Consider the following 53,995-nt stretch of genomic DNA (forward strand, 5'->3'; position numbering starts at 1 on the left):
ATCCACGGCGGCAAGCGGCACTTTTTATATAAAAAATCAGGCCAGCACGCGCTGCAGCCAGCTTTCAAGGTCGCTGATCTCCTGCGGGCAGACCGAGTGCTCCATCGGGTAGTCATGCCAGTCCACCGCGTAGCCCATGGCCTTGAGCGCGTCACGCGAGGCGACGGCGCGCGGCAACGCGACCACGCCGTCATGCGTGCCGTGGCCGAGGAAAATCGGCACACCCTGGCTGGCCGCACTGCGCTCCGCCGCGGTCTTGTCCGCCAGCGGCAGGTAACCCGACATGCCGACGATGCCGGCCAGTTTTTCCGCGTGGCGCAGGCCCACCATCAGCGCCATGGCGCAGCCCTGCGAAAAGCCGGCAACGACGATGCGGCTGGCCGGTATGCCGCGCGATTTTTCATGGGCAATGAGTTCCTCGATCTGCGCCTGCGACTTGCGCAGGCCGGCTTCGTCTTCGCGCTTGACCAGGTCGGCCCCCAGGATGTCGTACCAGGCGGGCATTTCGTAGCCGCCGTTGATGGTGACGGGTATCACCGGCGCATTGGGAAACAAAAACCGCACCGGGCCGACGCTGGACAAATCCATCTGCCCGGCAATCGGCAAAAAGTCCCGTCCGTCGGCGCCCAGGCCGTGCATGATGAGGACGGTGGCAACGGGGTTTTCGCCGGTCTGGGCTTCGATAACTTTAAGGGACATGGGTGTGGTCTCGGTGGTGTCTTGAACAGCACCGGATTTTAGGCGCCCTGCCCGTCCCCGCTTGCGGCAGGCCTCAAGCCTTAAGGTCGGCCTAAGCTGGTCGCCCAAGAATGGCTTCATGGCCTCGCACCCTTCTTCCCCAGGAAGCCCCACAACACCCGGCCAGGCACGCAGGCAGGAGCCGGGGTGCCATGCCTCCCCAAAAGGAGAACCGACACGTGACAACACCGGATACACAGCCTGCGGAAAAAACCACGGACAGGACGGAAAAACTACTGCAGAACGGGCTCTCCGCGCACATCCTGCCGGCCTCGGCCACGATGATAGGTGTGTGCATGACGGTGCTGTCTATCGGGCATCTGGGTCCCGGCAGCGAGCTGCACATGCTTGTGGACAAGGTCCTGGCGGTGGACGCCCTGGTGTTTCTGGCCAGTGCCCTGCTGTCGTTCATGTCCATGCGCACACAGCGCTTTGCGAACAAATTCGAGGCCCGCGCCGAGCTGGTGTTCATCACGGGACTGGGACTGCTGGCACTCGTCGCCGTGGTGCTGGCTTTTGCGATCACCTGACACGGCGCAACCCACAGGTCGCAGGACCATAAAGAAAGCCTGCCATGAACACTGTCCATGAACTCATAGACGAGATAGACCACGGCAGCATGCCTGATGCGGAGCGGCGCAAGGTCTTGCTGGCTGCCACCGGCGTTCTGGGCGGCGTCGGCCTGCTCGCCGCTGCCTATCCGTTTATCGCCAGTCTGGAGCCGTCGGCGCGGGAGCTGGCGCAAGGCGGCCCGGTGCTCAGCGACATCTCGACACTGGCCGTCGGCGAGTTGCGCACGGTGGCCTGGCGCGGCAAACCGGTCTGGCTGATGCGCCGCAGCGACGAGATGGTGCACGCACTGCAGCAACCCAACCCGGCATTGGCCGATCCCTTGTCGAAACGTTCGGAGCAGCCGGCGTCCTGCGTCAACGCAACACGCTCCGAACGCCCTGAGCTGCTGGTCGCTGTGGGCATCTGCACACACCTCGGCTGCTCGCCGGTCCTGCACCTTGACGACGGCGCACTCAACGCCGAACTGCACGCCCCGGGCGGCTTTCTGTGCCCCTGCCACGGCTCGCGCTTCGACCTCGCCGGCCGGGTCGTAAAAAACGTGCCGGCCCCGACGAATCTGGAGATTCCCGACTACCGCTTTACGACGGCAACCACAGTACAAATAGGCTGAAGCAGGCAGGCCCAATGAAGTGCGCAGCCCGAAAGAAATGCTGCGGCGCATCCAGACGCATGCCGCCTGCGTACTTTCAATACAGATGCCGGCAAGGGCAGTGGTGCATTTCGCTTAAATCTGGTTGAATGGATTCCCGGGAGGTATTTTTTATGAACAACTGTTTCCTACCCCCATTGGCCAGAACCAGCTGGCAACCGGCAAGGGCCGGGCGGCAGCTTGCGCTTTTCATCTGGCAGGCTGTATTGTTTTTTGTACTTCAGGCGTTTTCGCTGCCCGTCCTTGCGGAGGCGTTCTCAAGCGCCGATGAAAAAAGTGTGCACGCCGTGGTCGACGCGCAACTGGCGGCACTGGCAAAGGACGATGCAAAAAAAGCTTTTTCCTATGCCGCCCCCAATGTGCGCAAGTCTGTCGGCTCGGCTACGGGTTTTATCGCCCTGGTGCGCAAGGAGTACCCCATGGTCTACCGGCCGGCCTCGGTCGTTTTTCTCCGGACCGAAGGCAAGGACGATGAAGCTTTTCAGCGCGTGCAGATACTGGACGCCGACGGCAATTCCTGGCTGGCGGTATACAGCCTGCAGCGGCAAAAAAACAAATCGTGGCTTATCACCGGCTGCGTGGTCGTTGAAAGCCGCAGCCGCATGGCGTGACGCCAACGCCACGTTCCCGACAGTGGCCGGCGGCTGCTTTACGGCCGCACCGGCTAGCGGTCAATACGTACCGATGTAATCCTTCTTGCCCACTTCCACACCGTTGTGGCGCAGGATGGCATAGGCCGTGGTGGTGTGGAAGAAGAAATGCGGCAGGCCGTAGTTGAGCAGATACGACTGGCCGGTAAAACGCTTTTCTTTCGGCGTGCCGGCCTGGGTGACGATCTCGCGCGTGGCGGCTTCGTCAAACTTCGCCGTATCCAGCCCTTCGATAAAACCCAGCACTGTCGTGATGCGGGCCTGCAGGTCGGCAAAGGTCTGTTCGTTATCTTCCAGCTTCGGGACCTCTACACCCGCCAGCCGTGCCGACACGCTCTTGGCAAAGTCGGACGCTACCTGCACCTGGCGCAGCAGCGGGAACATGTCGGGGAACAGGCGTGCCTGCAGCAGTGCGTTCGGGTCTATCTTTTTCTCAGTGGCATGCGCTTCGGCCTTGCGCAAAACGTCGCTGAGCCCGCCCAGCATTTGTTTGAAGACTGGAATGGAGGTGGTGTAGATCGAGGAAGGGGCGCTGCTCATGGATTCTTTCGTTAAGGGGGAAATTTCGCGGAATCGGGAATTTTCGCCGGATCCGCTCCGGACTGAAGACAAGGCGACCATCATCGGTCGCCCCGCTTATTCGTTGCCGGCGCTTTTGGCCTTGACCAGCGGCTGCCAGCCTGCATACGTGGGGTAGTGGCGCAACACCACAGGCCCGTTGAAGTCCCAGGTCATGCACTTGCCCAGGTGAAACGGCGGCTGCCCATCGGCAGTTGACGGCATGCGGGGTTTGTCCTGCTGGCGCGCCTGGTAAACCGGAATGGTCTGGTAGGCCGCCGTCGCCATGTTGAACAGCAATTCGCGCAGGTGGGTACAGCCCCGGATGCCGCCCAGCGCCTTTTCAATGGCGTGCCGCCAGCCCGGCCCCATGGTGACACCGACCATTTTTTGCATCGGGTCCTGTGCCTGCACACACTCGGAAAACGGCCTGCTGTCCATCGCGGCGAAGATATCCCGGATGGTCATGGTGTCGTCCACCGTGGCGCGGATATGCATGTCGTGAATCGGCGTTCCCGGGGACATGTCGCCCTTTTCCGGCGACACCATGGCATAGGCCTTGGTGTCCGTCATTTGGGCTTCGATATCCCAAAGGCCGTCTTCACGCAGGTACCCGTTATACGAAACCTTGCGGTGGTGCAGATGTTTTCTGGGTTGGGGCGGCGGTAGTGGCAACGGGAATTCCTTCAAATCAAGATGGCGCAACAAGCATTTTGGCCGTTTTACGGCCTCGCCGCTGGCGTCCGGACCAGTAACCCGCGATGAGGCAAGCCGGCATTGGCCCTTTTCGGGCTCAGGCTATACGCTTTCGCACACAAAAGAATTAAGCAAACGAGAAGTTTCGGTATGCCCGGAGCCAGGACACGGGTGCATGAAAGGCCGCTCACGCATCAGGCCGGACAACCATTCATCAATCAGATCGGTGTCATTGATGGTCTTCAGGGCCTGGTAGGCAGTTTCGGCCTCAGGGAAACGCCGGCGCAGGAAATTGAGCCACTGTTTGAGGCGTCCGGCGCGGGACTTCTTGTCCAGCCGGGTGCAGACGATGTGCCAAAAATCGGCCAGCAAGGGCACCAGCATGGGCCAGTTGATGCCTGCCTGCATCGATGCGGCCGCAGGATCACGCATCGAAGCCTTGATCGCCAGGCCCAGGCCCGGGTCTGTCACCGCGCCGCGGCCGATCATCAGCATGTCGCAACCCGACACCTCACGGCAGCGCTGCGCATCTTCCACCGTCCATATCTCGCCATTGGCCACCACTGGGATATCCACCACCGCACGAATGTCTCCAATGCGCTCCCAGTAGGCGGGCGGCCTGTAGGCCTGTGCCTTGGTGCGCGCATGCACAACCATCTCATCGGCGCCGCCGTCCGCAATGGCCAGCGCACATTCAAGGGCGCGCGAATCATCGCTGTAGCCGAGGCGCATCTTCGCCGACACCGGCATGTGCGCCGGCACGGCGCGGCGCACTGCCGTGACGATGGCCAGAATGGTCTCCGGCTCATTGAGCAAAGCCGCCCCGCCGCCATGGCGGTTGACGACATTGGCCGGGCAGCCGAAGTTGAGGTCAATGCCGGCAGGCCCAAGCGCGGCGAGGCGTGCAGCATTTTCTGCAAGGCATACCGGGTCCGAGCCCAGCAGTTGCGCACGCACCGGTACACCGGCAAAAGTACGGCCGCCATTGTGCAGCTCGGGCACGATGCGGGTGAAGACGCGCTCGGGCAGCAACTGGTCGGTGATGCGGATGAACTCCGACACACAGCGGTCAATGCCGCCCACGCGCGTCAGGATGTCGCGCAGGACAAAGTCCAGCAGGCCTTCCATCGGAGCCAGCAAGATAGTCGCGCGTTCAACCGTCATGCCACCGGAGCCCTATTTGGCGGCCAGGCGCCAGAGCGACGTAACTTCCGCTGCCCGCGCCGCATGCAGCGCGTCCGTCACATCGGAAACCTTGGGATGATGCGGCTGCGCGTCAAGTCGGCCCACCACCTTGAGCCCCGCAGCCTCAATGACCGCCAACAACCACTCGCGCGTGCGCAGGCCCAGGTGCTCGGCAATGTCCGACAGGATCAGCCAGCCTTCGCCCTTGGGTTCAAGGTGCGCGGCCAGGCCATTCAGGAAGCCGAGCAGCATCCGGCTGTCTTCGTCATACACCGCGTGTTCGAGAGGCGAGCCGGGGCGTGCCGGCAGCCACGGCGGGTTGCAGGCGATGATGTTGGCCTTGCCCTCGGGGAACAGGTTGGCCTCACGCACCTCGACCTGCGGAAAACCCAGGCGCTTGAGGTTGTCGCGCGCGCAGGCCAGCGCACGCGGGTCCTGGTCGGTGGCCACCACGCGCTGCACGCCGCTGCGCAGGGCCAGCACCGCGGCCAGCACGCCGGTGCCGGTGCCTATGTCAAAAGCAACCAGGTCAGCGATGCCATCGGGCACGGGCGCCTGCGCCACGAGGTCTATGTATTCGCCACGCACCGGCGAGAAAACGCCGTAATGCGGATGCACGCGGTTGTGCGGCCCGTCCTCACCCAGCGCAGGAATGGCCACACCCTTGCGGCGCCATTCATGGGCGCTTATAAAACCCATCAGTTCACGCAGCGATGCAACACAAGCGCTATTTGCGGATCGTTCCGCCGACAGGCCGCCCTTAGGCGGAACAGCCCCCTCGGGGGGCAGCGCAGTACGCGCAGCGACAAGCGTGGGGGCTGCAGAAGCTGGCCCCCAGGCTTCTGCGCAGGCTTTTTTTGCATCCGGCGCACGACGCAAGGGAATGCTGTAGTCCGCATCAAACGGGATCAGCACCATGCCCAGCACACGGGCACGTTGCGCCTGTGCCTGGCGGTGCAGGTGAAAGGCTTCCGGAAAAACCGGCGCGGGTGCTTCGGCCACCGCTTCTGATTCACCCGCCTTGTGACGTTTGGTGCGTTTTGGTTTGGCCGGCTTGTCGACACGGCGCGCCATGGCCTGCAACAGCAGGCGCGCGTTCTGGAAGTCACCACGCCAGAGCAGACCCGTGCCTTCGCAGGCCAGGCGGTAGGCCGTGTCGGCTGCCATGCTGTCGTCGGCGATCACCACCCGTTTGGGAGGCGCAGCACCGCGCTCGGAGCGCCAGCGCGCCGAGCGGGCCTCGCCCGCCTCCGTCCAGTGAATCATGGGCGGCGAGCCCACTATGGCTTGTGCGGTGGTGGAAACGGAAACAGCAGGAGCAGGAGAGGGAATGGACATTCAGGACAAACAGAAGGGAGAAGGGAAGGAGTCCAGCTGTTTTAACAGATGGACGCAAAGGGGCGACGCCAGCCGCCCAAAAGGCCCCTCAAAGACCCTTCAAAACCGCTTTACCCCCATTTTATGAAGAAAAGTGCCCATGGCCGCCATAAATCGGGCGCAACCAGCTATCAAATGGATAGCAATTTGTGTCGTGGCCTGTTGCACAACCAGCCCTGACCGGCAGGTTTATCCGGTCAACCGGGTAAAAGCGGCAGAAAACGCGGTGCGCCCGCCACATTCACAGCGCCATCCTCAGCCATACTGTAAATGCCGCGCGCCGCATTGTGCGGATGCACTGCGGCCTCCGCGATGCCCAGCACCGGGGCAAAACACACATCGCTGCCTTCCAGCAGCGCACACCAGTGGGCACGCGGCTGGCTGGCAAACAGCGCGATGAAGCGGGTTTTCAGCACTGGCCACATGGTCTTGTCGTACTGCCTGGCCGGGTCCACATCGCTCAGGCCCAGCTTGTCCAGCAGCAGCGCGTAGAACTGCGGCTCCAGCGCGCCCAGCGTGATAAAGCCACCGTCGGCACAGGCGTACACATCATAAAAAGGCGAATCGTGGAACGGGCTTGGCTGCGGCCCGTCAATCTGCCCGCTGCTGCGCACCCACTGCGCGATGCCGCCCAGCATGGCCAGCACATCAACGATAGCGCCGTCCACCACGCGGCCACGGCCGCTGCTGCGCGCCTCCAGCAGAGCACAGGCGATACCAAACGCCAGGCCCAGCGCGCCGCCGGCATCCCCCACCACGGTAGGCGGCACGATGGGCCGCTCGCCGCGATGCGCCGACAGCGACAGCAGGCCGGTCAGCGCGACATAGTTCAAATCGTGCCCCGCGGCCTGGGCCAGCGGCCCGCTTTGCCCCCAGCCGGTCATGCGGCCGTAAACCAGCTTTGGGTTGCGCGCACCGCAGTCGGCGGGCCCCAGACCCAGCCGCTCCATCACGCCGGGGCGGTTGCCTTCAATCAATGCGTCGGCACCTTCCACAAGCGTCATCGCTTCGGCAAGCGCGGCTGCATTCTTGAGGTCCAGCAGCACAACGGTCTTGCCGCGGCGCAGCGGGTTGTCGCCCGCCCCGCCCAGCTGTTCTGTCACAGCGCCCTTTTGCGGCCGGGCGATGACGGTCACATCCGCGCCCATATCGGCCAGCATGCGGCCGGCCAATGGGCCGGGACCTATGCCTTCGAATTCAACGATGCGAACGCCTGTCAGGGGTGCCTTCATGACTCGAGCTTTCGTGCAATCAGGTCTTTCATGACCTCGTTGGCACCGCCGTAGATTTTTTGCACGCGGGCATCGGTGTAAAGACGCGCAATCGGATACTCGGCCATGTAGCCGTAGCCGCCAAACAGTTGCAGGCATTCATCGACTGCCTTGCATTGCTGCTCGGTGCACCACCACTTGGCCATGTAGGCGGCTTCGTCGTCCAGCTTGCCGTCCAGCAGGCGTTGTATGCAGTCGTTGACAAAGCTGCGCACGATGTGGGCCGTGGTCGCCACCTCGGCGAGTTTGAAGCGCGTGTTCTGGAAGTCGAACAGCGTCTGGCCGAAGGCCTTGCGCTGCTGGGTGTGCTCCAGCGTCATCTCCAGTGCACGCTCTATCACCGCCGCGGCAGGCACGGCGATCAGCAGGCGTTCGTAAGGCAACTGGCCCATCAGCTGCTTGAAGGCTTCGCCCTCCTTGCGGCCCAGCAACTGGTCGGCCGGCACGCGCACGCCGTCAAACGACAGCTCGGCAGTATCGGATGCATGCAACCCGATTTTTTCGAGGCGGCGGCCGACCTTGAAACCCTCCAGGCCCTCGGTTTCCAGCACGATCAGCGACAGGCCGCGGCTGCCGGGCTCGCCGGTACGCGCGACCAGCACCAGCAGCTTGCAGGTGGAGCCGTTGGTGATGAAGGTCTTGGCGCCGTCAATGACATAGTGATCGCCGTCGCGCCGCGCCTTGGTACTGATGGCTTTCAGGTCCGAACCGCAGCCGGGCTCGGTCATGGCGATGGCCGCCAGCATCTCGCCACTGACCAGCCTGGGCAGCCAGCGCTGTTTCTGCGCCTCGGTCCCGTAGGCCAGGATGTAATGTGAAGCGATCGAATGCACGCCCGTGCTGGCAGGTATCTCGGCCCTGGCCAGTTCATCCTGCACCACCAGCTGGTAGGCCAGAGTGGCACCGGCGCCGCCGTAGGCCTCTGCCATCTCGGGCAGCAGAAAGCCCATCGCACCAAACGGTGCCCAGACCTCGCCCGGAATAAAACCCTGGCGGCGCCAGCCGTCCAGATGCGGCGACATCTCGCCGGCAATGTAGCGACGCACCTGTTCGCGAAAAGCGTCTATGTCTTCGTCCATCCAGGGATGGCGTAGCAGTTGGGGCAGCATGGTTTCCTTTCGGTCTGTTTCGGTTTTTCGTTTCAGCCGCGCGGCGCGCGGGCCAGAAAGCGCGTACAGGCGGCGTTGAATGCCTCTGTGCCCGCATGCACAACTTGCGCGGCACGCTCTTCGTCGAGTTGCCGGGCCAGATCGTTGCTGGAGGCAGCGTCCAGCAGACGCCGGGTGTCGCGCACGGCTGCGGTCGAAAGACGGCCCAAACGTTGCGCGAGGGCCTGTGCCTGTTCGGCCAGGTCGGCGTCATCGACGCAGCGCCAGATCAACCCCCATTGCTCGGCCTGCGTCGCGTCTATGCGTTCACCAAGCAGCGCCATGCCGCGCGCGCGGCTGCGGCCAAGCAACCGGGGCAGGACCCAGGTAGCGCCCAGATCGGGCACCACACCGAGCACTGAGACCTGAGGTATCAGGAAGTACGCCGAACGAGCCGCGAGTACAACATCGGCAGCCAGGGCCAGGCCGACGGCCCCGCCCGCGCAGGGCCCGTTCACCGCCGAGACCACCGGCAGCGGGCATTCGGCGATGGCACGCACAAGCGGGTTACCCACCTCCTGCATCGCCGCGCCTATAGCTGCGCTCGCATGGGCCGGCCCACCGGCCAGCACGTTGCCAAACCACCCGATGTCGCCACCGCCCGAAAAGGCCCGGCCGGCACCGGCCAGCACAATGGCACGGGTGCGATCGTCGGCCACGCACTCACGTATTTGCGCCAGGATCGCCGCCATCATTTCAGGCCCCAGCGCATTGAGCGTTTTGGGCCGGTTCAGCGTGATCGTCGCCACGCCGTCACTCAGCGTGCATTGCACAGTCGCAGTCATCGCTCAGATCCCGGTCAGGCCGCCGCTGCACATCAGCGTCTGGCCGCTTACATAGTCGGACTCGGGAATGCACAGCAGGTACACCGCACCGGCCGCCTCCTCGGGTGTGCCGCCGCGGCCCAGCGGAATGCCGCTCTCCATCGCTGCCATCAGCCCTGGATTGACACCGATCTTGATCTCGCGACCATCGACATTGGCGGTGGCACCTTCGTTGGCGTTGCCGGTCAGACGGGTTTTGATAAGTCCGTAGGCGACAGCGTTGACCGTGACGTTCATGCGCCCCCATTCCTTGGCCAGCGTCTGTGTCATACCGACGATTCCGGCCTTGGCGGTCGAATAATTGGTCTGGCCGGCATTGCCGAACAGGCCAGCCACGGACGAGATGTTGACCACCTTGCGCATCACACGCCGGCCGGCCTCCGTTTCTGCCTTGCCGAGGGCGCGAATCACCGGCTGCGCCGCGCGCAGGATGCGAAACGGCGCGGTCAGGTGACAGTCGATGATGGCGTACCACTGCTCGTCGCTCATTTTCTGGATCACGTTGTCCCAGGTGTAGCCGGCGTTGTTGACGATGATGTCCAGGCCCTTGTATTCGCTGATGGCGGTTCCGATAAAACGCTCTGCGAAGTCCGGCGCGGTGACATTGCCGACGCAGGCTACCGCCTGGTCGCCGGCATCGCGGATGGCCTGCACGGTTTCCTGTGCAGGCGCGGCGTCAAGGTCGTTGACGACGATGCGCGCGCCTTCGCTGGCCAGCTTGAGCGCGATCGAGCGGCCGATGCCGCGGCCCGAACCTGTGATGAGGGCGACCTTGCCTTCGAGTTTTTTTGTCATGGGTAATTTCTCCTGAAAGTGTTTATGGAAATGCGACGAGAGCTTCACCAACAATCTTGGCTTGCCCGAACTGGTTGGCGCTTTGCAGCTCTATGCGCAAGCAGCGCTCGCCCTCATGGTTCAGCTTCTCGACCACACGGCCGCTGCAGTGCATGGTGTTGCCCAGGTGCGTGATGCCCTGGAAACGCACGTCAAAGCGGCGCAACCGGCTCTGCGGCGCCCAGCCGGTCAGCAGCCGGCCCAGCCAGGCCATGCCCAGCATGCCCTGCGCAAACACGTCCGGCATGCCCGCGCGGCGCGCCACATCGGTGTCTATGTGGATGGGGTTGTGGTCGCCCGAGGCGCCGGCAAACAGGGCCAGCGCCGTGCGGTCCACGGTCGGCAGTTGCAGCGCCGGCAATTCATCGCCGACCTTGACAGTGCCGTAGTCTGGTTTTTTCATGGTGCTGTCCTGTCAGTTGCGGCAGACCAGGACCGAACGCAGCTCGGCCACCAGTTCGTCCCGCTGGTTGGTGGCGCGTGAGGTCTTGACGACGAACTCAAGGGCACCGTTTTTTTTGTCATAGATGTCCGTGACCTTGGAGCGCACGGTCACGGTGTCACCGACGCAGGCCGGCCTGTGGTAACTGAAACCCTGCTCGCCATGCAGCAGCTTGGCTATCGGTATCTGCAGCTCTTCGATCAGGCGGAACGCCGCGCCCGAATCCAGCTCGGCGGCGAACAAAAATGTAGGCGGCGCCGGCAGGTCCGGATAGCCTGCATCACGGGCGGCGGCCGCATCGGTGTAGACCGGATCGGTCTCGCCTATTGCCTTGGCAAAGAACTGCAGCCGGCTGCGCTCAATCGGCAACACCGACGCAGGCAACTCATGGCCTATCCATTTCTTGTCAATCACGGGATTCCCTTTCAAACACGTTCGTACAGGGTGACGACACAGGCGCCGCCCAGGCCCAGGTTGTGCTGCAGCGCCAGCCGCGCACCCTCGACCTGGCGCTTTTCGGCCGTGCCGCGCAACTGGTGCGTGAGTTCGTAACACTGCGCCAGACCGGTAGCACCCAACGGATGGCCTTTGCTCAGCAAGCCGCCGGAAGGATTGGTGACCACCTTGCCGCCATAGCTGTTGTCGCCGTCGACAATGAACTTCTCGGCGCCGCCCGGAGGGCACAGGCCGAGTGCTTCGTAGCTGATCAGCTCGTTGTGGGCAAAACAGTCGTGCAGTTCGACCACATCAACATCCTGCGGGGCTATGCCCGCGGCTTCGTAAACCTGGTCTGCTGCGGCTTTGGCCATGCTGAAGCCGACCACCTCACGCATGTCGCGTGCCTCGAAGGTGGCGGGACCGTCCGTGGTCATGGCCTGCGCCTTGATGCGTACATTGCGCTTCAGGCCGTGGCGTGTCGCAAATTCTTCCGAACAGACGATGGCCGCCGCTGCGCCGCAGGTCGGCGGGCAGGCCATCAGGCGCGTCATCACGCCTGGCCACATCACCGGTGTGTTCAGCACCTCTTCTTCGGTGACCACGGTGCGGAACAGGGCCAGCGGATTGTTCGCAGCATGGCGACTGGCCTTGGCGCGAATCTTTGCAAAGGTGGACAGCTTTGTGCCGTACTGCTGCATGTGGGCCAGGCCCGCGCCGCCGAAATAGCGCAGCGCCAGCGGAATCTCGCCATGCCCGACCAGCTCCTCGGTTGCCTTGTCGAAACGGTCAAAGGGGCTGGGCCGGTCCTTGAATACGGAGCCCAGGGCCCCCGGGCTCATCTGCTCGAAACCGAGCGCCAGCACACAATCTGCGGCACCGCTGGCCACCGCCTGGCGCGCCAGGAACAGCGCAGTCGAGCCGGTGGAGCAGTTGTTGTTGACGTTGACGATGGGGATGCCGCTCATGCCCACCTCATAAAGCGCAGACTGTCCGGCGGTCGAGTCGCCGTACACATAACCGACATAAGCCTGCTGCACCAGATCGTAGCCAATGCCGGCATCGGCCAGTGCCTGGCGCGTTGCCCTGGCGGCCATCTGCTGATAGGGCTCACCCACGCCGGGCTTGGTAAAGGGGATCATGCCGACCCCGCTGACAAAAACATCGCGACTCATGAAAACTCCTGTGTTGACTTGAAAAAAAACGACTCAGAGAAGGCGTGAAGAAACCGTCGCGAGCAGCCCGAGCTCGCGTTGAGGACCACAGATGCGGGATAGCGTTGCGCAGCAGGTTTATTCCTGCCGTCTCAAGCTACCTTGCGTTCGCGGCCCTCCCAGAAGGGCTCGCGCAGTTTGGTCTTGAGCACCTTGCCGGCGCCCGACAACGGCAAGGCATCGACAAAATCCACGCTGCGCGGGCATTTGTAGCCGGCGATCAGCGATTTGCAATGAGCAATCAGGGCGTCCACCGACAGGTCTTGCCCCGGCTTGCGTACCACCACGGCATGCACGGCCTCGCCCCACTCGTCGCTGGGCACGCCAATCACCGCGCAGGCCGCTACCGCGGCATGCTGGGCCAGCGCGTTTTCGACCTCGACCGAGTAGACGTTCTCGCCGCCCGTGATGATCATGTCCTTGAGCCGGTCGGCAATGAAGATAAAACCGTCCTCGTCCATGTACGCACCGTCGCCGGTGTGCATCCAGCCATTGCGCACCGCAGCCGCCGTCAGCTCGGGCTTGTTCCAGTAGCCCTGCATTACATTGGGGCCGCACACCACGACCTCGCCCACCGTACCGCGCGGCACTTCCTGGCCTGCGGAGTCCACAATCCTGACCTGTGTGATGTAGCTGGCCCGTCCGGCAGAGCGCAGCTTGCCGAGCTTGCGCGCTTCCGGCGTGTGGTACCAGGCCGGGTTGACGGTGGCCAGCGGCGAGAGCTCGGTCATGCCGTAAGCCTGCACAAAACCTACGCCAGGCAGCGCGGCCATCGCCCGCTCTACCAGCGCCTCGGAAATCGGCGAGGCGCCGTAAACAATGGTTTGCAAGGCGCTGAGGTCGCGCGGTTTTTTGATTGCCGGGTGGTCAACCAGCATCTGGATCATGGTCGGCACCAGCAGCAGATGGGTGACGCGGTCGCGCTCCAGGGTGTCGAGCACGAGTTCCGGGTTGAAAGCCGGGATGATCGAATGCGTATTGCCCTCAAGCCAGTGCGGCGCCGAGATCCCCATATCGGCCAGATGAAACATGGGCGCCGCATGCATGTAGGTGCCGCCCGGTGTGGCCAGCCGTTCTGCATGCAATGCCAGGCCCGAGCTGCACATATTGGTATGGCTCAGCATTACACCCTTGGGGAAGCCGGTGGTACCGCCTGTATAAAAAATGCCGGCGAGGTCTTCGTCGCGGCGCAGGGCATCGGCCACCGGCCCGGCCCCGGCCAGCAGCGCCTCGTAACCCAGCATGCCGGCCGGCACCTCGCCGTCGCTGCAGTAAATCACTTCACGCAAGCTGCTGCAGTCCTGGCGAATTTTTTCGACCAGGGGACGGAAGGTCTCATCCACCAGCAGAATTGTCGAGCCCGAGTCCTCCAGCGAATACAGGATTTCGGCTGCCGACCAGCGGATGTTGCACGGGTTCAGCACCCCGCCGCCCCAGGGCACGGCCATCTGGTATTCAAGGTAACGGTCAGAGTTGAGCGCCAGCATGGCGACGCGGTCCCCGGTCTGCATGCCCAGCTTTTGCAGCGCCCCCGCGAAGCGCGCCACACGGTCGGCAAACTCAAGGAAAGTGCGCTGGCGCTGGCCGAAACGCACTGCAATGCGCTGGGGGTGTTGCTGCACCGCGCGGTGCAAGGCTTGAGTCAGGTACATTGTTGTCTCCGTTCGGCCCATGAATCGCGCAGGCCTGTTGTTGATGCCGCTCATCGTAAAAGTGGGCGGGCCGGCCCACAATGGCGCATTACGTCGATCACATGGCAAAAGACCTCAACCCACGATTGCTTCCCGCCTGATGCAGCACACGCCGGTCACGATCCCTATCAGCTTTGTGCGCGGCATGCTGTCCGGGGTACAGGCCCGCGGCCAGTCCTGCGAGTCCTTCCTGGCCGGTGCGGAAATCGCTCCCGAGCTGCTCGATCAAACCGGTGCCCGGGTGACCGCGGCCCAGTATGTGATGCTGTTCCGGCTGATGATCGACGGCCTGGACGACGAAGGCATCGCTTTTTTCTCACGCGCCCTCAGGCGCGGCAGCTACGCACTGATAGCCCGCTCGGCGCTGGGTGCACCGAACCTGGAAATGGCCATACGGCGCATCACGCGGACCTTCCAGCTGCTGCAGGATGACGTGGTGGTCGAGCTGGTGCGCGACGGCGCGGAGGCCGGCCTGGCCCTGCGCTTCACGAATCCGGCGGCGGCACACCAGACGTTTATGCATGAGTTGCTGCTGCGCATCTTCTGGCGGCTGCTGGCCTGGCTGGCAGCCAGCAAGCTGTCCGCCACCCGCTTTGACTTCTCGTTCATGAGTCCGCCCTATGCCGGCAGCTATGGCCGGGTGTTCCCGGCCCCCCTGCTTTTTGGCCAGCGGCAATCAGCCTTCTGGTTTGAGGCAACCTGGATGAAAGGCCCTGTGCGCCGGGATGAGGCCGCGTTGCGCGTCTTCCTTATGGAGGCGCAGGCCAACATCATCCTGCCGCGGCGCCACGACGCAGAGATCAGCCTGCGCGTTCGCAGCCACCTGCAAAAAACCCAGCCCGCATGGCCCGACCTTGCGGCCACGGCCGAAGCCATGCACATGGCGACGTCCACATTACAAAGGCGCCTGGCCAGTGAAGGCACATCCTTCCAGGCGCTGAAAGATGCGCTGCGCCGCGACGCAGCCATCACCCGCCTGAACACCAGCACCGTACCGCTGGCAGCGCTGGCCTGTGAGTTGGGCTTTGCCGACAGCGCAGCCTTCCAGCGCGCATTCAAGAGCTGGACCGGAAGCGCCCCCGGAGCCTACCGCCGCGGCGGGGCCTGAGCCAGCCATATTTCCAGGAAACTTTTATGCAAAAAGTGCCTGTAGCGCAATATAGATGAGCGCAACCAGCTATGAATTAAATAGCAATCCATCCATCATATTTTCAAGCAGGCGCCGCGGATCTGGCTCCGCCAGGCCGCAGGCGCCGTCTGTTGCAGGAGGAAGATTAGGCGACACGAGGTGGGCCTCAACAGGGGTACATCCCTCTTTCTCAGCAGGGGCCGGGGTCCGGCTTCGCCGGCCCACAGGCGCCGTCCCCTGCAAGGGGAAAAGGCGTTACACGCAGTGAACGCCGATAGGGGTGTTCAAGTCAGACACTCCAGCCGCCACCCAACGCGCGTATCAGCCCAACAGTCGCCAGGTACTGCGCGGTTTTCACCTGCAAAGCCTGGCGGCGGTTGCGCAACTCGCTGCGCTGCGCGTCCAGCAGTTCGAGCTGGCTGACAAAACCATTGCGGTAGCGCGAATCGGACAACAGCGTGGCACGGCTGCTGGAGGCGACGGAACGCGACTGCGCTTCGGACTGGTCTGCCAGCAGGCGCAGTGCCGAGAGCTGGTCTTCGACGTCACGGAAGGCGACCAGCACCTGCTCGCGGTAGTTGGCCAGGGCAATGCTGAGGTCCGCATTCGCACCCTGCACGCCCGCCTCGCGGCGCCCGCCGTCAAAGACGGGCAATGACAACAAGGCGCCCACGCCCCAGGCCTGGGTGGAGAGCTTGAACAGGTCCTTGATATCGGGCGCGGCGTAACCGCCGTTGGCCGTCAATGAAAAGGTCGGGAACCACGCGGCCTTTGCCACGCCAACACGGGCCTGCGCGGCCTGCATGGTGCTCTGTGCCGCGGATATGTCCGGCCTGCGCGTCAGCACCGTGCTGGGCACGCCTGCGGGAATCACCGGCAAGGCGGTAGCCCAGGCGGCGGGTGCGACTTCAAAGTTTGAAGCGACCTCGCCCACCAGCACGGCCAGTGCGTGCTCAAGCACGGCACGGCGCTGGTCCAGCGCCAGGGCTTCAGACTCCGTCGAGGCCGCCTCGCTGCGCACACGGGCCACATCCAGCTCGGCGACATCGCCCTCCCTGAAACGAACCTCGGTCAAACGCAAGGTGTTGCGGTAAGCCTGCAGGGTGTCGCGCACCAGGGTACGCTCGCTGTCCATGGCGCGCAGGCTGAGGTAGGTTTGCGCCACATCGGCCTGTACCAGCAGCTGTGTGCTGCGCAGCAAGGCTTCGCGTGATGCAGCATCAAGCGACGCCGCATTCGATGCACCAGAGAGCCTGCCGAACAAATCGACTTCATACGACAGGTTGGCCCCCGCGCTCACCACGGTTTGCGCGACGTTGTTTGTTGTTGAATTTTTCTGCCGTGTTGCGCCCGCGCCCACGCCCAGTTGCGGAAAGCGGTTTGCATCCGTCTGGCCTGCAATGGCGCGGGCCTGCGCCAGCCGGCCCGCAGCCACCTGCACGCTGCTGTTGTTGCCGTTGGCTTTTTCGATCAGGCCATCAAGCACCGGATCGGCAAACACCTTCCACCACAGGCCTTGAACCTGCGGGGCCACCGGTGTCGACGTCACTGCCGCTGCGTTCTCCTTGAACGCGGCTGGCGCGGCTGGCAGGCTGGCCGGGTCAACAACCGCGCTGGTGGCGCAGCCGGCGAGCAGCAGTGCCAGCACCAGCGGTGCCAGCGCGGTGCGCAAATTTGAAGTTGTCTTGTTCATGATGAACTCCTTGCTTTTTTTCAGTTATTTATTATTCATGCTGGCCGCGGGGCGCAGCGGGTTGCGGCTGGGCACCTGCACCTGCACCTGCACCTGCACCTGCACCTGCGCCGTGGGCGCTGGCAAAAGCCTCCAGGTGCGGCACTTCACCGTGCAGCTTGAGCGGACGGTTGCCCGCCATGCGGCGCAGCGCGACATAAAACACCGGCGTGAGGAACAGGCCGAAGGCCGTCACACCAATCATCCCGGCGAACACCGCCACACCCATGGCCGAGCGCATCTCGGCCCCTGCGCCGGTGGACAGCACCAGCGGCAACACACCCATGACAAAAGCCAGCGAGGTCATCAGGATGGGGCGCAGGCGCAGGCGGCTGGCTTCAATCGCGGCCTGCACCGGCGTGCGCCCGGCAAACTCCAGCTCACGTGCAAACTCCACGATCAGGATGGCGTTTTTTGCCGACAGCCCCACCAGCACCATCAAGCCGATCTGGGTGAAGACGTTGTTGTCGCCCCCGGTGATCCACACGCCGGTCATCGCGGCAAGCAGGCCCATGGGCACGATCAGGATGATGGCAATCGGCAAGGTCAGGCTTTCATACTGCGCGGCCAGTACCAGAAACACCAGCAGGATGGCCAGCGGGAACACCAGCACCGCAGAATTGCCGGCCAGGATTTCCTGGTAGGTCAGCTCGGTCCACTCATAGCCAATGCCCTTGGGCAGGGTCTCTGCCGCAATGCGCTCAATGGCTGCCTGTGCCTGGCCCGAGGAATAACCCGGCGCCGGGCCGCCGCTGACGTCGGCCGAAAGATAACCGTTGTAGCGCATGGCGCGCTCCGGGCCAAAACTCGAATTGACCTTCATCAGCGCCGACAGCGGCACCATCTCGCCGGTGCTCGAACGCACCTTCAGCAGGCCCACATCTTCAGCCCGCGCACGGTAGGCTGCATCGGCCTGCACCCGCACGCTGTAGGTGCGGCCGAACTTGTTGAAGTCGTTCGCATACAGGCTGCCGAGGTAAATCTGCATGGTGTCGAAGATGTCGGTCACCGGAACATTCAGCTGGCGCGCCTTGGTGCGGTCAATGTCGGCATACAGCTGCGGCACGTTGACCTGCCAGCTGGTGAAGACGCCGGTGATCTCCGGCGCCTGCGAGACCTTTCCCATAAAGGCTTTCACGGCCCCGTCCATGGCGTCATAACCCAGCGAAGCGCGGTCCTCCAGTTGCAACTTGAAGCCGCCCGTAGTGCCCAGGCCCTCTACCGGCGGCGGTGGAAACATCACGATGAAGGCATCCTGAATGCTGCCGAAAGCCTGGTTCAACTGCCCCGCCACAGCACCGCCGCTCTGGTCGGCACGCTTGCGCTCGTCAAAAGGCTTGAGCGTGGCAAACACAATGCCCGAGTTGGAGCTGTTGGTAAACCCGTTGACAGACAGGCCGGGGAAGGCAATCGCGTCTTCCACGTTCGGGTTCTTTTTCATGATCTCGCCCATGCGCTGGATCACGTCGTCGGTGCGGTCCAGGGTGGCGCCGTCGGGCAACTGGGCAAAACCGATCAGGTACTGCTTGTCCTGCGCCGGCACAAAACCGCTGGGCACGAGTTTGAAGACACCCACCGTCGCGGCCACCAGCACCAGGTAAACGGCCAGCATCATGGTCTTGCGCGAAATCGCCCCTTTCACACCTGAGCTGTAGGCCTCGGAGCCACGGCCGAACAGGCGGTTGAAGCCGGCGAAGAAACGGCCGAACACCTTGTCCATGCCGCGCGTCAGTGCGTCTTTTGGCGCATCGTGGCCCTTGAGCAGCAAGGCCGCCAGCGCTGGCGAAAGTGTCAGTGAATTGATGGCCGAGATCACAGTGGAAATCGCAATCGTCACCGCAAACTGGCGGTAGAACTGCCCGGTCAAACCGCTGATAAAAGCCAGCGGCACAAACACGGCCACCAGCACCAGCGCAATCGCAATGATGGGGCCGGACACCTCGCGCATGGCGCGGTAAGTCGCTTCACGCGGCGTGAGCCCGGCCTCGATGTTGCGCTCCACGTTCTCGACCACCACGATGGCATCGTCCACCACAATGCCAATCGCCAGCACCAGCCCGAACAGGCTGAGCGCGTTGATCGAAAAGCCCAGCAAATGCAGCACCGCAAACGTGCCGACCACCGACACCGGCACCGCCAGCAACGGAATGATGGAGGCGCGCCAGGTTTGCAGGAACAGGATCACCACCAGCACCACCAGCGCGATGGCTTCGAGCAGCGTGTGTATCACCGACTTGATGGAGGCGCGCACAAACTGCGTCGGGTCGTAGGCGATACGGTACTCCACGCCTTCGGGCATGTTCTTCGCCAGTTCGTCCATGGTCTTGCGCACCTCGGCCGATATCTCCAGCGAGTTGGAACCAGGCGCCTGGAACACGCCCATGCCGACAGCCTGCTTGTTGTTGAGCAGCGAGCGCAAGGCATAGTCGGCAGCGCCCAGTTCCAGCCGCGCAATGTCGCGCAGCCGCGTGATGGCGCCGTCGGCACCGGTCTTGACGATGATGTCGCCGAACTCCTCCTCATTCTGCAGCCGGCCCTGTGCGTTGATCGAGAGCTGCATGTCCACACCGTCCAGCCCCGGCGATGCGCCTATCACGCCGGCCGCGGCCTGCACGTTCTGCCCGCGGATGGCAGCCACCACGTCGCTGGCCGAGAGGCCGCGCTGCGCCACCTTCTGCGGGTCCAGCCAGACGCGCATGGAATAGTCGCCGCCGCCGAAGATCTGAACCTGGCCCACACCCTGGATGCGCGCAAGCCTGTCCTTGACGTTCAGCACCGCGTAGTTGCGCAGGTAGTTGATGTCGTAGCGGTCGTTCGGCGACACCAGGTGCACCACCATGGTGATGTTGGGCGCGCTCTTGACCGTGGTCACGCCGAGCCGGCGCACTTCCTCGGGCAGGCGCGGCTCGGCCTGCGAGACGCGGTTCTGCACCATCTGCTGCGCCTTGTCGGGGTCTGTACCCAACTTGAAGGTCACGGCCAGCGTCATCACGCCGTCAGTGGTGGCCTGGCTGTTCATGTAGAGCATGCCTTCGACACCGTTGATGGATTCCTCCAGCGGCGTGGCCACCGTCTCGGCAATCACCTTGGGGTTGGCGCCCGGGTACTGGGCACGCACCACGATGGTGGGCGGCGCGACTTCCGGGTATTCGGAAATCGGCAAACCGCGCAAGGCCACCAGGCCGGCGATCAGCATCAGCAGCGACAACACGCCGGCAAAAATGGGCCGGTCAATAAAAAACTTGGAAAGGTTCATGGCAATTCTTCTTGTTTAAGGGCGATACCCTGTTCAACACAACCGTTCGGGCTGAGGTCCCTGCCGTTCGGGCTGAGCCTGTCGAAGCCGCCTGTCCTGAGCGAAGTCGAAGGAAGGCAGACCCTTCGACAGGCTCAGGGCGAACGGATGAGCAGACCCTGGGCGAACTGAGTGGCAGCCAGTTATTACTTCTGCGCAACCTTGACGGCCTTGTCGCCGCCTGAAAGCTCGGCTTTGGCCGACATCTCGACCGGCTGCGGCGCCACCAGCGCGCCGGGACGCACGCGCTGCAGGCCGTTGACGACAATGCGCTCATTCGCCGCCAGCCCGGTCTTGACAACCCGCAGGCCGTTGGCCGATGCACCCAGCGTGATCTCGCGGTAAGCCGCCTTGTTGTCGGCGCCCACCACCAGCACAAACTTTTTGTTCTGGTCGGTGCCGACGGCGCGCTCATTGATCAGCAGCGCGCTGCCCTTGGTGGCCTGGCCCATGCGTATGCGGGCAAACTGGCCGGGCATCAACTGGCCGTCCTTGTTGTCGAACACGGCGCGGGCGCGCACCGTGCCGCTCCTGGCATCGACCTGGTTGTCGACCAGTTGCAGCCGGCCTTCAAACGGCGTGTCGGTGCTGGCGGCGGTGCCCATCTGCACCGGGATCAGTTCCAGCTTGCGCCCGCCTGTGGCGTTGACTTCTTTCAGCGCCCGGGTCACCACCTGCTCGTCCGCATCAAAGCTCGCGTAAATCGGGCTGACCGAGACCAGCGTGGTGAGCACAGGTGCACCCGGGCCGGCCGCGACCAGGTTGCCCACGGTCACTTCGAGCTTGCCGACACGGCCGGCCATCGGTGCGCGGACCTGGGTGTAGCCCAGGCTTAACTGCGCGGTCTGCAGCCCGGCCTGCGCGGCACGCAGGTTGGCATCGGCTTCACGCTGGCCATTGATACGTTCATCGAATTCGCGTTTTGAAATCGCCTGCTCGCTCCACAGCCGCTGCGAACGCTCGTGCTCGCCTTTGGCCTGCGCCACCCGGGCCTGCGCGGCGGCTACCTGGGCATCGGCCCGCTCCACATCGGCGGCGTAAGGCGCCGGGTCAATCGTCAGCAGCAGCTCACCCTTTTTCACCAGCGCGCCCTCGCGAAAGTGCACCGCCTGGATGGTGCCGGCCACGCGCGGGCGGATATCAACCCGCTCTACCGCCTCGAGCCGGCCCGAGAACTCGTCCCAGGCCGCCACATCGCTTTGCAACACCGTGGCAACGGACACTGGCGTTGCTGGCGGCTCCGCCGCTGCGCCGGGCTGGGCCCGTGAACTGGAAACGCCAAAGACCGTGGCTGAAATGCCGGTCACGGCGAGCACCGCCAGCACCACTGCCAGCAGGCGGCGTTTCGGGGTATGAAGTTGAATGGTTTGCATGGTGAATTCCCTCGATAAATGGATTTATGAAACTGACACGGAAGTTGAAGACAAGGGCCTGTGCGCGGACTCGCCCGCCGCCGCACCGCCGATCAAACTATTGAAAAAATCGCTGAACTGCTGCTGAACGGCAGCCGCCCAGGCCACCTCCTGGCCGGCAGCCTGCAGGTAGCTGACTGGCCAGCCCGTCGGGCCCGGCAACACGGCGGCATGCACCAGCCGCCCGGCATGGCGCAAGCGCTCGGCATAGGCCAGGGATTCGTCACGCAGCGGATCGTCCTGCGCCGTCAGCAGCAGGGTGGGCGGCAGGCCGGACAGCCGCAATGCAGTGCCCGGCGCGGCATAGGGGTGGCTGGCCTCTGCCAGGCGCGACAGGTATTGGTGCCAGCCGTCGGCCCACATGCAACCGACCGGGCCGGCATCCGCACAGCGCAGGGACGCCGTTGCCATGCACGGGTCCAGCATGGGCGACAGCAGGATTTGCCCAGCCAGAGCAGGCGCCTGCTGGTCACGCGCCATCAGGGCCACCGCAGCAGCCAGGTTGCCGCCGGCCTCTTCGCCCGCCACAAAAACCGGCGCACCCTTGCCGGCCAGCTTGTGCCTGGCCTTCCAGGCCCAGGCCAGCGCGGCATAACCGGCCTCGACCGCCTGCGGGAAAGGATTGTTCGGAGCCAGCGGGTAGTCGAGCGACACAACCACCGCCCCGGCAGCTGCCAGCAGGCGCGGGATGCAGGCACCAGCCTCCAGCGAGCCCGACACAAAGGCACCAGCATGGAAATGCAGCACCAGCGGGACGGCCCCCGAAGCGGCAAGCGTGCTGCGCTGGCCGTAAAGCCGCACATCCAGTGGCTTCCCCGGCGTGATTTCTATCTGTTTTTCAAGCCAATCCCGACCCGGCGTGGAACTGGAAAGGGAATTTTGCTGGCTGTGCATCTTGTCAAGCCGCCAGGCGGCTCCAATTTGTTGCGATGCAGCAGAATGTAGGCCCGGGCGCCCAGACAATAAATAGCCGTTTTGTTTATACTTTATTTCACCATTGCAACAATCAGTCATGAAAGTGACAAAACCTGCGGAATGCTCGCAATCCCGCAATAGCTGGGTACCGAACGCCATGAGAACTCCTGAATCAATTGAGGATCGAAGTCTCGACATTCCCACCGTTGCAGGGTCAACACATTTCTCGCAAACCCCGGATGTATTTATGGATATTTCCCGCGCGCCACGCGAACTTTCCATGAGCGCAACAATCGCCAACCAGTTGCTTCAGCCCTCCGGCCTGCCGGCTCGCAGCCAGAGGCTTGGCCTTTGACAGGCCCCCCCACACCCCACCTCACAGGATTCCCCATGGACAAATTTTCCGCAATGCAGGCCTTTGTGCGCGTCGTGGAAGCCGGCACCTTTACCAAGGCAGCCGACTCCATGGGCGTGCCCAAACCCTCGGTGACCCGGCTGATCCAGGACCTGGAAAAAGAACTCGACACCAAACTGCTCAACCGCACCACGCGCAAGGTCACCGTCACAGTGGACGGCGCCGCCTATTACGAGCAGGCCAGCCGCCTGCTCGGCGAGGTGCAGGAACTGGAATCCAGCATGTCACGCGCAAAAGCCAGCCCGCGCGGCAAGCTGAAGGTGGACATCCCGTCCTCGCTGGGCATGTCCATCATCATCCCTGCCTTGCCGGAGTTTTATGCGCGTTACCCCGACATCCAGCTTGAGCTGGGCGTGAGCGACCGGCCCATTGACATCATTGCCGAGAACGTGGACTGCGTCATACGCGGCGGCGAGATCACCGACCAGTCACTTGTGGCGCGCCGCATCGGCGAGTTCTACATGATGACCTGCGCGTCCCCCGCCTACCTCAAGCGCCACGGCACGCCGCAGCACCCGGCCGAGCTGGAAGAGTCGCACAAGATGATCCGTTACGCATCCCCGCGCGACGGCAAGCTGTATTCATTCACCATGTACAGCGACACCGGCTCGGTGGAAATCCACGGCAAGCACCAGCTGTCCGTCAATGATTCAAACGCAGGCGTCGCAGCCGCCTTGGCAGCCCTGGGCGTGCTGCATACGGCCACCTTCCTGGTGCAGCACCACATCAGCAGCGGCGCACTTGAGCCGCTGTTTTCCGGCTGGTGCACGGAAGCCAAACCGATTTTTGTGGTCTACCCACCGAACCGCCACCTGAGCAACAAGGTGCGCGTGTTTGTGGACTGGATTGCCGAACTGTTCTCAAAACACGACCTGATACAGCGCAAAAGCTCCTTGCCGGAGGCCATGTGCAAGGGCTGGGCGGCGCCTGCTGTGCCGGGGACGGCTGTTGTTGAAACGGCTGTTGCTTCGCAGGTGCTTGAGGCGGCTTAGGTGGTTAGGCTTCTTCGGCGGCGCTGTGAAAATCTTCGTAGATTTCCTTCAACGTCTTGCCGTTGAACGTCCAGTGCGGCGATGGCTGCAACGCGTAATCATCAGGTAGACCGAGGACCTTTCGTGTTGCCGCAGTCAAAGAGCAGATTGCACCATTGAAGATCACCTTCTTTTCGCCAACAACGGTTGCTTCCGATTGGCCGTCTTTTGAGATCAAAATCGAGCCGTTAGGGATGCTTAGCTCATGGAAGTCCATTCTTGGGCGGCGCGCATCTTTCAGATTCTGAGCTGACTGTTTATCGGCAGGAGTCACGTCGGACTCCATCGTTTGCTCGACTTGGCTCGTGATGTCTTCGACTTTCAGCAGCTTGAGAATCGCTATGACACGTTCGGGTTCAATCTTGAAGAACTCTCGATTGGGATTGATCCGCCCAGTACCAAAGGCGAAGTGCAATGCTTTCTCAACTTCGTTTGCGTCCTTCACTTGGCAAGCAAATGCGCAATCAAATGGTACGGGGACGCCCGTGCCATAGAGCTGCTTCATTCGTTCCTCAACCTCAAGTTGAGTTGTCATACCAATCTTGACAAGACCGGGCATCGCTGGGTTCGTCAGTACATAGACGATTTGTGAACTTATGTCAGTCATGAGTCAATTTTGATTGGCAATCGTGGAAGACGGGAACAGATGAGTTAGCTACGAATCATTGTTGCGCATCATTGGCGTACAGCGAGTCGTCCGATGTTAGGCGCTGCGCCACCAAGCCTAGAGCGCCACTCTGAATCGCACTGCATACAGGGCTGAAATAGCCGTCCGCCCTGTTGCTTCGCTCGGCCCTTAGCATAGTGTGGACATAGTGACGAAGACCATCAAAAGGCTCGCGCGACAACTTGCTAAATGGTCGAGTGTTGGCTTCATCCACGGGATAGTCTGGCGCCAAGTCGTTGCACACGAAGCCACACGCATACGCCGCATCGTGAAACAGATCGTACTCAGGGAGTGCCCAAAACAAGGCGGCATCACCTGCGTCGGGATCATATTCGGCGGCAAATAGTTGATCAGTAACTGCTTCAAGGCTCCGAATTCGTAACGCCAAGAAGAGTGCCTGTGATTGGCACACCGTCGCCCTCACGTCGGGTTGGTTTCGTTGAATTTGCATGCGTGGAGGCATTTTTCTGGCGGGCTGATCAGTCGGGATGAAGCGAGTAAAGAATCCTAACTTAATGTGTGCGACAAAACCTGCGGCATACGAATGGGAGTGCAATCCAATCGGGACATCGAAATCCCCTATGAGCAGCTTGCACGTTGGGCCTCGGACCAACGCTCTGTATTTTTCAGCGGATTCGTTACACGCACTATATCCAGCCGGTCATTGAAGTTGAGACCAAAATCCGCCGGCTCTTGCCGACTCAAGACATGCATTTACCACTATCAATTCAATAGCTACCTGCGCGCGCAGCTATTCGGCCTCAAGCACTTTTAATACTCAAAATGAGCCATTTTTGAGCCCCACAGACCGTTTTCAGGTCCGAAGGCATCGTTTTTGGCCCCAAAACCGCTGAACAAGCCATTGCCATCAATAAAAAGTGCCTGTACCCCAATAGGGATACGCGCAACCAGCTACATATTTGATAGCAATCGCCGCGCCATCCAGCTCAGGCTGCCGAAACTGTTCTGGCTGGCCAGAACCTTTTAACAAGGCTGACCACAGCCAGCACAACAGCTCCGGTGATCAAACCCACCACTGCGTCCATCAGCAGCGGCGTGATCGCGACCAGCCAGCCACCAGCCCTTGCGGCCAGTTGTTCGATGAAATGGTGCAGCGGCGCCACACCATGCGTGATGATGCCACCGCCTACCAGGAACATGGCTATCGTGCCCGCGACCGACAGGCTTTTCATCAGCCACGGCGCAGCCATCAGAAGGCCTCGGCCCAGGCTGCGTTGCATGCCGCGTACAGCGCTGGCGCCTGCGCGCTGGCTGAGGTAAAGCCCGGCATCATCAAGCTTGACGATGCCTGCCACCAGGCCATACACACCTACCGTCATGACGATGGCTATGGAGCTGAGCACGGCCAGTTGCGTGATGAATGGGCTGCTCTGCACGGTGCCCAGGGTAATCGCGATGATCTCGGCCGACAAAATAAAGTCGGTGCGGATGGCACCCTTGATCTTGCCCTTTTCAACGGCCACCAGGTCTACCGCCGGGTCGGCCAGCGCGGTCACCAGCTCTTCATGCTGCGCAGCCTGCTCGGGCTTGCTGTGCAAAAACTTGTGGGCCAGTTTTTCGAAACCCTCAAAGCACAAAAATGCGCCGCCAACCATCAGCAGCGGTGTGACGGCCCAGGGCGCAAAGGCGCTGATGGCCAGGGCGGCGGGCACCAGGATGAGCTTGTTGACAAACGAGCCCCTGGCCACGGCCCAGACCACAGGCAGTTCCCGCTCGGCCTTGACGCCGGAGACCTGCTGGGCATTCAACGCCAGGTCATCGCCCAATACCCCAGCGGTTTTTTTGGCCGCTACCTTGGACAGCACGGCTACGTCATCCAGGATGGTGGCGATGTCGTCAATCAGCGCAAGCAGGCTACTGGCCATAAGGTTCTCTCAAGTGTTGCGGAGTTAACCGGGTGTCAGAAAGCATTCCGATTCTGCATTGTGCCCGTACGTAAAAAACCGCCCGAAGGCGGTTTTTTGGCAGCGGCTTTGACCAACAGCTTTGTCAACGCGCGCTCAGCCGGCCAAGGATAAAACCAAGGGCCAGGGCAACGCCTACAGCTTCCAGCGGACGCTCCTGGACCCAGGATTTGGAAGTCTCCAGTGCCCTGGCGGGCGCTTCGGTCAGCCGGTGTGTCTGGCCTGAAAAGCGGTTGGCGGTATTGGCAAGTTTGTCGACCGCCTCATGCGCGCCGCCCGCCACACGGTCAACCGCATGCCGCGCCGGTTCGGCAACCTTGTCAATGCTGTTGTGCAATGCAGCACCGGTGGCATCCACCCGGCGCTGGATGGCATTGGCTGCTGACTCATCACCTGAAACGGTGGGATGAACAATCTTCTCCATGAGGACTCCTTAAAAAGCGCAAACACACGCCGGACGGGTTCACCCGGCCCATGCCTGACTTTAGGAAAAGCTTGCGCAGCGGCCTGTGCGCAGCTACACGGACTGCCTGTAGGACAAGAGAGCGTTCAAGTTGAAACCTTTCGACTGGCTTCATGCCAGATTGCTGTAAGCCAAGACTGACAACACAACGCTCTTTACGCCTTCGCCTGCCTGGCAACAGGCATCCGCATGATGGGGTTTTCATGGAAAACTTAATGAGGCCGTCATGAGCAGAACCCCGAAACCCGTATCAGAAGAAGATGCCGAGGAAGATGATGGACTGGAACTGCCCGTGACCCCGGACGAGGGATCACCGCTGATTCCGGACGAAGAGCGTGTGGTGAACCTGCCGTCGTGAACGGCAGGCCGGCGCCGGTGTTTCAGTCGACCGTGCGCTTCAGGCGTATCTCTTCGAGTTTGATGTTGCCAAAAGCGACCGTCTTGAGCGACGGCATTTCACGCTTGAAGCCTGCTGCGTGCTCAAAAAAGCCCAGTGCGCGCTCGTTGCGCAGCAGCGACCAGGCGGTCACCTGCGTGCAGCCTTCTTCCTTCAGCCCGTCGCGGGCGCCGTCCCACAGGGCCACACCGGCGCCCTTGCCCCAATGGGCAGGCGCAACATACAAGGCCCAGATTTCGCCAACAGTGGATTTGGTGCCTGCGTCGCGCGAGCGGTCAAAACCCACAAAACCGACCACCTTGTCGGCATCGGTGGCCACGAGCAGCTGGGGTTCGCTGTATTCAATGGCTTCGCGCCAATAGGCCTGGCGCTTTTCGACGGTCATCGTTTTCAGGTAGTCCTCCGGCATCAGGTCCTTGTAGGCGGCTTGCCAGGTGGCAACGTGAATTTCGGCAATGGCTTTGGCATCACGGGCGGAGGCGGGACGAACGGAGTAGCTGGACATTAGAAAATCGCTTGTAACAAATCACCGGAAAATCGGTGACATAAATATTCGGGGGGACCGGAATTGTCGCGCAAATCGAAAACGGCCACTCCAGCCGCCCATGCGTCATGGTTATGGGCGCACTCCGGACGCTGTAGCATTCAGGCCATGCCCTCCCCCAGCGCCTGCGTATCTTGAGTACCGAAGCAACACCGGAAAACCCCGATGGACGGGTTTTCAGCGCCCGCGTCGAACCCTCCGGCCACACGTTTGAGGCCCCCGCTTCACTGCCGCTGTTGCAGGCCGCAGAGCAGGCAAACCTTGATGACTTGAGGATGGACAGCTCCTGCCGCAACGGCACCTGCCGCACCTGTATCTGCCTGCTTACCAGCGGGCAAGTGAGCTACCGCATTGAATGGCCGGGCCTGAGCCTGGATGAAAAGCGTGAGGGTTACATCCTGCCCTGCGTGGCTTACCCCGTTTCAGATGTGGTGATCGAGTTACCGTTCTGACTGGCGCTCTGGCGCCACATACAGCCGATTCGTCCCGCTGCCCTGGCCTTACTCACCCTGTACTGTCGGCCTCCAGCGCGCAGCCATGGGCAGCAGTTCGGCACCCTCACTTCCGATATGCCCAAGGTGGCGGCTGAAAAACGTATCCACATCGCCGGCCGCCAGCATCTGCAGCGATGCCTCGGGACCGGCCGGATCGGGAAAGCGTTTGTTGTCGTGCATGCCAGCACCTTCGACCTGTTTGAGCGGCATCACGCATACGTCGCGCTTCGCGTCCGGCTTCGGGCGAATCAGTTCTATTGCGGCACCAGGCCGGCAGCTTTCACCAGTTCGGCATGCAGGCGGATATCCTCCGAGATGACCTGCGCCAGAGGTTTGGCCTCATCGGCTGCCGGCTCCATTCCCACTTCGATCAGCCTGGCCCTGGCCTCGCCCCGGAACATTGTCTTCACGGATTTGCTGAGCCGGTCCAGGATGGGCTGGGGCGTTTTGGCGGGTGCCAGCAGCCCTATCCACGCCGACAGGATGACGTTATTGACGCCGCCTTCACGCAGTGTCGGGATTTCCGGCGCCGAAATGGCACGCTTGTCGCTCAGCACGCCCACCGGGTGCAGCTTGCCTGCCCTGATATGCGGAAGGGCCTCGGGGAGCGGGGCGAAGGCCATGTCCACAACGCCGCCCATCAGGTCCGTGATCGCAGGCGCACCGCCCTTGTACGGTATGTGCAACATGCGGACGCCGGTCTGGCTTTCAAACATGAGACCTGCCAGGTGCTGCGGGCTTCCGTCGCCCGAGGATGCGTAGGTCAGCCTGCCGGGATTGGCCTTTGCCGCCGCCAATATTTCAGCCGGTGTGCCGTACTTTGACTTGTCGCGCACCACCAGCACCATGGCCTGGTTGACAAGCTTGACCACGGGCACAAAGTCGGTTTCGGGGTTGTAGGGCAGCGTCTTGAAGATACTCTTGTTTGTCGTCAGGAAAGACGCCGGAGACGCCATGAGGGTGTAGCCGTCCGGCGCTGCCCGCGCCACAACGGGAACGCCGATCTGGCCGGATGCGCCGGCCCTGTTATCCACCACGAAGGGCTGGCCCAGGTCGGCTGCCAGTTGCTGGCTCACCAGCCGCGCAACCATGTCCACGCTGCCGCCCGCCGGCAGCGCGACGACAACCTTGACCGGGTGGCTGGGATAGGTGTCCTGCGCCAGGGATGGCACGGTCCAGGTCAGGCAGGACGCGGCGCAAAGCGCCAGGAAGGTAGAGCGGGTAAAGGGCATGGGTCGCTTTCAGGTTTGGGAGGAAGGCTGTCGCGTTGCGGGCGTAGCACGCCGCCGACCACACAGAGCAATTTGTATGCCTGTCAACGCGAATCCACAAACGCCTGCTGCAATCAAACCGTCACAAGAACATGCAAGGATGGGACATGCCCCTTGCCGCGCACCTCCTGCCTGCCCATCTCGCCCCTGCCGCCGACCTGTATAACACCTTTGTCGAGCACGAAGACCTCAAGGCCATACTGCTGGCGGGCAGCAGCCATTTTGAAATCCAGACCGTGTGCGAGGTGCGTGCCGGCAGCAAGGCCCTGCCGCTGGCCTTTCCTGTGTTCACGGCCGGCATAGGCTCCAGCAACCCGCTGGCGCCCGCCGTAGGTTTTTTTGGCGGCATCCACGGGCTGGAACGCATAGGCACGCAGGTCATACTGCATTACATGCGGGCGTTGCTGTTCAGGCTGGAGTGGGACGAGTTGCTGCACCGGCAGCTTGAAAAAGTCCGGCTGGTGTTCATGCCCATCGTCAACCCCGGCGGCATGTGGGCACACACACGCGCCAACCCGGATGGCGTGGACCTGATGCGCAATGCGCCGCAACGGGCAGAGAGCCGTGTGCCTTTTCTGGCCGGCGGGCAAACCCTGACGCGATGGCTGCCCTGGTATTGCGGCCAGCCGGGTGCGCCCATGCAGGCCGAAAGCGCAGCACTGCTGCAACTGGTACGCGAGCAACTGGCGAGCCGGCCCTTCAGCCTGGCGCTCGACTGCCATTCGGGTTACGGTTTTGACGACAGCATCTGGTTCCCCTATGCCAAAACACGCCGCCTGATGGCGCACCTGCCGGAGATGTTTGCGCTCAAGACCATGCTGGAGCAATCGCACCCGCACCATGCCTACAGCTTTGAGCCGCAAAGCAACCAGTACCTGTTGCACGGCGACCTGTGGGACCACGCTTATGACCACGCGCCTGCCGGTAATGTGTTTTTACCGATGACTCTGGAGCTCGGCTCCTGGCTGTGGATACGCAAGAACCCGCGCCAGCTGTTTTCACGGCACGGCATCTTCAACCCGATCAAGGCACACCGCATCAAGCGTGTGCTGCGCCGCCATGCCGACCTGCTGGACTTCCTGACCCGAGCAGCCTTCGCCGCCCCGCGCTGGTTACCGGCCACCGATCGCCGCGTCCAGCTGCAGCAACTGGCCACCGCCTACTGGCGGCCAAGGCGGGTGTTGTGAGCTGGCTGCTTCTGAGGGGGCTCACGCGCGAGGCGCGGCATTGGGGTGGTTTTGCCGGCCAGTTGACGCAGCAGCTTGGCCATGAGGAAGTGCTGGCGCTGGACCTGCCGGGCAATGGCGAGTTTTACGCCCGGACCTCGCCCGGCAGCGTGTGCGGCATGGTGGAATTTTTGCGTCAGCAGCTACGCCTCAAGGGACTGCAAACACCTTGCAAGGTGCTGGCCATGTCGCTGGGCGGCATGGTCGCCGCTGACTGGGCACAACGCTACCCCGATGAAATTGAAAGGCTGGTGCTCATCAACACCAGCATGCGCCCGTTCAGCAGCGTGACGCAGCGCCTGCGGCCCGGCAACTGGCCTCAATTGGCACTGCTGGCCACGCGCTGGCAAGACCCCGACCATGCCGAGCGGGTCATACACCAGCTGACCTGCAACAACGTCACTTCACGGGACGAAGACCTGGCGGCATGGCGGCGTATCCGCAAAAGCGCACCGGTCACTGCGGCCAATGCTGCACGCCAGCTTTGGGCTGCAGCCGGTTTTTCATGCGCATCTGCCGCACCGCCCTGCGCCACGCTTGTACTGTCGTCCGCAGCCGATCACCTCGTGCACCCGACCTGCTCCGCACGCCTGGCAGGCGCCTGGCAGGCAACACACCGGCAACACCCATGGGCAGGCCATGACCTGCCGCATGACGATGCGAATTGGGTGTGCGAGCAGGTCGTGGCATGGACAGCCAGGACCGGGTTAGGTCCTGGTTAGCTATATTTTTTACGTCCCGCGCCGACACCATTCAAACGGAAGCAGCATGTTCACCAGCCAGACGTTTTTGAATCAGCTTGCGCGCCTGGATGGGCCCCACATCCGTACACAGCGCTACCGGGAAAGCCGAGCCGGCCGCATCGCCCAATGAGCGCTGCTGCGCTTCCAGCATGGCCTTGTCTTCGTCAAAGGTGTTGCTGGACTGCTGCCGGATAAATTCGGTCAGTACCGTGTCGTCACGCTGGTAGGCGCGTGCGACACCCCAGAAATAGTGACAGCTGGTCGCCGTCTCCGGCGTGGTGAGGTGGATCACACGGCGCTCCAGTGCCTGGTCCCTGCCAGCCGTGGCGGGGTAGGAGCCGTTTTCAATCAGGTTGAAGGAAGGCGGCGTGAAGATGGTGGTGTGCCAGCGGTTGATGCGATCGGTAAAACCCGTGGCCTTGACGTAAAACGGTGGCGGCTCGCAGTTGAGGATGTCGCGGTGCACACGTACTGCGTCTGCATTGACCGTGGTCTTGACCGGCGCTTCAGCCACCGCTTCATTGCCTATGGTTTTGTCATGCAGGTAAGACTCGTGCGACAGGTCGAGCAGGTTGTCGTTCATCAACTGGTAATCGGCGCCCACGTGGTGGTAGCCGCCGCAAGCGGTCCAGTCCGGATCGTCCATCCAGTGCACATCGGGTATCAGCGCCGCGTCGGCCAGCGCCGCCTCCCCCATCCAGACCCAGGTGAACCCGTATTTTTCAGCCACCGGGTATGTGGTCACGCGCGCCTGCGCCGGGATCAGCGTCTGGCAGGGGATGTGCCTGCATTGGCCGTCGCTGTCAATGCGCAGGCCATGGTAAGTGCAGCGCACCATCCCGTCGACCAGCTTGCCCAGCGACAGCGGCACCCCGCGGTGCGGGCACTTGTCGGCCATGGCCACGGGTTTGCCGTCACGGCCCCTGTACAGCAGCACGGCCTTGCCGAGCATGGTTCGCGGCAACAGGGCATGTTCAAGGTCGCGGCTGAAGGCTGCGACGTACCAGGCGTTCTGGATCCACATCCTGATTTACCCCTTTCGTGTACGTTGAATCACTCGGCAGTGATCTTTGCGGACTTGACGATGGGCGCGCTGTCGGCCATCTCCCTTGTCATCAGGCTGGTCAATGCCGAGGGCGGGCCACCCAGCGGCTCCAGGAAACCCGCCAACAGCGTCTTTTTCACTTCGTCATTGGTCAGCGCCTTGTTCAGCGATGCATTGAGGCGCTGCACCGCCGCATCGGGCGTGCCCGCCGGCGCGAGCACCGCGTACCAGCCGTCAAAGCTGTAGCCCTTCATGCCGAAAGACGCCACCGTGGGCAAGGCCGGCACCAGAGCGGAACGCTGCGAATTGGTGATGGCCAGGCCCTTGACCTTGCCGCTGTTCAGAAAGGCAGCTACTGCCGTCAGGCTGTTCACGCTGATGTCGACCTGGCCGCCTGCGAGGTCTGTCATGGCGCCGCCGCAGCCGCGGTAGGGAATGTGCACCATGCTGATGCCGGCCATGGCCTTGAGCTGCTCGCCTGCGAGGTGGTGGATGCCGCCATTGCCGCAGGAAGCGTACGAAAGTTTCCCGGGGTTTGCCCTGGCGTATGCGAGCATCTCCGGCAAGGTGCTGTAGGGCGCATTGAGCTTGCTGACGATGACCACGGGCGAATGCGCCAGCGCGATCACCGGTGTGTAGCTCTTGAGCGGGTTGAACTTCACGTTGCTGTATATCAGCGGGTTGATGACCAGGCTATTCGTCGTGAACAACAGCGTTTTACCGTCCGCTGCTGCGGCAGCCACATAGTCGTGCGCGATGTTGCCGCCGGCGCCGGGCCTGTTCTCGACAATGACGGTCTCGCCCAGGTCGGATTCAAGGCGACGGCTGAGCACGCGTGCGAGTACATCGGTGCCGCCGCCCGGCGGGAAGGGCACGATCAGCTTGATGGTGCGGTCGCCCTGGGCCTGCGATGCCGTGCTGCACAACACACCCGCAACGAGGGCGGCTGCGCCGAGCATGGTTTTTCTTAACTGGATGTTCACGGGTCTGTCTCCTTTTCCAATTCAACTTTTTTAAATCACAAACTGCTCTTCAGTCGAGGGAGCAAACAGCTCGCCCGCCTGCATCAGCCGGGAGGAAAGCCCCTGCTGGTGGTGGTATCGCAAAAACGCGTCAAGCGCGGCTTTGTTGGACTGCACGCCGTATTGCCAGAAATCGCGGCCCATGGCTGCAACCGTGTCGTCGTACTCGCTGGTCAGCCACGGCAACGAGGTCTTCAATGCCCCGACTTCGGACAACTCCCGCAGTGCATGGTCTTTGGCCTGGTTAAAAGCCTTGTAAACACTCGCCGCCAGCCAGGGCTGCTGCTCTACCAGTGCAGCGCGTATGCCAACCACGTGCATGATGGGGAAGATGCCGGTTTTGGCGTAATAGGCACGTTCGGTTTCACGCAGGTTGTTGAACAGGCGCACGGACTTGCCCTGCACAAATGAAGCGGGGGCGCGCGGAGCAATCAAGGCGTCAATGCGGCCATCCAGCAATTGCTGGTCCAGTGTGTCGGTGGCGGGGATGGATTCGACCTGCACGCCCGGAGGGGCTGCAAAACTCACCTTCTCGTGCCTGCCCGGCGTTTCCACACCGCCGGTGCGCCACCGCAGCTCGTGCGGCTGCACACCGTATTCGTCCTGCAGGATCCCGCGCACCCAGACCGGCGCCGTCAACTGGTATTCAGGGACACCCACCGTCCTGCCGCGCAGGTCTTCGGGCGTGCGCAAGGGGCTGTCGGCCCGCACATAAATGGCGGAATGGCGAAACATGCGCGACAGGAAAACCGGAATCGCAATGTAAGGGCAGCTGCCGCGCGAACGCATCATGGTGTAGCTGCTCAGGGACAGCTCGGCCACATCGAACTCGGTGGAGCGCAGCGCCCGGAAAAACGTTTCCTCTACCGGCAGGCACAGCATATTGGTTTCGCAACCCTCAATGGCAACCTGCCCGTCAAACAGGAGGCGGGTGCGGTCGTAGTCCCAGCAGGCGACGGTCAGTGGCAGTTTCATTTAACCCATTCGTTGGCGGTGAGGCGCATGAACGTCCTTCGTTCATGTATCCCGTTTTATTGATGTTGCGAAGAATAGGCAGCTTCATGGACTTATACAATGACGATACCGCGTCTTCTGATATGTCGTTACTGCATATCCGGAAAATCATGGATCTCAAGCAACTCAATTACTTTGTGCACGTCTCCGACCTCGGCAGTTTTGTCAAGGCGGCCGAATTGCTCGGCATCGCACAGCCGACGCTCAGCCGGCAGATCCGTGCGCTGGAAGTAGACGTGAAGGCCAGCCTGTTTCACAGGAACGGACGCGGGGTCTTGCTGACAGCGGCAGGTGCGCGTTTTCTGGAGCAGGCGCGCGGCGTGCTGCATGCAGCCGATGCCGCCCTCCAGGTTTTGCACGTCGGCGACAGGCGGCTTTCAGGCACGGTGGTGTGCGGGCTCACGCCCAGCGTGGGCAGCTTCATGATTCCGCACTATGTACGCCGTTTCAGGGAGGAATTGCCCAACGCCCACCTGTCCATCGTCAACCACCTGTCGGCTACGCTGCTGGACCAGATCAAGGCTTCAAGGCTGGACTTCGCCATCTTCCACAATCCTCCGCCCACACCCAGCCTGACGATGACGCCGCTGAGCGACGAAGCGCTGTACCTGGTGGGCCCCAAAGCTGTAGGCCGCAAAAAAGCGTCGGTCGATTTCCGTGAACTGGACGGCCTGCCGCTCATCATGCCGTCCCGCCTGCATGCCATACGCGGCCCGGTCGAGCTTGAAGCCGCACGCCTTGGCATCTCGCTCAACCTGGTGCTGGAAGTCGATATCATGCAGACGGTTTTTCAGCTGGTCGCCCAGGGCGTGGGCTACACGATCGCCACGCGCTTCCCCCTCATCGACCAGCCCCCTTCCCCCGGGCTGGTCGCCCAGCGCATCACGGCACCCGAGCTGTTGACGCACCTGGTGCTAGTCACCCCGTCGCAGCGCATCCTCACGCCTTTGCAACGCGCGGCAACAGACCTGGCCTGCACGACCTACCTGGACCTGGTTGCCGACACCCGAAAGCGGACTTGAGGCTGGACGTTCGCGGACAACAGCGCCTGGCACAGCCTGAATTTGCTATGCTTTTAATAGCTACTTACGCGCATTACACAAGGGTCAAAGCCTGTTTTGGAAAAAAACAGGCTTACGGCAATCGGCACGCCCTCCCCACACCCAAGGAGGAGGTTTGGGCGTCGGCCGTAAAAGAGCGGTTTCCAGTCCCAAAAGTTGCCGGGTAAAGCGTTTCAGTGCCTGATGGTGCTGCTCAAGCGGCAGTGCACTGTCAGCACCGAGGATCATGCTGGCCCGCTCGGCAGTCATGTCCACCCAACTGGATTGCAGGCCTTCAATCATCTGGCGTGATGCGCCGGTAGCCTCGCCCAGCATAAGCAACCTCCTACGCCAGGCCGGGAGAGTCTCCGATGTAAAAGCTTTTCCCCGTGTCTACCATGATTACATGGGTGCCTTAAGCGTGTGGGTGCACTCACAGATGTTCTGGAAACTTCAGTCACTGCATCTGAAGGAGAACATAAGGAAGATTGGCAGGCGTTGGCGTAACTGCAGAGCAGCCCAACCGGGACGAGGACGATGCGCCCCTCACTCTTCAACAACCATCACCCCGACCTTTTAAGGAGATTGAAAATGAATGGAATCAAACAAAGCGCACTTTGCGCACTTGCAATTGTCAGCCTGGCGGGCTGTGGCGGTATGACGACACAGGAAAGAAATACCGCCATCGGCGCCGGCGTCGGCGGTGTCGCCGGCTCGGTTCTAACCGGTGGCAGTGCGCTGGGAACTATCGGTGGCGCGGCGGTGGGCGGTGTGATCGGGAACGAGGTCAGCAAGGAAAGAAGATAAGTCGCCCGCTCGAAAGCGACCACCAGCTATTGCATAGGGCGCAAATTTAGCCGGGGGGAGACCCGTAAATCCAAACCCGCCGTCAGGGACGGGTAACTGTGGCGCGGATCATCGATCGACGCTGCAAAACGATACACAGGGACGCACTGCTCAGTATGCAGGGTTGGTGACCAGGTGCGATCCGGGTTTCTGGAATTCAGACACGGCATCGCGACCTTCTTGCGTGATATGAAGCACTCGCGCAAACCTCTGTCCCCCTTCCGGCGACGGAAGCAGCACACTTACGTAGCCGGCTGCCCTCAATACCCGCAGTTTGTCGATGTCGTGCGGATCGGTAATGGTGAGCGGCAACGGCCTGTTCACGATGGTCTTCAAAAGTTCGACAGGCATGGGCCATCTCCTTTTTACTTTTGAGCAAGGTTTCACTTTTACCTTCCAAAACTGGCTTAGGCAAGGCCTGATACACAATGAGACGAACATTCGCAGTTCGGCACCAAAATTACAGGGATGCCCTGCAAAAGCGAGCAGATTCGCGGCTTGTCCGACAGGTTCGGGCAAGAATACATTGAACAGATGGGACCGGTCGTTCTGCGTTCTGAATACCTGCTCAGGGAATTTCAGAGCTTGTTGGCGACGCGTGATTACCGGATTACGAGGCGTATGGCCCCTGCTGGCCCACCAACTGGCCCAGCGTCTGCATGGCTGCCTCAAACCGCGCATCCCAGGGGTGGCCGTAATTCAGGCGCAGGCAGTGCCTGAAATTGCGCCGTGCTGAAAACACCGGGCCCGGCGCCACGCTGATGCCGTGCTCCAGCGCCGCCTGGTGCAAGGCCAGCGCGTCAAAACCCTCGTCAAACTCCAGCCACACAAAATAACTCCCCGCCGGATGCGAGACACGCACGCCCACCGGGAAATAACGCGCAATGGCCGCCAGCATGCAGGCCAGTTGCGTCTCCATCGCATGGCGCAGCCGGCGCAGGTGTTTGTCGTAACCGCCATGCTGCAGGTAGTCGGCCACGGCCAGCTGCGCCGGCAGGCTGGCTGACAGTGTGGTCATCAGCTTGAGCCTTTCGATCTGCTCGCCAAAGCGACCGGGCGAGACCCAGCCTACACGGTAGCCGGGCGCCAGCGTTTTGCTGAACGAACTACAGTGCATCACCAGGCCCTTGCGGTCAAAGGCCTTGGCCGGCAGCGGCGCGCGGTTGCCAAAGTGCAGTTCGCCGTACACGTCGTCTTCAACCAGCGGGATGTCATGGCGGGCCAGCAACGCGACCAGTGCCTTTTTCTTTTCCTCAGGCAGGCTTGCACCCGTGGGGTTCTGGAACGAGGTCATGAACCAGCAGGCCTTGACCGGATGGCGCTTGAGCGCGTCCGCCAGCGCAGCCAGGTCCAGCCCGTCCCGTGGGTGCACCGGGATTTCCAGCGCTTTCATCTTCAGACGCTCCAGCGCCTGCAGGCCGGCATAAAAGCCGGGCGACTCAATGGCAATCAGGTCACCCGGCCGGGCCACGGCGGCCAGGCACAGGTTAAGCCCTTCCAGCGCGCCGTTGGTGACTATGAGTTCATCCGCAGCTTGCGGCATGCCCATACCCAGGTAACGCAGGGCGATCTGCTGACGCAGCACCGGGTCGCCCTGCGACAGATGCGCCGTGGCGCCGCGCAGGTGGATCTGCCGCGCCGCTCGCGCCAGCGACTTGCCCAGGCTTTGCAGCGGGAACAGCGCGGGCGCGGCAAAGGCCGAGCCCAAGGGCACGATGTCCGGGTCCTGCACCGCGGCAAGCACCTCGAACACCAGCTCGCTCACATCCAGCCTGGGCGCCACGCGTGCCGCCGTCCGGGTCGCCTTGATCGGCTGGCCTGCCCCGGCCGCCGCAAGCGGCTGCATGGCGGAAGCCGTGACGTAATAACCCGAGCGCGGACGGGCGCGCACCAGGCCTTTTTCTTCCAGCCGGTAATAAGCCTTGAAGGCCGTTGACGCATTGATGCCGTGCTGCGCCGTGAGGCTGCGTATGGACGGCAACCGCGTGCCGGGGCCGAAATGCCCATTGCGGATGTCCCCCGCCAGCAGCTCAACCAGTTGTTCATAACGTTTCATCAATCCGCCTGCCTTGTTCTTGCTGTCGCAGCCAAAAAGAAACCCTTACCCCCCATCTCATCTGATATTGTAATTTTTTCTATTTTTTCATCTGATATGGTTTTTTATAAGCCATCTGATGCTTACATCAGGCGCCGCTCTGAGGCATGATTCGTTCATGTTGAAGATTTCCCTTTTTACGCGCTGGCTGGCGGCGCCCTGTGTCATTGCCGGCGGACTGCTTGGCCTGCTGGCGCCTGCTGCGGCTGCGACCGCGCCGTTTGAAGACACCATTGCCCAGCGGGCCATGGCCTGCACCGCCTGCCACGGCCCGCAAGGCCGTGCGGCGCCTGACGGTTACTACCCGCGCCTGGCGGGCAAACCCGCCGGCTACCTCTACAACCAGCTGATCAATTTTCGCGAAGGCAGGCGCCACTATGGCCTGATGACGCAATTGGTGGACCCGCTGACCGATACCTACCTGATGGAGATTGCGCAGTATTTTTCGCAACTCGAAGTGCCCTACCCCGCCCCCATGGCCACCACCGCATCTGCCGGCGTGCTGCGCCAGGGTGAGCGCCTGGTCATGCAGGGCGACGCGGCGCGCCAGGTGCCAGCCTGCGTGCAGTGCCACGGACAGGCCATGACCGGCGTGGCGCCCAACATCCCCGGCCTGCTGGGGCTGCCGCGTGACTACCTCAATGCCCAGCTCGGCGCCTGGAAAGCCGGGCAGCGCAAGGCCCACGCGCCCGACTGCATGAAAGACGTGGTGGCACGCCTGAGCCTGGAAGACATCAACGCGGTGGGCAGCTGGCTCGCGGCGCAACCCCTGCCGGCAAACACAAAACCCGCAACGTCCCTGCCCCCACTGGCGGCGGGTGCAACAGCCATCACCTGCGGCAGTGCGCCGGTAAGGGCCACGCCATGAAACGACTCATCAAATTCACGCTGGGCGCCGGGGTCGTGCTGGCCGGCGCGGCCGCACTGGTGTGGGTGCTGAACAGCCGGGACGAGATTGATGTGAGCGCGCCGGTCGCCGCTGCTGCCGCCAGCGATAGCCTGATAGCGCGCGGCGCCTACCTGGCCCGCGCCGGCAACTGCATGACCTGCCACACTGCGCGCGGCGGCGAGCCGTATGCCGGCGGGCGCAGCATAGACACGCCTTTTGGCGCCGTTTTCACATCCAACCTCACGCCTGATGAAAAAACCGGCCTGGGCACCTGGTCGCCGGCGCACTTCTGGCGCGCCATGCACAACGGCCGCTCCAAGAGCGGCCGCCTGCTCTACCCGGCGTTCCCCTACCCCAGCTACACCCAGGTCACGCGTGAAGACTCGGATGCGCTGTTTGCCTATCTCAAAAGCCTGCCTGCCGTAGCGCAGCCCAACAAGGCACATGCCCTGCGTTTCCCTTACCAGTCGCAGGCGGCACTGGCGGTATGGCGCGCGCTGTATTTCAGCCCCGGCGTATACAAGCCGGATACCAGCCGCAATGCGGAGTGGAACCGCGGCGCCTACCTCGTCAACGGCCTGGGCCACTGCACAGCCTGCCATACCGCCCGCAATGTCATGGGCGCAACCGAAGGGCTGGACCTTTCGGGCGGCCTGATTCCGATCCAGAACTGGTATGCCCCCTCGCTGGTGTCGCCGCACGAAGCCGGCGTGGGCGACTGGGACCGCCAGGAAATCGTCAACCTGCTCAAAAACGGCGTCTCGAAACGCGGCTCCGTCAACGGCCCCATGGCCGAGGTCGTGCAGGGCAGCACGCAGTACCTGAACAGCGAAGACCTGAACGCCATGGCCCAGTTCTTAAAGGAGCTGCCGGGCACGTCCGCCCCGGGTTCGCCAAAGGAGCCCGAAATCGCCCTCATGGCAGGCTCGCCGTCGGCTGCAGATGCAGTCGCACCGGGCAGCGTGGCGGCGCTGGGCGCCAAACTGTATGAACAGAACTGCGCGCAATGCCACGGCGACAAGGGCCAGGGCGTTCCCAATGCCTACCCGGCGCTTGCGGGTAACCGCGCCGTGCTCATGCCCCAGACGGTCAACCTGGTGCAGATCGTATTGAACGGCGGTTACGCGCCGGCCACTGCCGGCAACCCGCGCCCCTTCGGCATGCCGCCGTTTGTGCTGGTGCTCAATGACACCGATGTGGCGGCGGTGCTCACGCACATACGCGGCGCCTGGGGCAACCAGGCCAGTGCCGTGTCCCCGCTGGAAGTCAACCGCATACGCGCCAGCTCGGGGCGCTAGACGGCGCCCGGAACCACCGCTTCAGGACTCGCGTGCCGGCGCCGTCAGTGAGTCGCGCCTGGCCAGCGAGGGAAACAGCCTGAGCCAGGCCACGGCCACCAGCACGGTGCCCACGCCACCAAGCACCACGGAGCCGACCGGCCCCAGCAAGGCGGCGGTGGCACCGGACTCGAACTCACCCAACTGATTGGACGCACCTATAAAGACCGAATTGATGGCGCTGACACGGCCGCGCATGTCATCCGGCGTTTCAATCTGCACCAGGGTCTGGCGCACCACCACACTCACCATGTCGGCCCCGCCGGAAACAGCCAGCGCCAACAGCGACAGTAAAAAACTGGTGGACAGGCCAAACACCATCATGCACACGCCGTAAAGCGCCACCGCCGCCAGCATGGTATGCCCGACGCGGCGCGCCAGCGGCCAGCGCGTCAGCACTACGGCCGTCAGCACGGCACCGGCCGCCGGCGCCGAACGCAGCAAACCCAGGCCCCAGGGGCCCACATGCAGGATGTCTTTGGCAAACATCGGCAGCAATGCGATGGCGCCGCCAAGCAGCACGGCAAACAGGTCCAGCGACACCGCGCCCAGCAATGCCTTGTGGAACCACACAAACCGCGCACCGGCCAGCAGCGTGCGCATGGACACCGGCTCGCGCGGCGGTGGCGTGTGTTTGTAGCGCACCAGCGAAATCAGCACCGAGCCCGTGACAAACAGGGCCGCGCAACTGGCATACACCGCCGAAGCCCCGGCCACAAAAATCACCCCGCCCAGCGCCGGCCCGACGATCACGGCCGCCTGGTTGCCGCCCGAGCTGAAAGCCATGGCGCGCGGCAGCATGGCAGGCGGCACCAGCATGGGCATCAGGGATTGCTGCGCTGGCATCTGGAAGGCCCGCGCCACACCCAGCAACACCGACAGGCCCAGCAACAACTCGCGCGAAGCCCAGTGCGCAGAAGCCGTGGCCCCCCAGCCCTGGGTGGCGGCAATCAGGATCAGCGCCACCGCAGCCTGCGTAAAGAAGCAGCCGGCGATGATGCGCCCCCGATGCACCCGGTCCGCCACATGGCCGGCCACCAGCGTCAGCAGCAGTGCAGGCAAAAACTGGTACAGGCCGACCAGCCCCAGGTCCCAGGCACTGCCCGTCAGGTCATACATGTGCCAGCCTATGGCCACCATCAGCATCTGGGTTCCCATGGTGCCGAATAAACGGGCACACCACATACGGATGAAGGCGCGCTGCTGGAGAAGTTCTTTAAAGGTATGGCTTGACATCGGGGAGGAAGCTTAACAGCCGCTTTCCGCCCCTGCCGGTCTTGCCTGGGTCACTGCCGAAAGCGCTCCTTATTTGATAGCTGGTTGCGCTTGTTCCTTCAGGGCCAGAGCCGGTTTTCATGCTGAAAATCGCATTTTTCAGGCCAACTGGGAGGCCCACGGGCCAAAGAGGCCGATCCGCCCAGGCAGTTAACATGGAAGGCATAACAACACGGGTGGCACCAGTCCACGGAGGAATCCCATTTATGCAACGTATCGTTATCGTCGGTGGAGGCGCCGGGGGCCTGGCACTCGCCACCCAGTTGGGCAAGCGCCTGGGTAAAAAAGGGCTGGCCGAGATCACGCTGGTGGACGCCGCCCGCACCCATGTCTGGAAACCCCTGCTGCACCAGCTGGCCGCCGGCAGCTTTGATACGCACGCAGAAGAAATCGAATACCTGGCGCAGGCGCGCTGGAACCATTTCAAGTTCCGGCTCGGCAGCCTGACCGGCATAGACCGCACCCAGAAAACAGTGCATCTGGCCGCCAGCCATGACGAAGCCGGCCGCGAGATCACGCCGGCGCAGGAGCTTGCCTACGATACGCTGGTGATTGCCGTGGGCAGCCAGACCAACGACTTTGGAACGCCGGGCGCGGCCGAACACACCATCAAGCTGGACAGCCCGCAGGCAGCCAAACATTTCAATGACCGCCTGATCAACGCCTGCATACGCGCGCAAACCGTGCCGCGCACGGCGGGCAGCGGCCGCCTGACGGTGGCGATCGTGGGCGGCGGTGCCACGGGTGTGGAACTGGCGGCCGAGCTGCATGCCGCCGCGCGCGTGCTCGGCAACTACGGCTTTGACCATATCCACCCTGAAAAGGATTTGCAGATCGTACTGGTGGAAGCCGCACCGCGCCTGCTGGCCCAGTTGCCGGAACGCCTGAGCGAATCGGCATTGCGCGAGCTGCGCAAGCTGGCGATTGAGGTGCATACCAACGAACGCGTGGTTGAAGTCACGGCGGACAGCCTGAAGATGGCCAGCGGCAAGGTCATTTCATCAAGCATCACCGTTTGGGCCGCGGGAGTGAAGGCTGCCGACTTCCTGAAAACCCTGGGCGCCAACCCAGACGGGCAAAACCCGCTGGAGACCAGCAAACTCAACCAGCTGGTGGTGAACGGCAACCTGCAGACCACACGCGATGCCAGCATTTATGCCTTCGGCGACTGCGCCGCCTGCCAGCAGCCCGACGGCACCTGGGTGCCGCCGCGCGCCCAGGCGGCTTACCAGCAGGCCATGTACCTGACACGTGCGCTGCCAAAACTCATTGAAGGCAAAGCGGTAGCGCCCTTTGTGTTTACCGACCAGGGCTCGCTGGTCTCGCTGGCCGAGTACTCGTCGGTCGGCAGCCTGATGGGCAGCCTGACCAAGGGCAGCTTTTTTGTCGAAGGCCAGCTTGCCAAGCTGATGTACTGGGCACTGCACAAGCAGCACCAGCTGGCGTTGGGCGGCTTCAAGAAAACCGCCCTGATCACCCTGTCGGAAATGATTGACCGCACGCACCGCCCGCGTATCAAGTTGCATTGATAATTGGCATATCAATCACAGGAGAACCCCATGGCAAAAGGACAGACGCACAACAACAAAATGGTCAAAAAGCCAAAAAAGGACACCTCACCACCGAAGACGGTGTCACCTGACGCAGTCCGGGCGACGGTCGTCACCCAGGTCATGCCCAAAGGCAAGTTGAAAAACAAGCCGGCCTGATGCAGGCAGACAGGCCGCCCGCCGCGGCCGGACAAGCGGGCAACCCCCTGCATGGGGTCACACTGGAGGCCATGGTCACGGCATTGTCTGAACACTATGGCTGGGAAGACCTTGGCCAGCGCATCAATATCCGCTGTTTTACCAGCGAGCCCAGCGTGGCCTCCAGCCTGAAGTTTCTGCGCAAGACACCGTGGGCGCGCGAGAAGGTTGAAAGCCTCTATCTCTTCATGCGGCGGGAGGTCAGGCGCAACAGTCCGCCGGTGCATAACTTTCCGCCACCCAGGAAACCGGACTGAGTCCAGGCCTGCCGTCAACCACCCAGCGGGTTGGCAAATATCAGCATCATGGCCACGCCCACGCCAATCAGGAAGTTCGCGTCGATCAGGCCGGCCAGCAGAAACATCTTGACCTGCAGCGGCTCCATCATTTCAGGCTGACGCACGGCACCTTCAAGATAACGCCCGCCCATCACGCCCAGGCCCAGGCATGCGCCAATCGCCCCCAAACCAATCATCAAACCGCATGCAATGGAAATGGCACCTGCATCACTCATGATTTTTCTCCTTTAGTCAACACTTGCTGATGGCTCCAATCATGCAGACCGCACCTCCACAAAACAATTACCTCGCAGGTCATGCCGCAGGTGAAGGCATTGAAACGGTGTACGCCGACGACAGCCTGCTGGTGTTCAACAAACCGGCCGGGCTGCTTTCCGTGCCGGGGCGCGGCGAAGACAAACAGGACTGCCTGAGCCGACGCGTGCAACAACACCACCCCGACGCACTGGTGGTGCACCGGCTGGACATGGCCACATCGGGCTTGATGCTGATGGCGCGGGGCGCCGAGATGCAGCGCGCGCTGAGTCGCCTGTTTGAAAACCGTGAAGTGCACAAGCGTTACGTGGCAGTCGTGGATGGCCTCATGCATGAGAACCAGCCCGCGCCGCAAAACCCGGGTGAATGGGCGCTGATTGACTTGCCGATCGCCGTGGACTGGCCGCGCCGGCCACTGCGCATCATCGACAGGGAGCACGGCAAACCCAGCCAGACGCGCTGGCGTAGCGTGGGTTCTGGCAATGCCGCGAACAGCACACGGGTTGAGCTTGAGCCTGTCACCGGCCGCTCACACCAGCTGCGCGTGCATCTGCAGGCACTGGGCCACCCGATTCTTGGCGACCAGCTGTATGCGCCTGCAGAAGTGCAGGCCAGGGCACCACGCCTGTTGCTGCATGCGGCCATGCTTGCCTTTAGCCATCCTGAAAAAGGCCGGGCCATGCGTTTTGCCTGCGAGCCCGGCTTTTAGCAAAGCACAAATACACAGCACACAAATGGCACTGGCGCTACCATCGGGCGCATGACCTCAAAAACAGCTCCCCATCTCACCATCCTTACCGGCGCATCGCGCGGCATGGGACTGTCCATGGCCCGCCAGTTGCTCAAAAGCGGCGACACCCTGCTGTGCATTTCGCGCACGTCGCAAGAGGCACTGGTCAAGGAAGCAGCGGCCGCGGGCGCCACGCTTGTGCAATGGACACATGACCTGGCCGACGGCGCAGCCCTTTGCAAACGGCTTGAGGCCTGGCTGGCCGGCAACAGCGGCCCATGGGAAAGCGCCAGCCTCATCAACAACGCCGGTGTGATTCCACCGATTGTCCCGCTCAGCGAAGCAGCCCCCGATGAGCTTGCGCGTGCGTTGCGCGTCGGGCTGGAAGCACCCATGCAGCTGACGTCCGCATTCCTGCACGCGACTGCCAGCTGGAACGGCAAGCGCAAGGTACTCAATATTTCATCGGGCCTGGGACGCAAGGCCATGGCATCCCAGGTTGCCTACTGCGCAGCCAAAGCGGGAATGGACCATTTCACGCGCTGCCTGGCGCTGGAAGAGGCCCTGAAGCCGAATGGCGCAGAGGTCTGCGCGCTGGCACCCGGCGTGATCGATACAGCCATGCAGGACCAGCTTCGCGCTGCAGACAATGCAGCCTTTCCGGACCGGGCCGGTTTTGTGAACCTCAAAAGCAGCGGGTCACTGACCTCACCCGATGCGGCGGCAGCCCGTGTGCTGGCATTTCTGGCCCGGCCCGACTTTGGTGCACAACCCGTGGCCGATGTGCGCGAGTAAATAAAGCCCCCTCGCTTGTCACTGCGTGAGCCTTCGGCAACGCACAGCTCCTTCTACCACTAAATGGGGCTAAGCTTGCTTGGGACAACCCGCCCCGGCGCAGCGCTCCATCGCACCTACTCTTGCCACTGCGTGTGCTGCAAAGGAAATTTTCCGGGTAATTAAAATCGTAAACACCTGCCGAACGATTCAGCCAACTTGTTGCATAAACCGGTTGAACCCGCCCTCGGGCGTTTGCGTTCGAGATAACCGTAGGTCCGCGACGAGGCTTTGTTACCGGTGTTCCTTAGGCTACGGAAATGGTGGGCAGTCATTACTTGCACCTGCAGCAAGGGCCAACCGTGTTTACGACTTCGGCTTTGCATGCCGTGAGTTTCAAACGCCGCAAAGGCGCATGAATACAAGATAGCTGCAAACAACTTGAGTTGCGCGGAAGCAGGCAAACCCTAGTAAATCTCGGGTACCACAATGTCCTGCGGTACCGGGTGCCGCACGTAATCTTCGTGCCTGACACGCTCGGGCAGCACGATGGCGGGGTGCTCGGTTTCAGCGTAGGGCATCTGCCCCAGCAGGTGATGGATGCAGTTGAGCCTGGCCTTTTTCTTGTCCACCGCCTGCACCACCCACCACGGCGCCTCGGGAATATGCGTGCGCTCCAGCATGATTTCCTTGGCCTTTGTGTACTCCTCCCAGCGGCGCCTTGACTCCAGGTCCATGGGACTGAGTTTCCATTGCTTGAGCGAGTCGTGGATACGACCCAGAAAACGCAGGTGCTGTTCTTCATCAGAGATGGAGAACCAGTACTTGATGAGCTGTATGCCGGAGCTCACCAGCATCTTTTCAAACTCGGGCACGGTACGAAAAAATTCTTCGTACTGTTCGTCGGTACAAAACCCCATGACCCGCTCCACCCCGGCGCGGTTGTACCAGCTGCGGTCAAACAGCACGATCTCGCCGGCCGCCGGCAGGTGCGAGACGTAACGCTGGAAATACCATTGGGTGCGTTCGCGGTCGTTTGGCGCAGGCAGTGCTGCGACGCGGCAGATGCGCGGGTTAAGCCGCTGGGTAATGCGCTTGATCACCCCGCCCTTGCCGGCGGCGTCCCGGCCCTCAAACAGGATTACCACCTTGTGGCCGGTGCCGACCACCCAGTCCTGCAGCTTGACCAGTTCGCCCTGCAGGCGGAACAACTCGCGAAAGTACTGGCGGCGGCGCTCCTTGTCCTGCGCGCTGTGGCCCTGGGTTTCTTCGCCGGTCAGCTCGGCCACCGTGCGATCTTCAAGTTCCATCTCCAGCTCTTCATCGTAGCTGTCGATCAGGTCGTTGCGGATACGCCGCATCAATTCTTCGTCACTTGAATCCAAGGCGCTCTCCCAAGCAGGTCGGCAAACAGGTTAAGCCGCAAGCCTACGGGAGCAATATGTCAGTGCCGTGAAAAGCGCGGTATCACTCGGGAAATCAATCCCGCTGGAGTCGCCTGTAGATCTCGTCCTTGGTCTTGAGCCGCTTCTTTTTGAGCAATTCCAGCGCTTCGTCGCCGAGCGCGGCGTGCCCCTGTTCGTATTGGGTCACCGCCCGATTGTCTTCGTCATACTCGGCGAAGAGCCGCGCAAAATGGGCATCTGTTGCCCTGAGTTCGCGCATCTTCTCCAGATGCTGGGGGAACTCATGGGCCAGGTCGTGCTTGAGCAACTCCATAAAACCTCCGTTATTCCCGAACAATCATGACGGGCAGGTGCGTATGCGACAGGACCTGTGCCGCAACACTTCCCAGGACGAGTTTTTCCAGCCCCCGGCGGCCGTGCGATCCCATCACGATCAGGTCGGCACCGGCGGATTCGGCCGACTCGAGGATGCTTTTGTAGACCGCCTGCCCCTCGACCACCGATGCGCGCACCACCGTGCCATCGGCTTCAAGAAATTTCCTGGCGGCGTTGATCGCGAGGTTGGCCTCGGCCGTGGCGGCGCTGAGGTATTCGGCCTGTCCGTAAGCAAATTCGGTACCCACGCCGGTAAAGGCATAGGTGTCAATCACGCTGACCACGATCACCTCGCTTTTAAAGGCTTTTGCGAGAGCAGCGGCTTTTTCAATGGCCTTGCTGGATGTGCTTGATCCGTCTACGGGAACAAGAATGTGCTCGAACATGATGGAATCTCCTTTTCTCAGGTGGCAACAGATTTCCAGAAACAACCCGCCAAGGCGATTCTGCTACAGCCGCACCAGCCGCTTCACGCGAAAAGGAGAAAGGCGGGGCAAGCCATACCCCGTTTGTAAGCCATCAGGCGCCAAAAAGCTATCGGACAAGACGCCAAGGTGCCCTTCGGATGCTTTTGATGGCCCTGGGGTGGGGCTCACTCGGCCTTGATGTTGGCCGACTTGGCCAATTGGGCATAACGTGCCAGGTCAACCTTGATGAGTTTGCTCAGCTCTGCGCCGTTGCCGCTTAGCGGCTCCACACCGGCACCTGAGAGGTTTTCCTTGATCGCCGGCTCGGCCAGCACTTTTTGCACATCGGCATAAATGCGGGCGACCACTTCGGGCGGCATTTTGGCCGGGCCCATCAGCGCATACCAGATCGAAAAGTCCAGCGGCTTCAATCCCTGCTCTTCAAACGTCGGCACCTGCGGCATCAACTGGTAGCGCGATGCGGTCGACACGCCTATGCCGTAAAGCTTGCCGGTCTTGATATGCGGGGCGATCAGGTTGGCGCTGAGGATGGCCAGCTGCACCTGGCCGCCCACCACATCGGTCAAGGCCGGCGCGCAGCCCTTGTAGCCGACATTGGTGGCTTTCACGCCCGACTTCTGCTTGACCAGTTCCATCACGAAATGCTGGGGAGTCCCGACACCGCAGGAGCCGTAGTTCAACGCCGTTGGATTGGCTTTGGAGTACTCCACCAGATCCTTCAGGTTTTTGATATTCGTGCTCTGGTGCGCCGCAAGGGCAATCGGTGTCAGGCCCAGCAGCATGATGGGCGTCAGGTCTTTTTCAGGGTCGTAATTGAGCTTGCCGGCCACCGCCGGGTTCACCACCATGGTGCTGTTTTGCAACAGCAGGGTGTAGCCGTCCGCGGGCGAGCGGACAACTGCCTCGGTGCCGATATTGCCGGATGCGCCGGCCCGGTTGTCCACCGCAACGCCCTGCCCCCAGATGGTTTGCAGCCGCGCGCCAATCTGCCGGGCCAGGATGTCCGAGCCACCGCCGGTACCGTAAGGAACAATGATCCTGACCGCGCGTGACGGATAGGTGTCGGCCCACGCCACAGGCGCGGCAAGCTGCGCGGAGGCAGCCAGGCCCAGCAGGCCCAGAAAAGTGCGAAGTTTCATTTTTTGTTTCCAGTATTTTTTAAGCGATGGAACCGATACGCCCGCGCCACAAATCCCAGGCACGTACAACCTGCCCCTCCGTGCTCGCGGCAGCCAGTGCCGCCTCTTCTTCATTGAGGAAATTGACGGGGCCCAGCGCCGCTGCCTGTATCTGCAGCTTGGCATTGACCTCTGCATAGATAGCGCGGTACACCGCCAATTCAAGCGACGGTGCAACGGTGGTTGAACCATGGCCGCGCATCAGCACGCAGTTGTGCTTGCCCAGCGATTGGGCCAGCGCCTTGCCCAGACCGGTGTCGCGGATCAGCAGGTCGGTGTTGCCGCCGGCATCGCGGATTTCGAACAGCGCGGAGCCGCTGCCCAGAAAGCCGCTCATATGGAAAATCGGCCGCAAACGCTGGCCCGTGGCGCCAAACGGGATCACGCTCTGCGAGTGGCTGTGGACCACCGACATCACGTCGGGCCGGGCCCTGTAGATCTCGCTGTGTATGAAACGCTCAAGGTAGGAGCGCTTGTCGGACGCCACGGCGAGGTCGCCGTTGAGGTCATACGTCAGGATGTCCTCGGGGCTGACCAGTCCCGGCGCCCGGTTGCAGGACAACAGGAAATGCTCAGGCGATTTGTCGTGGCGCACACTCACGTGGCCAAAACCGTCAACGACGTTCTGGTCGTAAAGAATACGGTTGGCTATGGCCAGTTTTTCAAGCAGCGCGGGATCGGGTTTGGGAGGCGTCATGAAGTTTCCTTGTCAATAATGGCCGCAGCCAATTATTAATAAGTATACGTATCACTTGAATGCCTGACCAGCCGAAAGCAGGTCAAAAAACAGAGGGTAAACCCGCCCCCGTCAGGCGTAGCCGCGGCGCTGAGACCAGGGCATATCGCGCTGAAATGGAACGAGGCTCAGGCCTCGATCTTCACGCCCTTCCAGAAGGCGACATGGTCCTTTATTTCTTCAGCTTCGCGCTTGGGATTGGGGTAGTACCAGGCCGCATCGGTATTCATTTCTCCGTTGACCAGCAGCGAGTAATAACTCGCTTCGCCTTTCCACGCACACATGGTGTGGTGGTTGCTGAAGGTGACGTAATCGCGGTTCAACGAACTCGCGGGGAAATAATGGTTTCCCTCAAGGACGACAGTGTCATCGCTTTGCGCAATCACTGCGCCATTCCAAACTGCTTTCATGAGATTCTTTCCTGAACTGAAGTGCCAGCCCCAATGCTACGCGCTATCCACACGAATGCCGGGAACGCGATGGCCCGCAGGCAACTTATTTCAGCGCAGCGTGCCGGTCAATGGTCATGACGGTCCTTGTCGTGACCATGGCCATGCCCCTTTCCGTGTCCACGTTCCTCGTGCCGCCCCTTTTGCCCGCGGCGCTCATAGTCGTCATCACCCCTCACCTTGACGAAATAAACCGGCTGGCCGCAGGCGTTGTACCGGTCGCAGTGCTTGGACCATTTTTTTGCGTGTCCGGGGGGCACATGCAGGTAAAGAGGTGCTTGTTGCACCAGTACCGGCGGGCGCTGGATGATCACCGGCTGCGCGTAAATGAGCGGCGGTGGCGGTGCCGTGCCGATTTCGATGCGGCCGTACACGCCGGGCGTCAGCGCGCCCTCAACCGTTGCATTTGCATACGGCGTGGCGGCAAGGGCTGCGCCACCAAAAAAGGCGGAAAAGGCACACAGGTTCACTGCCAGCAGCGATTTAAGAGTTGTTGTCTTCAAAGTGTTCTCACTATCAATCAAATAAGTTTGTGGTTTTTAAAATCCGTGGCATCAGCCCGCAGCCGTAGCCATGCGCAGGTTTTTCCCCTCAACGATCACCTTGGAGCCGACCGGGACAGCGCTGGAGATATCAAGGTTGCGCGTGGAGCCATCGTTCATGCGGACACGCACGTCATACACAGTGACCTTCTTCATATTCTTCTCGACGGCATTCCCCGCAAAGGCACCGCCGGCAACACCGAGAACGGTCGCGGCCGTCCTGCCGTTGCCATTGCCCACCTGATGGCCCAGAAGACCGCCCAGAACGCCGCCCGCAACAGTTCCCAGGCCGATGGTGGTGTTGCCGACTGCAACCCCGTTAACCTGCCCCTGGCGCTGCACAGCCGTCACGGCCTCGACCGTGCCGCAATCGGCACATACATTGGCACGCGCAACGACCGCCGGGGGTGTCGCGTGTTTGCTTGGGCTGCTGGATACAGGTTTGTGGGCCTCGGCAGCCACTTTGGCGGCCGGTTCGCCACCGGCATTGCTGGCGGCGGGTGGCACGGCAGCAGGTGCCATGGCAGCCATGCTGCCGGGCTGTACGCCAGGTTGTGCCTCAGAGCGATTGACCACCAATGCTGCGGCAAGCGCCATGACGGTGACGCCCAGCACCGCCACAATGGCTACAAGAGCCTTGCTGTGCTGCAGGCGTTGCGCAACGCCGGGTTGGGAATTCGAAAGATCGGTGTTTTGTTGGCTGGCATCCATGATGGACTCCTTATGAGAAGTCCATTGTCGACACCCCTGCGTGATACACCGTGTAGGACGATGTCAGATTCGTAAGTAGCAGTTGTCGCAACAATGCATTTCCCGGCCGGTGTTTCTGGCCAGGTTTTGAATTTCACACACTCTTGTCGGACCGGAAGCCCCGTCTCTACCGGCTCACTATCCAGGTTCACCACGACAGCCCGGCGCGCAGCATCAGAAAAACTCTTTGGCCAGCAATTCGTAGGAACGCCTGCGGGCAGCAGGATCGTGCGCCCAGGTAATCACAACCAGTTCTTCGACCTCCAGCGTATCGGCCAGCGCGCGCAGCTTGTCCGCCACCTGCCTGCCGCTGCCCACCAGCGCTGTACGCCGGAGTTTGTCGGACTCGAACTGCTCGGCCGCGCTGTAGGGGCGCAAGGCAACTTCTGCCGGAGAAAGCAGCGGCCCCAGCGCGCCTTTGTTCCGGTCGATCTTCCAGCGCTCACGGCCGGAGAAATGGTGCCAGGCCCCTGCTTCGGTATCCGCCGCCAGCGCCCATACACAAACAGTGGCCTGCGGCTTGGGATGCGTGGCACTGGGCCGGTACATGCGGCGGTACAGATCCAGTGCCTGGTCGGCCCCCTGCCCGTCGGTAATGAAATAGGCAAACGCATAGGGCAAGCCATAATGCGCCGCCAGTTGTGCACCATAGTCGGAACTGCCCAGCATCCACAGCTCGGGGGTGGTCGGGCCGGTCGGGTTGGCCGTCACGCCGCGCCCCGGGTGGCCCTCTGGCAGCTCGGCACCGGATACCCAGGCCTGCAGTTCGCGAACCTGTATCGGAAAGTGTTCCGCTGCCTGGTGCGGGTCGGCCCTCAAAAGCCGTGCCGTGCGCATGTCCGAGCCCGGTGCGCGTCCCACGCCCAGGTCAATGCGCCCCGGTGCCAGTGCTTCAAGTACGCGAAACTGCTCGGCCACTTTCAGCGCCGAATAATGCGGCAGCATCACACCCGCGCTGCCGATGCGTATGCGCTGCGTGGTCACGGCAATCGCCGCCATCAGAACCTCTGGCGCGCTACCGACAATGCCGGGATGGCTGTGGTGCTCGCTGAGCCAGAAGCGGTGATAACCCAGCGCCTCGCAATGTTGGGCCAAAGCCAGGGTTTCGCGGATGGAGGCGTCTTCAGTGCGGCCGGAAACGGCAACCGACTGGTCGAGAACAGAGAGGCTGAGCATGCGCAAACTATAGCCAGACTGGCCCGATCCCGCTCTGGAAGGGCTACGTTGTCGGCTCTGTTCAAATACAGGCTTACATCCCGTCAATATAAAGAAGCAGATTCCATGGCATTAAAAGCCACCATCTACAAAGCCCAACTCCAGCTATCAGACATGGACCGCAACGTCTATGCCGACCATAACGTCATCATTGCCCGTCACCCGTCCGAGGCCGACGAACGCATGATGATCCGCCTGCTGGCCTTCGCGCTCAATGTGCCCGCCGACGACAACAAGGGCAAGCTCGACTTCGCCAAAGACCTCTGGGACGTGGACGAACCCGCGCTCTGGCACAAGGACTACACAGAGCAGATCCTGCACTGGATAGACGTGGGCCAGCCCGACGACAAGCGCCTGATGAAGGCCGCGGGCCGGGCAGAAAAGGTCAGTGTTTACAGCTTTGCCAGCAGCACGCCCGTCTGGTGGAAAAATATCGAGACCAAACTGACCCGTGCATCCAACCTGGTTGTCTGGCAGATCGAAGCCGCCGAAAGCCAGGCGCTGGCCAAACTGGCCGAACGCAGCATGCAGCTGCAGGTGACGGTGCAGGACGGCACGGTGTGGATGAGCACCGCAGTTGGCTCCGTCGAAATCACGCCGCGC

The 53,995-nt window shown here is 62.1% G+C and carries 61 protein-coding genes (1 of these 61 cut by a window edge); 20 read left to right on the plus strand and 41 right to left on the minus strand.

The window, feature by feature from the left end:
• Window positions 1–36: 36 nt before the first annotated feature.
• Window positions 37–699: an alpha/beta hydrolase gene (locus ACFQND_RS23340; protein ID WP_371439930.1), complete on the minus strand. Its 663-nt coding sequence runs from the start codon at window positions 697–699 to the stop codon at window positions 37–39.
• Between the two features lie 218 nt (window positions 700–917).
• On the opposite strand from ACFQND_RS23340, the gene ACFQND_RS23345 reads away from it, so the two are divergent.
• The 3 genes from ACFQND_RS23345 (at window position 918) to ACFQND_RS23355 (ending at window position 2,571) form a co-directional block, all read left to right on the plus strand.
• On the plus strand, window positions 918–1,268 hold the full coding sequence (locus ACFQND_RS23345; protein ID WP_371439931.1) for a hypothetical protein: 351 nt from the start codon (window positions 918–920) through the stop codon (window positions 1,266–1,268).
• A 44-nt stretch (window positions 1,269–1,312) separates the two neighbouring features.
• Window positions 1,313–1,921 (plus strand): ubiquinol-cytochrome c reductase iron-sulfur subunit, encoded by a 609-nt coding sequence (petA, locus tag ACFQND_RS23350; RefSeq protein WP_371439932.1) that lies wholly within the window; start codon window positions 1,313–1,315, stop codon window positions 1,919–1,921.
• Between the two features lie 152 nt (window positions 1,922–2,073).
• The gene (locus ACFQND_RS23355) at window positions 2,074–2,571 is read left to right on the plus strand and encodes a DUF4864 domain-containing protein (protein WP_377414670.1); all 498 of its coding nucleotides are present in this window, start codon (window positions 2,074–2,076) and stop codon (window positions 2,569–2,571) included.
• 60 nt (window positions 2,572–2,631) lie between these two features.
• Here the strand turns inward: ACFQND_RS23355 and ACFQND_RS23360 are convergent, their stop codons facing one another.
• From ACFQND_RS23360 to ACFQND_RS23415, 12 genes are all read right to left on the minus strand, one after another.
• Window positions 2,632–3,150, minus strand: coding sequence for a DUF1993 domain-containing protein (locus ACFQND_RS23360; protein ID WP_371439934.1), 519 nt, complete (start codon window positions 3,148–3,150; stop codon window positions 2,632–2,634).
• Window positions 3,151–3,246: 96 nt separating this feature from the next.
• Window positions 3,247–3,876 carry a DUF2889 domain-containing protein gene (locus ACFQND_RS23365; RefSeq protein ID WP_371439935.1) on the minus strand — a complete coding sequence of 210 codons (630 nt, stop codon included), beginning with the start codon at window positions 3,874–3,876 and terminating at the stop codon, window positions 3,247–3,249.
• Between the two features lie 90 nt (window positions 3,877–3,966).
• Window positions 3,967–5,028 (minus strand): tRNA dihydrouridine synthase, encoded by a 1,062-nt coding sequence (locus ACFQND_RS23370; RefSeq protein ID WP_371439936.1) that lies wholly within the window; start codon window positions 5,026–5,028, stop codon window positions 3,967–3,969.
• Window positions 5,029–5,040: 12 nt separating this feature from the next.
• The gene (locus ACFQND_RS23375; RefSeq protein WP_371439937.1) at window positions 5,041–6,387 is read right to left on the minus strand and encodes a methyltransferase; all 1,347 of its coding nucleotides are present in this window, start codon (window positions 6,385–6,387) and stop codon (window positions 5,041–5,043) included.
• 236 nt (window positions 6,388–6,623) lie between these two features.
• On the minus strand, window positions 6,624–7,658 hold the full coding sequence (locus ACFQND_RS23380; RefSeq protein WP_371439938.1) for a CaiB/BaiF CoA transferase family protein: 1,035 nt from the start codon (window positions 7,656–7,658) through the stop codon (window positions 6,624–6,626).
• Entirely contained in the window at window positions 7,655–8,806 is a 1,152-nt protein-coding gene (locus tag ACFQND_RS23385) for an acyl-CoA dehydrogenase family protein (protein WP_371439939.1), read from the minus strand. Before ACFQND_RS23385 ends, ACFQND_RS23380 begins: the two co-directional genes overlap by 4 nt.
• 32 nt (window positions 8,807–8,838) lie before the next feature.
• A complete protein-coding gene (locus ACFQND_RS23390; RefSeq protein WP_371439940.1) occupies window positions 8,839–9,630 on the minus strand; it encodes an enoyl-CoA hydratase/isomerase family protein in 792 nt (263 codons plus the stop codon).
• A gap of 3 nt (window positions 9,631–9,633) precedes the next feature.
• Window positions 9,634–10,464 (minus strand): SDR family NAD(P)-dependent oxidoreductase, encoded by an 831-nt coding sequence (locus ACFQND_RS23395; protein WP_371439941.1) that lies wholly within the window; start codon window positions 10,462–10,464, stop codon window positions 9,634–9,636.
• Between the two features lie 22 nt (window positions 10,465–10,486).
• Entirely contained in the window at window positions 10,487–10,906 is a 420-nt protein-coding gene (locus ACFQND_RS23400) for a MaoC family dehydratase (protein ID WP_371439942.1), read from the minus strand.
• A gap of 12 nt (window positions 10,907–10,918) precedes the next feature.
• Window positions 10,919–11,359 (minus strand): MaoC family dehydratase N-terminal domain-containing protein, encoded by a 441-nt coding sequence (locus ACFQND_RS23405; RefSeq protein ID WP_371439943.1) that lies wholly within the window; start codon window positions 11,357–11,359, stop codon window positions 10,919–10,921.
• An 11-nt stretch (window positions 11,360–11,370) separates the two neighbouring features.
• Window positions 11,371–12,555 carry a lipid-transfer protein gene (locus ACFQND_RS23410; RefSeq protein ID WP_371439944.1) on the minus strand — a complete coding sequence of 395 codons (1,185 nt, stop codon included), beginning with the start codon at window positions 12,553–12,555 and terminating at the stop codon, window positions 11,371–11,373.
• A gap of 131 nt (window positions 12,556–12,686) precedes the next feature.
• Complete coding sequence (locus ACFQND_RS23415) at window positions 12,687–14,246, minus strand: long-chain-fatty-acid--CoA ligase (protein WP_371439945.1); 1,560 nt, start codon at window positions 14,244–14,246, stop codon at window positions 12,687–12,689.
• A gap of 139 nt (window positions 14,247–14,385) precedes the next feature.
• Between ACFQND_RS23415 and ACFQND_RS23420 the strand changes: the two genes are divergently transcribed.
• Window positions 14,386–15,393 (plus strand): AraC family transcriptional regulator, encoded by a 1,008-nt coding sequence (locus ACFQND_RS23420; RefSeq protein WP_371439946.1) that lies wholly within the window; start codon window positions 14,386–14,388, stop codon window positions 15,391–15,393.
• Between the two features lie 310 nt (window positions 15,394–15,703).
• On the opposite strand, the gene ACFQND_RS23425 is transcribed toward ACFQND_RS23420, so the two are convergent.
• The 4 genes from ACFQND_RS23425 to ACFQND_RS23440 all read right to left on the minus strand — a co-directional run bounded on the left by ACFQND_RS23425 (window position 15,704) and on the right by ACFQND_RS23440 (window position 22,747).
• On the minus strand, window positions 15,704–17,107 hold the full coding sequence (locus ACFQND_RS23425) for an efflux transporter outer membrane subunit (protein WP_371439947.1): 1,404 nt from the start codon (window positions 17,105–17,107) through the stop codon (window positions 15,704–15,706).
• Window positions 17,108–17,138: 31 nt separating this feature from the next.
• Entirely contained in the window at window positions 17,139–20,402 is a 3,264-nt protein-coding gene (locus ACFQND_RS23430) for an efflux RND transporter permease subunit (protein WP_371439948.1), read from the minus strand.
• A 185-nt stretch (window positions 20,403–20,587) separates the two neighbouring features.
• Window positions 20,588–21,814: an efflux RND transporter periplasmic adaptor subunit gene (locus ACFQND_RS23435; RefSeq protein ID WP_371439949.1), complete on the minus strand. Its 1,227-nt coding sequence runs from the start codon at window positions 21,812–21,814 to the stop codon at window positions 20,588–20,590.
• A gap of 24 nt (window positions 21,815–21,838) precedes the next feature.
• The gene (locus ACFQND_RS23440) at window positions 21,839–22,747 is read right to left on the minus strand and encodes an alpha/beta hydrolase (protein WP_371439950.1); all 909 of its coding nucleotides are present in this window, start codon (window positions 22,745–22,747) and stop codon (window positions 21,839–21,841) included.
• Between the two features lie 118 nt (window positions 22,748–22,865).
• Here ACFQND_RS23440 and ACFQND_RS23445 point away from each other — a divergent pair, with 118 nt between their 5' ends.
• Window positions 22,866–23,123, plus strand: a complete 258-nt coding sequence (locus ACFQND_RS23445) for a hypothetical protein (RefSeq protein ID WP_371439951.1) — start codon at window positions 22,866–22,868, stop codon at window positions 23,121–23,123.
• A 35-nt stretch (window positions 23,124–23,158) separates the two neighbouring features.
• Window positions 23,159–24,175 (plus strand): LysR family transcriptional regulator, encoded by a 1,017-nt coding sequence (locus tag ACFQND_RS23450; RefSeq protein WP_371439952.1) that lies wholly within the window; start codon window positions 23,159–23,161, stop codon window positions 24,173–24,175.
• 4 nt (window positions 24,176–24,179) lie between these two features.
• Here the strand turns inward: ACFQND_RS23450 and ACFQND_RS23455 are convergent, their stop codons facing one another.
• The 4 genes from ACFQND_RS23455 to ACFQND_RS23470 form a co-directional block, all read right to left on the minus strand.
• A complete protein-coding gene (locus tag ACFQND_RS23455) occupies window positions 24,180–24,821 on the minus strand; it encodes a GIY-YIG nuclease family protein (protein WP_371439953.1) in 642 nt (213 codons plus the stop codon).
• Window positions 24,822–24,876: 55 nt separating this feature from the next.
• Entirely contained in the window at window positions 24,877–25,332 is a 456-nt protein-coding gene (locus tag ACFQND_RS23460; protein WP_371439954.1) for a hypothetical protein, read from the minus strand.
• 496 nt (window positions 25,333–25,828) lie between these two features.
• Window positions 25,829–26,767 carry a DUF808 domain-containing protein gene (locus tag ACFQND_RS23465; protein WP_371439955.1) on the minus strand — a complete coding sequence of 313 codons (939 nt, stop codon included), beginning with the start codon at window positions 26,765–26,767 and terminating at the stop codon, window positions 25,829–25,831.
• A gap of 124 nt (window positions 26,768–26,891) precedes the next feature.
• Window positions 26,892–27,230 (minus strand): glycine zipper domain-containing protein, encoded by a 339-nt coding sequence (locus ACFQND_RS23470; protein WP_371439956.1) that lies wholly within the window; start codon window positions 27,228–27,230, stop codon window positions 26,892–26,894.
• Between the two features lie 265 nt (window positions 27,231–27,495).
• Between ACFQND_RS23470 and ACFQND_RS23475 the strand changes: the two genes are divergently transcribed.
• Window positions 27,496–27,627 carry a hypothetical protein gene (locus tag ACFQND_RS23475; RefSeq protein WP_371439957.1) on the plus strand — a complete coding sequence of 44 codons (132 nt, stop codon included), beginning with the start codon at window positions 27,496–27,498 and terminating at the stop codon, window positions 27,625–27,627.
• 22 nt (window positions 27,628–27,649) lie between these two features.
• Here the strand turns inward: ACFQND_RS23475 and ACFQND_RS23480 are convergent, their stop codons facing one another.
• A complete protein-coding gene (locus ACFQND_RS23480; protein WP_371439958.1) occupies window positions 27,650–28,171 on the minus strand; it encodes a GNAT family N-acetyltransferase in 522 nt (173 codons plus the stop codon).
• Between the two features lie 173 nt (window positions 28,172–28,344).
• Between ACFQND_RS23480 and ACFQND_RS23485 the strand changes: the two genes are divergently transcribed.
• Window positions 28,345–28,662: a 2Fe-2S iron-sulfur cluster-binding protein gene (locus tag ACFQND_RS23485; protein ID WP_371439959.1), complete on the plus strand. Its 318-nt coding sequence runs from the start codon at window positions 28,345–28,347 to the stop codon at window positions 28,660–28,662.
• A 48-nt stretch (window positions 28,663–28,710) separates the two neighbouring features.
• Here ACFQND_RS23485 and ACFQND_RS23490 read toward each other — a convergent pair whose 3' ends face one another.
• Both ACFQND_RS23490 and ACFQND_RS23495 read right to left on the minus strand, forming a co-directional pair.
• Window positions 28,711–28,914, minus strand: coding sequence for a hypothetical protein (locus ACFQND_RS23490; RefSeq protein WP_371439960.1), 204 nt, complete (start codon window positions 28,912–28,914; stop codon window positions 28,711–28,713).
• 44 nt (window positions 28,915–28,958) lie between these two features.
• Window positions 28,959–29,936, minus strand: coding sequence for a Bug family tripartite tricarboxylate transporter substrate binding protein (locus ACFQND_RS23495; RefSeq protein ID WP_371439961.1), 978 nt, complete (start codon window positions 29,934–29,936; stop codon window positions 28,959–28,961).
• 146 nt (window positions 29,937–30,082) lie between these two features.
• Here ACFQND_RS23495 and ACFQND_RS23500 point away from each other — a divergent pair, with 146 nt between their 5' ends.
• Window positions 30,083–31,162 (plus strand): M14 family zinc carboxypeptidase, encoded by a 1,080-nt coding sequence (locus ACFQND_RS23500; protein ID WP_371439962.1) that lies wholly within the window; start codon window positions 30,083–30,085, stop codon window positions 31,160–31,162.
• Window positions 31,159–31,923 (plus strand): alpha/beta fold hydrolase, encoded by a 765-nt coding sequence (locus tag ACFQND_RS23505; protein ID WP_371439963.1) that lies wholly within the window; start codon window positions 31,159–31,161, stop codon window positions 31,921–31,923. Before ACFQND_RS23500 ends, ACFQND_RS23505 begins: the two co-directional genes overlap by 4 nt.
• Window positions 31,924–31,954: 31 nt before the next feature.
• Here ACFQND_RS23505 and ACFQND_RS23510 read toward each other — a convergent pair whose 3' ends face one another.
• The 3 genes from ACFQND_RS23510 to ACFQND_RS23520 are packed head-to-tail and all read right to left on the minus strand — an operon-like array spanning window position 31,955 to window position 34,986.
• A complete protein-coding gene (locus tag ACFQND_RS23510) occupies window positions 31,955–32,968 on the minus strand; it encodes an aromatic ring-hydroxylating dioxygenase subunit alpha (protein WP_371439964.1) in 1,014 nt (337 codons plus the stop codon).
• Window positions 32,969–32,997: 29 nt separating this feature from the next.
• Window positions 32,998–33,972, minus strand: coding sequence for a Bug family tripartite tricarboxylate transporter substrate binding protein (locus ACFQND_RS23515; RefSeq protein WP_371439965.1), 975 nt, complete (start codon window positions 33,970–33,972; stop codon window positions 32,998–33,000).
• A 30-nt stretch (window positions 33,973–34,002) separates the two neighbouring features.
• Window positions 34,003–34,986: a PhnD/SsuA/transferrin family substrate-binding protein gene (locus ACFQND_RS23520; RefSeq protein ID WP_371439966.1), complete on the minus strand. Its 984-nt coding sequence runs from the start codon at window positions 34,984–34,986 to the stop codon at window positions 34,003–34,005.
• A 149-nt stretch (window positions 34,987–35,135) separates the two neighbouring features.
• On the opposite strand from ACFQND_RS23520, the gene ACFQND_RS23525 reads away from it, so the two are divergent.
• Complete coding sequence (locus tag ACFQND_RS23525) at window positions 35,136–36,047, plus strand: LysR family transcriptional regulator (RefSeq protein WP_371439967.1); 912 nt, start codon at window positions 35,136–35,138, stop codon at window positions 36,045–36,047.
• Between the two features lie 84 nt (window positions 36,048–36,131).
• Here the strand turns inward: ACFQND_RS23525 and ACFQND_RS23530 are convergent, their stop codons facing one another.
• The gene (locus ACFQND_RS23530; RefSeq protein WP_371439968.1) at window positions 36,132–36,401 is read right to left on the minus strand and encodes a hypothetical protein; all 270 of its coding nucleotides are present in this window, start codon (window positions 36,399–36,401) and stop codon (window positions 36,132–36,134) included.
• A gap of 255 nt (window positions 36,402–36,656) precedes the next feature.
• Between ACFQND_RS23530 and ACFQND_RS23535 the strand changes: the two genes are divergently transcribed.
• A complete protein-coding gene (locus ACFQND_RS23535) occupies window positions 36,657–36,872 on the plus strand; it encodes a glycine zipper 2TM domain-containing protein (protein ID WP_371439969.1) in 216 nt (71 codons plus the stop codon).
• A gap of 150 nt (window positions 36,873–37,022) precedes the next feature.
• Here the strand turns inward: ACFQND_RS23535 and ACFQND_RS23540 are convergent, their stop codons facing one another.
• Both ACFQND_RS23540 and ACFQND_RS23545 read right to left on the minus strand, forming a co-directional pair.
• Window positions 37,023–37,262, minus strand: a complete 240-nt coding sequence (locus ACFQND_RS23540) for a hypothetical protein (RefSeq protein WP_371439970.1) — start codon at window positions 37,260–37,262, stop codon at window positions 37,023–37,025.
• A gap of 259 nt (window positions 37,263–37,521) precedes the next feature.
• Entirely contained in the window at window positions 37,522–38,967 is a 1,446-nt protein-coding gene (locus ACFQND_RS23545) for an aminotransferase-like domain-containing protein (RefSeq protein WP_371439971.1), read from the minus strand.
• Between the two features lie 157 nt (window positions 38,968–39,124).
• Here ACFQND_RS23545 and ACFQND_RS23550 point away from each other — a divergent pair, with 157 nt between their 5' ends.
• Together ACFQND_RS23550 and ACFQND_RS23555 are read left to right on the plus strand one after the other, a co-directional pair.
• Entirely contained in the window at window positions 39,125–39,874 is a 750-nt protein-coding gene (locus ACFQND_RS23550) for a c-type cytochrome (RefSeq protein WP_371439972.1), read from the plus strand.
• A complete protein-coding gene (locus ACFQND_RS23555) occupies window positions 39,871–41,193 on the plus strand; it encodes a c-type cytochrome (RefSeq protein WP_371439973.1) in 1,323 nt (440 codons plus the stop codon). The genes ACFQND_RS23550 and ACFQND_RS23555 overlap by 4 nt, the downstream gene beginning before the upstream one ends.
• 21 nt (window positions 41,194–41,214) lie before the next feature.
• On the opposite strand, the gene ACFQND_RS23560 is transcribed toward ACFQND_RS23555, so the two are convergent.
• Window positions 41,215–42,468, minus strand: coding sequence for an MFS transporter (locus ACFQND_RS23560; protein ID WP_371439974.1), 1,254 nt, complete (start codon window positions 42,466–42,468; stop codon window positions 41,215–41,217).
• A 245-nt stretch (window positions 42,469–42,713) separates the two neighbouring features.
• Here ACFQND_RS23560 and ACFQND_RS23565 point away from each other — a divergent pair, with 245 nt between their 5' ends.
• From ACFQND_RS23565 to ACFQND_RS23575, 3 genes are read left to right on the plus strand one after another with little or no spacing between them, the layout of a single operon-like run.
• The gene (locus ACFQND_RS23565) at window positions 42,714–44,036 is read left to right on the plus strand and encodes an NAD(P)/FAD-dependent oxidoreductase (RefSeq protein WP_371439975.1); all 1,323 of its coding nucleotides are present in this window, start codon (window positions 42,714–42,716) and stop codon (window positions 44,034–44,036) included.
• Window positions 44,037–44,066: 30 nt separating this feature from the next.
• On the plus strand, window positions 44,067–44,216 hold the full coding sequence (locus ACFQND_RS23570) for a hypothetical protein (RefSeq protein ID WP_371439976.1): 150 nt from the start codon (window positions 44,067–44,069) through the stop codon (window positions 44,214–44,216).
• On the plus strand, window positions 44,216–44,512 hold the full coding sequence (locus tag ACFQND_RS23575; protein WP_371439977.1) for a VF530 family protein: 297 nt from the start codon (window positions 44,216–44,218) through the stop codon (window positions 44,510–44,512). The genes ACFQND_RS23570 and ACFQND_RS23575 overlap by 1 nt, the downstream gene beginning before the upstream one ends.
• 14 nt (window positions 44,513–44,526) lie before the next feature.
• Here the strand turns inward: ACFQND_RS23575 and atpE are convergent, their stop codons facing one another.
• Window positions 44,527–44,769 (minus strand): F0F1 ATP synthase subunit C, encoded by a 243-nt coding sequence (gene atpE, locus ACFQND_RS23580; protein ID WP_371439978.1) that lies wholly within the window; start codon window positions 44,767–44,769, stop codon window positions 44,527–44,529.
• 41 nt (window positions 44,770–44,810) lie between these two features.
• On the opposite strand from atpE, the gene ACFQND_RS23585 reads away from it, so the two are divergent.
• Window positions 44,811–45,518 carry an RluA family pseudouridine synthase gene (locus tag ACFQND_RS23585; protein ID WP_371439979.1) on the plus strand — a complete coding sequence of 236 codons (708 nt, stop codon included), beginning with the start codon at window positions 44,811–44,813 and terminating at the stop codon, window positions 45,516–45,518.
• Between the two features lie 51 nt (window positions 45,519–45,569).
• On the plus strand, window positions 45,570–46,334 hold the full coding sequence (locus tag ACFQND_RS23590; protein WP_371439980.1) for an SDR family NAD(P)-dependent oxidoreductase: 765 nt from the start codon (window positions 45,570–45,572) through the stop codon (window positions 46,332–46,334).
• A 446-nt stretch (window positions 46,335–46,780) separates the two neighbouring features.
• On the opposite strand, the gene ppk2 is transcribed toward ACFQND_RS23590, so the two are convergent.
• From ppk2 to ACFQND_RS23635, 9 genes are all read right to left on the minus strand, one after another.
• Complete coding sequence (gene ppk2 / locus ACFQND_RS23595) at window positions 46,781–47,674, minus strand: polyphosphate kinase 2 (RefSeq protein ID WP_371440084.1); 894 nt, start codon at window positions 47,672–47,674, stop codon at window positions 46,781–46,783.
• A 118-nt stretch (window positions 47,675–47,792) separates the two neighbouring features.
• Window positions 47,793–48,032 carry a YdcH family protein gene (locus ACFQND_RS23600; protein WP_371439981.1) on the minus strand — a complete coding sequence of 80 codons (240 nt, stop codon included), beginning with the start codon at window positions 48,030–48,032 and terminating at the stop codon, window positions 47,793–47,795.
• Between the two features lie 10 nt (window positions 48,033–48,042).
• Window positions 48,043–48,480, minus strand: a complete 438-nt coding sequence (locus tag ACFQND_RS23605; protein WP_371439982.1) for a universal stress protein — start codon at window positions 48,478–48,480, stop codon at window positions 48,043–48,045.
• A gap of 206 nt (window positions 48,481–48,686) precedes the next feature.
• Complete coding sequence (locus ACFQND_RS23610) at window positions 48,687–49,661, minus strand: Bug family tripartite tricarboxylate transporter substrate binding protein (protein WP_371439983.1); 975 nt, start codon at window positions 49,659–49,661, stop codon at window positions 48,687–48,689.
• Between the two features lie 19 nt (window positions 49,662–49,680).
• Window positions 49,681–50,397, minus strand: coding sequence for a class II aldolase/adducin family protein (locus tag ACFQND_RS23615; RefSeq protein ID WP_371439984.1), 717 nt, complete (start codon window positions 50,395–50,397; stop codon window positions 49,681–49,683).
• A gap of 167 nt (window positions 50,398–50,564) precedes the next feature.
• Entirely contained in the window at window positions 50,565–50,846 is a 282-nt protein-coding gene (locus ACFQND_RS23620) for a DUF427 domain-containing protein (protein WP_371439985.1), read from the minus strand.
• Between the two features lie 107 nt (window positions 50,847–50,953).
• Window positions 50,954–51,388 carry a hypothetical protein gene (locus tag ACFQND_RS23625; RefSeq protein WP_377414686.1) on the minus strand — a complete coding sequence of 145 codons (435 nt, stop codon included), beginning with the start codon at window positions 51,386–51,388 and terminating at the stop codon, window positions 50,954–50,956.
• A gap of 51 nt (window positions 51,389–51,439) precedes the next feature.
• Complete coding sequence (locus ACFQND_RS23630; protein ID WP_377414689.1) at window positions 51,440–52,138, minus strand: glycine zipper 2TM domain-containing protein; 699 nt, start codon at window positions 52,136–52,138, stop codon at window positions 51,440–51,442.
• Between the two features lie 213 nt (window positions 52,139–52,351).
• Window positions 52,352–53,353 carry an LLM class flavin-dependent oxidoreductase gene (locus ACFQND_RS23635; RefSeq protein ID WP_377414692.1) on the minus strand — a complete coding sequence of 334 codons (1,002 nt, stop codon included), beginning with the start codon at window positions 53,351–53,353 and terminating at the stop codon, window positions 52,352–52,354.
• A gap of 105 nt (window positions 53,354–53,458) precedes the next feature.
• On the opposite strand from ACFQND_RS23635, the gene ACFQND_RS23640 reads away from it, so the two are divergent.
• A protein-coding gene (locus ACFQND_RS23640; RefSeq protein ID WP_377414695.1) for a YaeQ family protein crosses the window boundary here: on the plus strand, window positions 53,459–53,995 show its 5' portion. Its footprint extends 21 nt past the window's final position; 537 of the gene's 558 nt are visible here — the first part of the coding sequence; its start codon is at window positions 53,459–53,461; its stop codon lies beyond the right edge, outside the window.

Source organism: Polaromonas aquatica, assembly GCF_042659145.1.
In the GTDB taxonomy this organism is placed as follows: domain Bacteria; phylum Pseudomonadota; class Gammaproteobacteria; order Burkholderiales; family Burkholderiaceae_C; genus Polaromonas; species Polaromonas aquatica.

Excerpts from the sequence above, each read along its gene's own strand:
- ppk2 (WP_371440084.1), bottom strand. The coding sequence starts at position 47,674 with ATGCGGCGTATCCGCAACGACCTGATCGACAGCTACGATGAAGAGCTG.
- ACFQND_RS23520 (WP_371439966.1), bottom strand. The coding sequence starts at position 34,986 with ATGAAACTGCCACTGACCGTCGCCTGCTGGGACTACGACCGCACCCGC.
- ACFQND_RS23590 (WP_371439980.1), top strand. The coding sequence starts at position 45,570 with ATGACCTCAAAAACAGCTCCCCATCTCACCATCCTTACCGGCGCATCG.
- ACFQND_RS23435 (WP_371439949.1), bottom strand. The coding sequence starts at position 21,814 with ATGCAAACCATTCAACTTCATACCCCGAAACGCCGCCTGCTGGCAGTG.
- ACFQND_RS23535 (WP_371439969.1), top strand. The coding sequence starts at position 36,657 with ATGAATGGAATCAAACAAAGCGCACTTTGCGCACTTGCAATTGTCAGC.
- ACFQND_RS23455 (WP_371439953.1), bottom strand. The coding sequence starts at position 24,821 with ATGACTGACATAAGTTCACAAATCGTCTATGTACTGACGAACCCAGCG.
- ACFQND_RS23380 (WP_371439938.1), bottom strand. The coding sequence starts at position 7,658 with ATGAAGGCACCCCTGACAGGCGTTCGCATCGTTGAATTCGAAGGCATA.
- ACFQND_RS23565 (WP_371439975.1), top strand. The coding sequence starts at position 42,714 with ATGCAACGTATCGTTATCGTCGGTGGAGGCGCCGGGGGCCTGGCACTC.
- ACFQND_RS23605 (WP_371439982.1), bottom strand. The coding sequence starts at position 48,480 with ATGTTCGAGCACATTCTTGTTCCCGTAGACGGATCAAGCACATCCAGC.
- ACFQND_RS23480 (WP_371439958.1), bottom strand. The coding sequence starts at position 28,171 with ATGTCCAGCTACTCCGTTCGTCCCGCCTCCGCCCGTGATGCCAAAGCC.
- ACFQND_RS23495 (WP_371439961.1), bottom strand. The coding sequence starts at position 29,936 with ATGCCCTTTACCCGCTCTACCTTCCTGGCGCTTTGCGCCGCGTCCTGC.
- ACFQND_RS23490 (WP_371439960.1), bottom strand. The coding sequence starts at position 28,914 with ATGCCGCTCAAACAGGTCGAAGGTGCTGGCATGCACGACAACAAACGC.
- ACFQND_RS23560 (WP_371439974.1), bottom strand. The coding sequence starts at position 42,468 with ATGTCAAGCCATACCTTTAAAGAACTTCTCCAGCAGCGCGCCTTCATC.
- ACFQND_RS23615 (WP_371439984.1), bottom strand. The coding sequence starts at position 50,397 with ATGACGCCTCCCAAACCCGATCCCGCGCTGCTTGAAAAACTGGCCATA.
- ACFQND_RS23415 (WP_371439945.1), bottom strand. The coding sequence starts at position 14,246 with ATGTACCTGACTCAAGCCTTGCACCGCGCGGTGCAGCAACACCCCCAG.
- ACFQND_RS23540 (WP_371439970.1), bottom strand. The coding sequence starts at position 37,262 with ATGCCTGTCGAACTTTTGAAGACCATCGTGAACAGGCCGTTGCCGCTC.
- ACFQND_RS23420 (WP_371439946.1), top strand. The coding sequence starts at position 14,386 with ATGCAGCACACGCCGGTCACGATCCCTATCAGCTTTGTGCGCGGCATG.
- ACFQND_RS23600 (WP_371439981.1), bottom strand. The coding sequence starts at position 48,032 with ATGGAGTTGCTCAAGCACGACCTGGCCCATGAGTTCCCCCAGCATCTG.
- ACFQND_RS23550 (WP_371439972.1), top strand. The coding sequence starts at position 39,125 with ATGTTGAAGATTTCCCTTTTTACGCGCTGGCTGGCGGCGCCCTGTGTC.
- ACFQND_RS23620 (WP_371439985.1), bottom strand. The coding sequence starts at position 50,846 with ATGAAAGCAGTTTGGAATGGCGCAGTGATTGCGCAAAGCGATGACACT.
- ACFQND_RS23460 (WP_371439954.1), bottom strand. The coding sequence starts at position 25,332 with ATGCAAATTCAACGAAACCAACCCGACGTGAGGGCGACGGTGTGCCAA.
- ACFQND_RS23440 (WP_371439950.1), bottom strand. The coding sequence starts at position 22,747 with ATGCACAGCCAGCAAAATTCCCTTTCCAGTTCCACGCCGGGTCGGGAT.
- ACFQND_RS23355 (WP_377414670.1), top strand. The coding sequence starts at position 2,074 with ATGAACAACTGTTTCCTACCCCCATTGGCCAGAACCAGCTGGCAACCG.
- ACFQND_RS23375 (WP_371439937.1), bottom strand. The coding sequence starts at position 6,387 with ATGTCCATTCCCTCTCCTGCTCCTGCTGTTTCCGTTTCCACCACCGCA.
- ACFQND_RS23525 (WP_371439967.1), top strand. The coding sequence starts at position 35,136 with ATGGATCTCAAGCAACTCAATTACTTTGTGCACGTCTCCGACCTCGGC.
- ACFQND_RS23430 (WP_371439948.1), bottom strand. The coding sequence starts at position 20,402 with ATGAACCTTTCCAAGTTTTTTATTGACCGGCCCATTTTTGCCGGCGTG.
- ACFQND_RS23410 (WP_371439944.1), bottom strand. The coding sequence starts at position 12,555 with ATGAGTCGCGATGTTTTTGTCAGCGGGGTCGGCATGATCCCCTTTACC.
- ACFQND_RS23570 (WP_371439976.1), top strand. The coding sequence starts at position 44,067 with ATGGCAAAAGGACAGACGCACAACAACAAAATGGTCAAAAAGCCAAAA.
- ACFQND_RS23530 (WP_371439968.1), bottom strand. The coding sequence starts at position 36,401 with ATGCTGGGCGAGGCTACCGGCGCATCACGCCAGATGATTGAAGGCCTG.
- ACFQND_RS23470 (WP_371439956.1), bottom strand. The coding sequence starts at position 27,230 with ATGGAGAAGATTGTTCATCCCACCGTTTCAGGTGATGAGTCAGCAGCC.
- ACFQND_RS23400 (WP_371439942.1), bottom strand. The coding sequence starts at position 10,906 with ATGAAAAAACCAGACTACGGCACTGTCAAGGTCGGCGATGAATTGCCG.
- ACFQND_RS23610 (WP_371439983.1), bottom strand. The coding sequence starts at position 49,661 with ATGAAACTTCGCACTTTTCTGGGCCTGCTGGGCCTGGCTGCCTCCGCG.
- ACFQND_RS23635 (WP_377414692.1), bottom strand. The coding sequence starts at position 53,353 with ATGCTCAGCCTCTCTGTTCTCGACCAGTCGGTTGCCGTTTCCGGCCGC.
- ACFQND_RS23395 (WP_371439941.1), bottom strand. The coding sequence starts at position 10,464 with ATGACAAAAAAACTCGAAGGCAAGGTCGCCCTCATCACAGGTTCGGGC.
- ACFQND_RS23370 (WP_371439936.1), bottom strand. The coding sequence starts at position 5,028 with ATGACGGTTGAACGCGCGACTATCTTGCTGGCTCCGATGGAAGGCCTG.
- ACFQND_RS23445 (WP_371439951.1), top strand. The coding sequence starts at position 22,866 with ATGAAAGTGACAAAACCTGCGGAATGCTCGCAATCCCGCAATAGCTGG.
- ACFQND_RS23475 (WP_371439957.1), top strand. The coding sequence starts at position 27,496 with ATGAGCAGAACCCCGAAACCCGTATCAGAAGAAGATGCCGAGGAAGAT.
- ACFQND_RS23465 (WP_371439955.1), bottom strand. The coding sequence starts at position 26,767 with ATGGCCAGTAGCCTGCTTGCGCTGATTGACGACATCGCCACCATCCTG.
- ACFQND_RS23555 (WP_371439973.1), top strand. The coding sequence starts at position 39,871 with ATGAAACGACTCATCAAATTCACGCTGGGCGCCGGGGTCGTGCTGGCC.
- ACFQND_RS23575 (WP_371439977.1), top strand. The coding sequence starts at position 44,216 with ATGCAGGCAGACAGGCCGCCCGCCGCGGCCGGACAAGCGGGCAACCCC.
- ACFQND_RS23545 (WP_371439971.1), bottom strand. The coding sequence starts at position 38,967 with ATGAAACGTTATGAACAACTGGTTGAGCTGCTGGCGGGGGACATCCGC.
- ACFQND_RS23340 (WP_371439930.1), bottom strand. The coding sequence starts at position 699 with ATGTCCCTTAAAGTTATCGAAGCCCAGACCGGCGAAAACCCCGTTGCC.
- ACFQND_RS23390 (WP_371439940.1), bottom strand. The coding sequence starts at position 9,630 with ATGACTGCGACTGTGCAATGCACGCTGAGTGACGGCGTGGCGACGATC.
- ACFQND_RS23450 (WP_371439952.1), top strand. The coding sequence starts at position 23,159 with ATGGACAAATTTTCCGCAATGCAGGCCTTTGTGCGCGTCGTGGAAGCC.
- atpE (WP_371439978.1), bottom strand. The coding sequence starts at position 44,769 with ATGAGTGATGCAGGTGCCATTTCCATTGCATGCGGTTTGATGATTGGT.
- ACFQND_RS23425 (WP_371439947.1), bottom strand. The coding sequence starts at position 17,107 with ATGAACAAGACAACTTCAAATTTGCGCACCGCGCTGGCACCGCTGGTG.
- ACFQND_RS23360 (WP_371439934.1), bottom strand. The coding sequence starts at position 3,150 with ATGAGCAGCGCCCCTTCCTCGATCTACACCACCTCCATTCCAGTCTTC.
- ACFQND_RS23510 (WP_371439964.1), bottom strand. The coding sequence starts at position 32,968 with ATGTGGATCCAGAACGCCTGGTACGTCGCAGCCTTCAGCCGCGACCTT.
- ACFQND_RS23500 (WP_371439962.1), top strand. The coding sequence starts at position 30,083 with ATGCCCCTTGCCGCGCACCTCCTGCCTGCCCATCTCGCCCCTGCCGCC.
- ACFQND_RS23385 (WP_371439939.1), bottom strand. The coding sequence starts at position 8,806 with ATGCTGCCCCAACTGCTACGCCATCCCTGGATGGACGAAGACATAGAC.
- petA (WP_371439932.1), top strand. The coding sequence starts at position 1,313 with ATGAACACTGTCCATGAACTCATAGACGAGATAGACCACGGCAGCATG.
- ACFQND_RS23585 (WP_371439979.1), top strand. The coding sequence starts at position 44,811 with ATGCAGACCGCACCTCCACAAAACAATTACCTCGCAGGTCATGCCGCA.
- ACFQND_RS23630 (WP_377414689.1), bottom strand. The coding sequence starts at position 52,138 with ATGGATGCCAGCCAACAAAACACCGATCTTTCGAATTCCCAACCCGGC.